This window comes from Rhodococcus sp. S3 (assembly GCF_058211795.1).
On the sequence record NZ_CM177074.1, the window covers coordinates 4,931,327 to 4,986,524 of the forward strand.

At 67.9% G+C, this 55,198-nt stretch carries 57 protein-coding genes (2 of these 57 cut by a window edge); 35 read left to right on the forward strand and 22 right to left on the reverse strand.

The window, feature by feature from the left end:
• Nucleotides 1-885 carry the 3' portion of an acyl-CoA dehydrogenase family protein gene (locus AC0LPE_RS22865; protein WP_490605306.1) on the forward strand. It extends 300 nt beyond the left edge of the window, so only the last 885 of its 1,185 coding nucleotides appear in the window; the start codon falls outside the window, past its left edge; the stop codon is at nucleotides 883-885.
• Between the two features lie 123 nt (nucleotides 886-1,008).
• Here AC0LPE_RS22865 and AC0LPE_RS22870 read toward each other — a convergent pair whose 3' ends face one another.
• The 4 genes from AC0LPE_RS22870 to AC0LPE_RS22885 all read right to left on the reverse strand — a co-directional run bounded on the left by AC0LPE_RS22870 (nucleotide 1,009) and on the right by AC0LPE_RS22885 (nucleotide 6,130).
• Nucleotides 1,009-2,664, reverse strand: a complete 1,656-nt coding sequence (locus AC0LPE_RS22870) for a class I adenylate-forming enzyme family protein (protein WP_490605307.1) — start codon at nucleotides 2,662-2,664, stop codon at nucleotides 1,009-1,011.
• Nucleotides 2,665-2,678: 14 nt separating this feature from the next.
• Nucleotides 2,679-3,443 (reverse strand): SDR family NAD(P)-dependent oxidoreductase, encoded by a 765-nt coding sequence (locus tag AC0LPE_RS22875; RefSeq protein WP_229566458.1) that lies wholly within the window; start codon nucleotides 3,441-3,443, stop codon nucleotides 2,679-2,681.
• A gap of 43 nt (nucleotides 3,444-3,486) precedes the next feature.
• The gene (locus AC0LPE_RS22880) at nucleotides 3,487-4,617 is read right to left on the reverse strand and encodes a thiolase family protein (protein ID WP_490605308.1); all 1,131 of its coding nucleotides are present in this window, start codon (nucleotides 4,615-4,617) and stop codon (nucleotides 3,487-3,489) included.
• 166 nt (nucleotides 4,618-4,783) lie between these two features.
• Nucleotides 4,784-6,130, reverse strand: a complete 1,347-nt coding sequence (locus AC0LPE_RS22885; protein WP_229566461.1) for an MFS transporter — start codon at nucleotides 6,128-6,130, stop codon at nucleotides 4,784-4,786.
• Nucleotides 6,131-6,430: 300 nt separating this feature from the next.
• Here AC0LPE_RS22885 and AC0LPE_RS22890 point away from each other — a divergent pair, with 300 nt between their 5' ends.
• The 9 genes from AC0LPE_RS22890 (at nucleotide 6,431) to AC0LPE_RS22930 (ending at nucleotide 13,482) form a co-directional block, all read left to right on the forward strand.
• Nucleotides 6,431-7,675: a CoA transferase gene (locus AC0LPE_RS22890; RefSeq protein ID WP_490605309.1), complete on the forward strand. Its 1,245-nt coding sequence runs from the start codon at nucleotides 6,431-6,433 to the stop codon at nucleotides 7,673-7,675.
• Nucleotides 7,672-8,865 (forward strand): acyl-CoA dehydrogenase family protein, encoded by a 1,194-nt coding sequence (locus AC0LPE_RS22895; RefSeq protein ID WP_145708955.1) that lies wholly within the window; start codon nucleotides 7,672-7,674, stop codon nucleotides 8,863-8,865. Before AC0LPE_RS22890 ends, AC0LPE_RS22895 begins: the two co-directional genes overlap by 4 nt.
• Before the next feature lie 42 nt (nucleotides 8,866-8,907).
• On the forward strand, nucleotides 8,908-10,065 hold the full coding sequence (locus AC0LPE_RS22900) for an acyl-CoA dehydrogenase family protein (protein WP_088899367.1): 1,158 nt from the start codon (nucleotides 8,908-8,910) through the stop codon (nucleotides 10,063-10,065).
• 83 nt (nucleotides 10,066-10,148) lie between these two features.
• Nucleotides 10,149-10,769, forward strand: a complete 621-nt coding sequence (locus AC0LPE_RS22905) for an AIM24 family protein (RefSeq protein WP_026061324.1) — start codon at nucleotides 10,149-10,151, stop codon at nucleotides 10,767-10,769.
• Between the two features lie 6 nt (nucleotides 10,770-10,775).
• Nucleotides 10,776-11,480 (forward strand): AIM24 family protein, encoded by a 705-nt coding sequence (locus AC0LPE_RS22910; RefSeq protein WP_145708957.1) that lies wholly within the window; start codon nucleotides 10,776-10,778, stop codon nucleotides 11,478-11,480.
• Nucleotides 11,477-12,226 carry an AIM24 family protein gene (locus AC0LPE_RS22915; protein ID WP_423657750.1) on the forward strand — a complete coding sequence of 250 codons (750 nt, stop codon included), beginning with the start codon at nucleotides 11,477-11,479 and terminating at the stop codon, nucleotides 12,224-12,226. The genes AC0LPE_RS22910 and AC0LPE_RS22915 overlap by 4 nt, the downstream gene beginning before the upstream one ends.
• A 151-nt stretch (nucleotides 12,227-12,377) precedes the next feature.
• Nucleotides 12,378-12,575, forward strand: coding sequence for a (2Fe-2S)-binding protein (locus AC0LPE_RS22920; RefSeq protein WP_490605310.1), 198 nt, complete (start codon nucleotides 12,378-12,380; stop codon nucleotides 12,573-12,575).
• A gap of 48 nt (nucleotides 12,576-12,623) precedes the next feature.
• Nucleotides 12,624-13,100: a bacterioferritin gene (gene bfr / locus AC0LPE_RS22925; RefSeq protein WP_016693088.1), complete on the forward strand. Its 477-nt coding sequence runs from the start codon at nucleotides 12,624-12,626 to the stop codon at nucleotides 13,098-13,100.
• Nucleotides 13,101-13,191: 91 nt separating this feature from the next.
• A complete protein-coding gene (locus tag AC0LPE_RS22930; protein ID WP_016693087.1) occupies nucleotides 13,192-13,482 on the forward strand; it encodes a GNAT family N-acetyltransferase in 291 nt (96 codons plus the stop codon).
• 122 nt (nucleotides 13,483-13,604) lie between these two features.
• On the opposite strand, the gene dmpG is transcribed toward AC0LPE_RS22930, so the two are convergent.
• The 4 genes from dmpG to AC0LPE_RS22950 form a co-directional block, all read right to left on the reverse strand.
• On the reverse strand, nucleotides 13,605-14,660 hold the full coding sequence (dmpG, locus tag AC0LPE_RS22935; RefSeq protein ID WP_145690472.1) for a 4-hydroxy-2-oxovalerate aldolase: 1,056 nt from the start codon (nucleotides 14,658-14,660) through the stop codon (nucleotides 13,605-13,607).
• Nucleotides 14,657-15,589, reverse strand: coding sequence for an acetaldehyde dehydrogenase (acetylating) (locus AC0LPE_RS22940; protein ID WP_059384407.1), 933 nt, complete (start codon nucleotides 15,587-15,589; stop codon nucleotides 14,657-14,659). Before AC0LPE_RS22940 ends, dmpG begins: the two co-directional genes overlap by 4 nt.
• A complete protein-coding gene (locus AC0LPE_RS22945; RefSeq protein WP_006550746.1) occupies nucleotides 15,586-16,431 on the reverse strand; it encodes a 2-keto-4-pentenoate hydratase in 846 nt (281 codons plus the stop codon). Before AC0LPE_RS22945 ends, AC0LPE_RS22940 begins: the two co-directional genes overlap by 4 nt.
• A gap of 90 nt (nucleotides 16,432-16,521) precedes the next feature.
• A complete protein-coding gene (locus AC0LPE_RS22950) occupies nucleotides 16,522-17,277 on the reverse strand; it encodes an IclR family transcriptional regulator (protein ID WP_016696328.1) in 756 nt (251 codons plus the stop codon).
• Nucleotides 17,278-17,393: 116 nt separating this feature from the next.
• Between AC0LPE_RS22950 and AC0LPE_RS22955 the strand changes: the two genes are divergently transcribed.
• On the forward strand, nucleotides 17,394-17,930 hold the full coding sequence (locus AC0LPE_RS22955; protein WP_490605311.1) for a DnaJ family domain-containing protein: 537 nt from the start codon (nucleotides 17,394-17,396) through the stop codon (nucleotides 17,928-17,930).
• Here AC0LPE_RS22955 and AC0LPE_RS22960 read toward each other — a convergent pair.
• Together AC0LPE_RS22960 and AC0LPE_RS22965 are read right to left on the reverse strand one after the other, a co-directional pair.
• A complete protein-coding gene (locus tag AC0LPE_RS22960; RefSeq protein ID WP_120280851.1) occupies nucleotides 17,917-18,570 on the reverse strand; it encodes a CoA transferase subunit B in 654 nt (217 codons plus the stop codon). The two genes, AC0LPE_RS22955 and AC0LPE_RS22960, sit on opposite strands and share 14 nt — an antisense overlap.
• A gap of 3 nt (nucleotides 18,571-18,573) precedes the next feature.
• Nucleotides 18,574-19,335 carry a CoA transferase subunit A gene (locus AC0LPE_RS22965; RefSeq protein WP_059384402.1) on the reverse strand — a complete coding sequence of 254 codons (762 nt, stop codon included), beginning with the start codon at nucleotides 19,333-19,335 and terminating at the stop codon, nucleotides 18,574-18,576.
• 202 nt (nucleotides 19,336-19,537) lie between these two features.
• On the opposite strand from AC0LPE_RS22965, the gene AC0LPE_RS22970 reads away from it, so the two are divergent.
• Nucleotides 19,538-20,311 carry an IclR family transcriptional regulator domain-containing protein gene (locus AC0LPE_RS22970; protein WP_160877170.1) on the forward strand — a complete coding sequence of 258 codons (774 nt, stop codon included), beginning with the start codon at nucleotides 19,538-19,540 and terminating at the stop codon, nucleotides 20,309-20,311.
• A 7-nt stretch (nucleotides 20,312-20,318) separates the two neighbouring features.
• Here the strand turns inward: AC0LPE_RS22970 and AC0LPE_RS22975 are convergent, their stop codons facing one another.
• The 5 genes from AC0LPE_RS22975 to AC0LPE_RS22995 are packed head-to-tail and all read right to left on the reverse strand — an operon-like array spanning nucleotide 20,319 to nucleotide 26,398.
• Nucleotides 20,319-21,140: an HpcH/HpaI aldolase/citrate lyase family protein gene (locus AC0LPE_RS22975; RefSeq protein ID WP_006550751.1), complete on the reverse strand. Its 822-nt coding sequence runs from the start codon at nucleotides 21,138-21,140 to the stop codon at nucleotides 20,319-20,321.
• On the reverse strand, nucleotides 21,137-21,631 hold the full coding sequence (locus tag AC0LPE_RS22980) for a MaoC family dehydratase (RefSeq protein WP_088899520.1): 495 nt from the start codon (nucleotides 21,629-21,631) through the stop codon (nucleotides 21,137-21,139). The genes AC0LPE_RS22975 and AC0LPE_RS22980 overlap by 4 nt, the downstream gene beginning before the upstream one ends.
• Entirely contained in the window at nucleotides 21,628-22,791 is a 1,164-nt protein-coding gene (locus AC0LPE_RS22985) for an acyl-CoA dehydrogenase family protein (RefSeq protein WP_145690465.1), read from the reverse strand. Before AC0LPE_RS22985 ends, AC0LPE_RS22980 begins: the two co-directional genes overlap by 4 nt.
• On the reverse strand, nucleotides 22,791-24,794 hold the full coding sequence (locus AC0LPE_RS22990) for an acetyl-CoA carboxylase biotin carboxylase subunit (RefSeq protein WP_160877166.1): 2,004 nt from the start codon (nucleotides 24,792-24,794) through the stop codon (nucleotides 22,791-22,793). The genes AC0LPE_RS22985 and AC0LPE_RS22990 overlap by 1 nt, the downstream gene beginning before the upstream one ends.
• Before the next feature lie 8 nt (nucleotides 24,795-24,802).
• Complete coding sequence (locus AC0LPE_RS22995) at nucleotides 24,803-26,398, reverse strand: carboxyl transferase domain-containing protein (RefSeq protein WP_088899517.1); 1,596 nt, start codon at nucleotides 26,396-26,398, stop codon at nucleotides 24,803-24,805.
• Nucleotides 26,399-26,487: 89 nt separating this feature from the next.
• On the opposite strand from AC0LPE_RS22995, the gene AC0LPE_RS23000 reads away from it, so the two are divergent.
• A complete protein-coding gene (locus AC0LPE_RS23000; RefSeq protein WP_423661163.1) occupies nucleotides 26,488-27,147 on the forward strand; it encodes an SACE_7040 family transcriptional regulator in 660 nt (219 codons plus the stop codon).
• Entirely contained in the window at nucleotides 27,144-27,914 is a 771-nt protein-coding gene (locus AC0LPE_RS23005) for a thioesterase family protein (RefSeq protein WP_490605312.1), read from the forward strand. Before AC0LPE_RS23000 ends, AC0LPE_RS23005 begins: the two co-directional genes overlap by 4 nt.
• 87 nt (nucleotides 27,915-28,001) lie before the next feature.
• Here AC0LPE_RS23005 and AC0LPE_RS23010 read toward each other — a convergent pair whose 3' ends face one another.
• Nucleotides 28,002-28,874 (reverse strand): LLM class F420-dependent oxidoreductase, encoded by an 873-nt coding sequence (locus AC0LPE_RS23010; protein WP_202400343.1) that lies wholly within the window; start codon nucleotides 28,872-28,874, stop codon nucleotides 28,002-28,004.
• Nucleotides 28,875-29,138: 264 nt separating this feature from the next.
• Here AC0LPE_RS23010 and AC0LPE_RS23015 point away from each other — a divergent pair, with 264 nt between their 5' ends.
• Nucleotides 29,139-30,779, forward strand: a complete 1,641-nt coding sequence (locus AC0LPE_RS23015; RefSeq protein ID WP_490605313.1) for a sensor histidine kinase — start codon at nucleotides 29,139-29,141, stop codon at nucleotides 30,777-30,779.
• Nucleotides 30,780-30,790: 11 nt separating this feature from the next.
• Entirely contained in the window at nucleotides 30,791-31,240 is a 450-nt protein-coding gene (locus AC0LPE_RS23020; protein ID WP_172415070.1) for a response regulator, read from the forward strand.
• A 33-nt stretch (nucleotides 31,241-31,273) separates the two neighbouring features.
• On the opposite strand, the gene AC0LPE_RS23025 is transcribed toward AC0LPE_RS23020, so the two are convergent.
• Nucleotides 31,274-31,519, reverse strand: a complete 246-nt coding sequence (locus tag AC0LPE_RS23025) for a DUF6480 family protein (protein WP_024102438.1) — start codon at nucleotides 31,517-31,519, stop codon at nucleotides 31,274-31,276.
• Nucleotides 31,520-31,763: 244 nt separating this feature from the next.
• Between AC0LPE_RS23025 and AC0LPE_RS23030 the strand changes: the two genes are divergently transcribed.
• Entirely contained in the window at nucleotides 31,764-32,945 is a 1,182-nt protein-coding gene (locus AC0LPE_RS23030; protein ID WP_016693267.1) for a zinc-dependent alcohol dehydrogenase, read from the forward strand.
• Between the two features lie 56 nt (nucleotides 32,946-33,001).
• On the opposite strand, the gene AC0LPE_RS23035 is transcribed toward AC0LPE_RS23030, so the two are convergent.
• A complete protein-coding gene (locus AC0LPE_RS23035; RefSeq protein WP_490605314.1) occupies nucleotides 33,002-33,427 on the reverse strand; it encodes an Hsp20/alpha crystallin family protein in 426 nt (141 codons plus the stop codon).
• 159 nt (nucleotides 33,428-33,586) lie between these two features.
• On the opposite strand from AC0LPE_RS23035, the gene AC0LPE_RS23040 reads away from it, so the two are divergent.
• The 5 genes from AC0LPE_RS23040 to AC0LPE_RS23060 all read left to right on the forward strand — a co-directional run bounded on the left by AC0LPE_RS23040 (nucleotide 33,587) and on the right by AC0LPE_RS23060 (nucleotide 37,686).
• Nucleotides 33,587-33,916, forward strand: a complete 330-nt coding sequence (locus tag AC0LPE_RS23040; RefSeq protein ID WP_026061371.1) for a MerR family transcriptional regulator — start codon at nucleotides 33,587-33,589, stop codon at nucleotides 33,914-33,916.
• A gap of 363 nt (nucleotides 33,917-34,279) precedes the next feature.
• Nucleotides 34,280-34,492 (forward strand): hypothetical protein, encoded by a 213-nt coding sequence (locus tag AC0LPE_RS23045; protein ID WP_037190626.1) that lies wholly within the window; start codon nucleotides 34,280-34,282, stop codon nucleotides 34,490-34,492.
• Nucleotides 34,493-34,548: 56 nt separating this feature from the next.
• Entirely contained in the window at nucleotides 34,549-35,442 is an 894-nt protein-coding gene (locus AC0LPE_RS23050) for an AAA family ATPase (protein ID WP_490605315.1), read from the forward strand.
• Nucleotides 35,439-36,551: a vWA domain-containing protein gene (locus tag AC0LPE_RS23055; RefSeq protein ID WP_088899513.1), complete on the forward strand. Its 1,113-nt coding sequence runs from the start codon at nucleotides 35,439-35,441 to the stop codon at nucleotides 36,549-36,551. The genes AC0LPE_RS23050 and AC0LPE_RS23055 overlap by 4 nt, the downstream gene beginning before the upstream one ends.
• The gene (locus AC0LPE_RS23060; protein ID WP_159417187.1) at nucleotides 36,544-37,686 is read left to right on the forward strand and encodes an XdhC family protein; all 1,143 of its coding nucleotides are present in this window, start codon (nucleotides 36,544-36,546) and stop codon (nucleotides 37,684-37,686) included. Before AC0LPE_RS23055 ends, AC0LPE_RS23060 begins: the two co-directional genes overlap by 8 nt.
• Here the strand turns inward: AC0LPE_RS23060 and AC0LPE_RS23065 are convergent.
• Nucleotides 37,674-38,489 (reverse strand): mycofactocin-coupled SDR family oxidoreductase, encoded by an 816-nt coding sequence (locus AC0LPE_RS23065; protein WP_490605316.1) that lies wholly within the window; start codon nucleotides 38,487-38,489, stop codon nucleotides 37,674-37,676. The two genes, AC0LPE_RS23060 and AC0LPE_RS23065, sit on opposite strands and share 13 nt — an antisense overlap.
• Nucleotides 38,490-38,632: 143 nt before the next feature.
• Here AC0LPE_RS23065 and AC0LPE_RS23070 point away from each other — a divergent pair, with 143 nt between their 5' ends.
• The 4 genes from AC0LPE_RS23070 to AC0LPE_RS23085 are packed head-to-tail and all read left to right on the forward strand — an operon-like array spanning nucleotide 38,633 to nucleotide 43,288.
• The gene (locus AC0LPE_RS23070; RefSeq protein ID WP_120280856.1) at nucleotides 38,633-39,121 is read left to right on the forward strand and encodes a (2Fe-2S)-binding protein; all 489 of its coding nucleotides are present in this window, start codon (nucleotides 38,633-38,635) and stop codon (nucleotides 39,119-39,121) included.
• Between the two features lie 2 nt (nucleotides 39,122-39,123).
• Entirely contained in the window at nucleotides 39,124-41,523 is a 2,400-nt protein-coding gene (locus AC0LPE_RS23075; RefSeq protein ID WP_490605317.1) for a xanthine dehydrogenase family protein molybdopterin-binding subunit, read from the forward strand.
• On the forward strand, nucleotides 41,520-42,374 hold the full coding sequence (locus AC0LPE_RS23080; RefSeq protein WP_016693278.1) for an FAD binding domain-containing protein: 855 nt from the start codon (nucleotides 41,520-41,522) through the stop codon (nucleotides 42,372-42,374). The genes AC0LPE_RS23075 and AC0LPE_RS23080 overlap by 4 nt, the downstream gene beginning before the upstream one ends.
• 53 nt (nucleotides 42,375-42,427) lie before the next feature.
• The gene (locus AC0LPE_RS23085; protein ID WP_490605318.1) at nucleotides 42,428-43,288 is read left to right on the forward strand and encodes an SRPBCC family protein; all 861 of its coding nucleotides are present in this window, start codon (nucleotides 42,428-42,430) and stop codon (nucleotides 43,286-43,288) included.
• A 71-nt stretch (nucleotides 43,289-43,359) separates the two neighbouring features.
• Here AC0LPE_RS23085 and AC0LPE_RS23090 read toward each other — a convergent pair whose 3' ends face one another.
• Nucleotides 43,360-44,283: a LysR family transcriptional regulator gene (locus tag AC0LPE_RS23090; protein ID WP_120280857.1), complete on the reverse strand. Its 924-nt coding sequence runs from the start codon at nucleotides 44,281-44,283 to the stop codon at nucleotides 43,360-43,362.
• A gap of 276 nt (nucleotides 44,284-44,559) precedes the next feature.
• On the opposite strand from AC0LPE_RS23090, the gene AC0LPE_RS23095 reads away from it, so the two are divergent.
• The 8 genes from AC0LPE_RS23095 (at nucleotide 44,560) to AC0LPE_RS23130 (ending at nucleotide 52,289) form a co-directional block, all read left to right on the forward strand.
• Entirely contained in the window at nucleotides 44,560-46,644 is a 2,085-nt protein-coding gene (locus AC0LPE_RS23095) for a sensor histidine kinase (RefSeq protein WP_490605319.1), read from the forward strand.
• A gap of 36 nt (nucleotides 46,645-46,680) precedes the next feature.
• Nucleotides 46,681-47,574 (forward strand): amidohydrolase family protein, encoded by an 894-nt coding sequence (locus AC0LPE_RS23100; RefSeq protein ID WP_490605320.1) that lies wholly within the window; start codon nucleotides 46,681-46,683, stop codon nucleotides 47,572-47,574.
• Nucleotides 47,575-47,780: 206 nt separating this feature from the next.
• On the forward strand, nucleotides 47,781-48,281 hold the full coding sequence (locus AC0LPE_RS23105; RefSeq protein ID WP_490605321.1) for a cysteine dioxygenase: 501 nt from the start codon (nucleotides 47,781-47,783) through the stop codon (nucleotides 48,279-48,281).
• An 83-nt stretch (nucleotides 48,282-48,364) separates the two neighbouring features.
• A complete protein-coding gene (locus AC0LPE_RS23110; protein WP_088899648.1) occupies nucleotides 48,365-49,276 on the forward strand; it encodes an ABC transporter substrate-binding protein in 912 nt (303 codons plus the stop codon).
• 16 nt (nucleotides 49,277-49,292) lie between these two features.
• Nucleotides 49,293-50,399 carry an ATP-binding cassette domain-containing protein gene (locus tag AC0LPE_RS23115; protein ID WP_160877148.1) on the forward strand — a complete coding sequence of 369 codons (1,107 nt, stop codon included), beginning with the start codon at nucleotides 49,293-49,295 and terminating at the stop codon, nucleotides 50,397-50,399.
• Nucleotides 50,396-51,040 (forward strand): ABC transporter permease, encoded by a 645-nt coding sequence (locus tag AC0LPE_RS23120; RefSeq protein ID WP_088899646.1) that lies wholly within the window; start codon nucleotides 50,396-50,398, stop codon nucleotides 51,038-51,040. The genes AC0LPE_RS23115 and AC0LPE_RS23120 overlap by 4 nt, the downstream gene beginning before the upstream one ends.
• Nucleotides 51,037-51,711 carry an ABC transporter permease gene (locus AC0LPE_RS23125; RefSeq protein WP_160877146.1) on the forward strand — a complete coding sequence of 225 codons (675 nt, stop codon included), beginning with the start codon at nucleotides 51,037-51,039 and terminating at the stop codon, nucleotides 51,709-51,711. The genes AC0LPE_RS23120 and AC0LPE_RS23125 overlap by 4 nt, the downstream gene beginning before the upstream one ends.
• Before the next feature lie 104 nt (nucleotides 51,712-51,815).
• The gene (locus AC0LPE_RS23130) at nucleotides 51,816-52,289 is read left to right on the forward strand and encodes a hypothetical protein (protein WP_088899644.1); all 474 of its coding nucleotides are present in this window, start codon (nucleotides 51,816-51,818) and stop codon (nucleotides 52,287-52,289) included.
• A 276-nt stretch (nucleotides 52,290-52,565) separates the two neighbouring features.
• Here the strand turns inward: AC0LPE_RS23130 and AC0LPE_RS23135 are convergent, their stop codons facing one another.
• Nucleotides 52,566-53,438 (reverse strand): alpha/beta fold hydrolase, encoded by an 873-nt coding sequence (locus AC0LPE_RS23135; RefSeq protein WP_490605322.1) that lies wholly within the window; start codon nucleotides 53,436-53,438, stop codon nucleotides 52,566-52,568.
• Between the two features lie 208 nt (nucleotides 53,439-53,646).
• Nucleotides 53,647-54,921, reverse strand: a complete 1,275-nt coding sequence (locus tag AC0LPE_RS23140) for a glutaminase (RefSeq protein WP_088899643.1) — start codon at nucleotides 54,919-54,921, stop codon at nucleotides 53,647-53,649.
• Nucleotides 54,922-55,007: 86 nt separating this feature from the next.
• On the opposite strand from AC0LPE_RS23140, the gene AC0LPE_RS23145 reads away from it, so the two are divergent.
• A protein-coding gene (locus AC0LPE_RS23145; RefSeq protein WP_490605323.1) for a phosphodiesterase crosses the window boundary here: on the forward strand, nucleotides 55,008-55,198 show its beginning. Its footprint extends 493 nt past the window's final position; 191 of the gene's 684 nt are visible here — the first part of the coding sequence; the start codon lies at nucleotides 55,008-55,010; its stop codon lies beyond the right edge, outside the window.

A 55,198-nucleotide genomic window follows, 5' to 3' on the forward strand; every position in this document is an offset into this window, starting at 1 on the left:
GGCCAGGTGCTGGTGAACTTCGGCACCGACGAGCAGAAGAAGCAGTGGCTCGAGGGCATCGCCTCCGGCGAGGTCGTCGCCTCCTTCGCGTTGACCGAACCCGGTGCGGGCTCGAATCCGTCCGGTCTGCGCACCAAGGCCGTGCGCGACGGCGACGACTGGGTCATCACCGGAGAGAAGCGTTTCATCACCAACGCGCCGCTGGCGAACCTGTTCGTCGTCTTCGCCCGCACCCGCCCCGCGGACGAGAACGGCACCGGCATCGCGGTCTTCCTCGTCCCCGCCGACACCCCCGGTCTGACGGTGGGCAACAAGGACGCGAAGATGGGCCAGGAAGGCGCCTGGACCGCCGATGTGCACTTCGACGGGGTGCGGGTGTCGAACTCCGCGCTCGTCGGTGGCAGCGAGGACGTCGGCTACAAGGCCGCGATGGTCTCGCTCGCCCGCGGTCGCGTGCACATCGCCGCACTGTCGGTCGGTCAGGCCCAGCGTGCGCTCGACGAATCGGTGGCCTATGCGGCCGCGGTGACCCAGGGCGGCACCCCGATCGGCAACTTCCAGTTGGTGCAGGCGATGATCGCCGATCAGCAGACCGGTGTGATGGCCGGGCGCGCCCTGGTCCGCGACGCCGCGAAGGCGTGGGTCGAGGAGACCGACCGCCGCATCGCGCCGTCGGTGGCGAAGCTGTTCTGCACCGAGATGGTCGGCAAGGTCGCCGATCTCGCGGTGCAGATCCACGGCGGCAGCGGCTACATGCGTGAGGTCGCCGTCGAGCGGATCTACCGCGACGTGCGTCTGCTGCGCCTGTACGAGGGCACCAGCGAGATCCAGCGTCTGATCATCGGCGGCGGACTCGTCAAGCAGGAACAGAAGAAGAACTCCTGATCTTCGGGCGCGGTTCCGGAACGGGTACATCCGGAACCGCGCCCGAAGCGATTCTCTCGAATCGCCTTCCACCGCATACGAAGAATCCCCCGTCATTCGATGCCGGGGATTCTTCGTGCGGTGTCAGGAAACCGTCAGACGCGAACGCAGATCCGTCTTGAGGATCTTGCCCGCGGCAGAGGTCGGGAGAGCCTCGACCACCACGACCTCGCGAATCTTCTTGTACGGCAGGACACGTTCGGCGACGAACGCCTTCAGTTCCTCCGCGTCGGGCTCCTCACCGACGACGGGGACGACGAAGGCGACCGGCTCCTGACCGATCGCGCCCGCCTCCCGGCCGACGACCGCCGCGGTGGACACCTTCGGGTGGGTCACCAGGATCTCCTCGAGCTCACGCGGATACACGTTGTAGCCCTTGTAGATCAACATGTCCTTCGCCCGGTCGGCGATGTACACGAATCCGTCGGCATCGCGGTAGGCGATGTCGCCGGTGGCGAGCCAGCCGTCGACGTACTGCTCGGCAGTGATCTCGGGGTGTCCGAGATATCCGTCGGTGACCTGCGGTCCGCGGATCCACAGTTCGCCGCGCTCCCCGTCGGGGAGGACGACGCCCGGATCGAGCTGCGACCGGATCTCGAGTTCGGTGTCGAAGACCGGAAGGCCGACGCTGCCGAGGCGGTACTCCGAGTCGACGACGAGCGGCATGGCCGTGACGACACAGGTGCCCTCGGTGAGCCCGTAGCCCTCCGCGATGCGCGCGTTGGGGAAGGCGCGCTCGAGGTTCTCGAGGGTCACATGGTCGATCGGTGCGGCACCGGACGAGACGACCCGCACGGTGGACAGGTCGCGGGTCTCGACGTCGGGATGCGTGGCGAGAGCATGCCACATCGCCGGGCTGCCGGTGATGTAGCTGGCCTCGTACCGCTCGATCAGTTCGAGCATGCGAGCCGGATCGAAGCGACCCGCGAGGACCTGGGTCAGGCCGCACGCGAGCAGGAACGACGTGTTGATCAGCGCGTGCGCGTGGAACAGCGGCGACACCACGATCGTCGAACCCTGGCCCGGGACCGCACCGGCGATCTTCAGGTCGTCGATCGGCTCGAGCGAGATCCGCCCGTCGACGTCGGCGACCAGCTGGTGCCCCGCGCGCCACGCGCACATCTGCGTGACGTTGCCGACGACGTTGCGGTGCAGGACCCGGACGCCCTTCGAAATACCTGTCGTGCCACCGGTGTACGCGATGTGCGCGATGTCGTCCGGACCGGTGACGACGGGTTCGAAGGTCTCCGGGCGCCCTTCGAGCGCATCGCCGAAGTGCACGGCACCCGGTGCCGTGACAGCCTCGTCGGAGACGACCGCGATCAACCGGACACTTGTTCCCTCCGCAGCCCGGAACAGCGTCTCGGCCTGCGCGGAACCGGTGACCGCCGCGGCCGCGGAGGTCTCCTCGATCTGCCGGCGCAGCCCCGGTTCGGGCTGCAGCGGATTCACGAGCGTGACCGCCGCTCCGACGCGGAGCGCGCCGTAATAGGCGATGTGGAACTCGACGCAGTTACCGAGGTGCAGGAGCACCACGTCGCGGGCCCGCACCCCGGCCTCGTGCAGCACGCCGGCGAACTGCGCCGAGCGTGCGTCGAGGTCGTTGTAGGTGAGCACCCGGTCGCCGTCGATCACCGCGGGACGATCGCCGTAGACGGCGGCGAGGCTCGGTGCCCACACCGCCATCGTCGTCGCCGGATACGACAGCCTGCGCTGTGCGAGGTCGGAAGCCGAGGTCATGGTCGACGCCCGGCTCACCGCGGTGCCATACGGATGGCGCCGTCGAGGCGGATGGTCTCGCCGTTGATGTAGCCGTTCTCGAGGATGTTCGTGGCCAGCTGACCGAACTCGTCGGGTCGGCCCAGACGCGACGGGTTGGGCACGGTCGCCTCGAGCGACTTGCGGACGTCCTCGCGCAGGCGGGCGAGCAGCGGGGTGTCCATGATGCCGGGGGCGATGGTGTTGACGCGGATGCCCTTGCTGGCGAGGTCGCGTGCGGCGACGATCGTCATGCCGACGATGCCGGCCTTGGACGCCGAGTAGTTGATCTGGCCGATCTGGCCCTCGAAAGCCGCGACGGAGGCCGTCATGACCACGGCGCCACGCTCGTCCTCGATGAGATCGAGTTCGGCCATGCGCTCGGCACCGAGGCGCAGCGCGTTGAACGAGCCGATGAGGTTGAGACGGATCACGAACTCGAAGTCCTCGAGCGAACCGGCCTTGCCCTCCTTGTCGAGGACACGCATCTTGCGTCCGGCGCCGGCGCAATGCACGACACCGCGCAGGCCGCCGCGCTCGTGCGCGACGTCGAGAGCCGCAGCGAACTGCTCCGAATCGGTCACGTCACCCGGCGCGAAGACGACGCCGTCGCCGAGTTCCTTGGCGATCTCCTCACCGTTCGAGCCGGGAAGGTCGATGAGGGTGACGTTGCCGCCGGCAGCCAGGACGCGACGTGCCGTGGCGAGACCGAGACCGGACGCTCCACCGGTGACGGCAACGGACAGACCCTTGAGTTCCATAGTGTTTCCTTCGGATTCGTAGCAGCTTGGGGAATGAGCGGGATCAGAGAAGCTCGAGGATGGTGGCGTTGGCCATGCCGCCGGCCTCGCACATCGACTGCAGGCCGTAGCGGATGCCGTTGTCGCGCATGTGGTGCACGAGGCGGGTCATGAGGATCGCGCCGGAGCCGCCGAGGGGGTGGCCGACACCGATCGCGCCGCCGAGCGGGTTGAGGCGGTCGGGCTTCGCACCGGTCTCGACCTGCCATGCGAGCGGCACCGGTGCGAACGCTTCGTTGATCTCGAAGGCACCGATGTCGTCGATGGACAGACCGGAACGCTTCAGGGCCTTCTCGGTGGCGGGGATGGGGCCGGTGAGCATGACGACCGGGTCGTCGGCGGCGACGACGGCGGTGTGGATGCGGGCGAGCGGGGTCCAGCCCTGCGCCGCGGCGTATTCGCTGGTGGTGATGAGCAGGGCGCCGGCGCCGTCGGAGATCTGCGAGGAGTTGCCGGCGTGGATCACGCCGTCCTCCTTGAAGACGGTCTTGAGCTTGGCGAGCGACTCGACGGTGCCGCCGCGGCGGATGCCCTCGTCGGTGGCGAAGTCGCCGACCGGGGCGATCTGACCGGTGAACGCACCTGCGTCGGTGGCGGCTGCGGACAACTCGTGCGAGCGCAGCGCGTACTCGTCGAGCTGAGTGCGGGAGAAGCCCCACTTCTCGGCGATCATCTCGGCGCCGATGCCCTGGCTGAAGCCGCCGACCTCGAAGCGGTCGAGCACGTTCTGCGGGAAGTGCTGGCCGTCCTTGCTGGCGCTGCCCATCGGCACGCGGCTCATGGACTCGACACCACCGGCGATCACGACGTCGTTCTGACCGGAGATGACGGTCGCGGCGGCGAAGGACACGGCCTGCTGGCTCGATCCGCACGCCCGGTTGATGGTGGTGGCGGGCACGGTGACCGGCCATCCGGCCGCGAACACGGCGCTGCGCGAGACGATTCCGGCCTGGTCGCCGACCTGGCTCACGCAACCCCACTGGACGTCGTCGATCGTGGCGGGATCGAGGCCGGTCCGCTCGGCCAGTACGGTCAGCATGTGTGCGGACAGGTTGACGGGATGGATCTCGGACAGTGCACCACCGCGACGTCCGATGGGGGAACGGACGGCGTCGACGATCACGGCATCGCGCATGCGAATCGGTCCTTTGCTGTTGCGGGACACGGTTGCCGGGCAACCGTGGTGGGAAACGACGACCGGCCGGGTGGTGGTCCTCACATTCGAGGAGACCATGCACCCGGCCGGTAGGGGAAAGTCTTTCGGCGGAAGCGTCCGTTAGGCGGAAGCTATGCCGAACTGGTCAGGCCGCAGCCCGGATGATCTTGCGGTCACGCTCCGGGTTCGCCAGGAACAGGACCAGGATCGCGGCGAGCGCACCGAGTGCACCGATGACCTGGAAGGCCGTTGCGTAGCCCTCCGCCGCAGTGGCGGCGTTGTCGACGAGGACACCCGTGCCGTAGGGGGCGACGAGGCCGCCGACGGCCATCAGGGCGAGGAAGACACCCATCGTGCCGGCGGTCTGCTGCGGCGGGCACAGCTCGGAGATCGCGGCGTTGATCAGCGGGAACGCGATGGCACCGAAGCCGTAGCCGATGGAGACGACCGCGACGGCGAGGGCCGGCGTACCGATGGACGGGAGGAAGACCAGGATGGCACCGCAGATGAGCACGCCGACGGCGGGCACGATGATGCGGACGACCCGCGAACGGTAACCCTTGGCGCTGAGACGGTCGGTGACCGTACCCGAGCTGATCATGAGGAACAGGCCGATGATGGACGGCAGGGCGAACATCGAGCCGGCCTGCAGGGCGCTGTAGCCGAGGCCGACCTCGAAGTAGGACGGCAGCCAGGTCAGGACGACGGTGGTGAGCGCGTAGACGACCATGATCAGGATCGCGCAGCTGACGAACGTGCGGGTGAGGAAGATCTTGCGCCACGGCACGGACGGCTCGGTCTGCGCGGCGGAAGCGGAGGTTTCGGCGCCCTTGACCGCCTTGGTCGTGTAGGGGCCTTCCTTCCAGCCGAGGAGCCAGAAGCCCATCCAGACCGCACCGAGGATCGACAGCGAGATCAGCGCGGCACGCCAGCCCCACTCGACGGTGATGAAGGTCAGGACGGGAGCGAGGGCGATCTTGGCGACCGAGGCGGAACCGGCCAGGAATGCGCCGGGCAGACCGCGCTTGGCCGGCGGGTGCCACGAGTACGCGGCGGTGTGCATGAGAGCCGAGCTCGGTCCTTCGGCGAGACCGAGCAGCATGCGAGTGACCACCAGCATCGTGAAACTCGCGCTGACGACCAGCGGCAGCATGACCACCGACCAGATCAGGCCGAGAGCCAGCAGGGCCCAGCGGAGGGTCAAGTACTTGTTCAGCGGCCCGGCGAAGAATCCGCCGACGGTGAATGTGACGAAGAACAGCGAACCGACCAGGCCGATCTGGGAGGAGCTCATGCCGAGCTCACGCGCCAGAGGCTGGGCGATAATGCCGAGGACGGCCTTGTCGGCGTAGTTGACGACGTAGAGGAAGATGACCAGACCGGTCATGCTCCACGCGCGGCCGGGGGTCACGAGAGGTGTCGAACCGGTCGCCGGCCCGCTGGGTCCGCCGGCGGTTGCCGGCTTGTCGTGCGCGATTTCGCCTGTGGTCACTGGGAGTCCCTTCAGAACTCGAGCGGGATAGCCGACTTACGAACAATCTGCATGTCGTTGTCGGAAGAACGTCACGCCTGGCGTCTGCATGCATTGAACGTGAGCCATGTCACCTGACGCAAAGAGCGGAAGGCGAACGAATCGATCACTGAAACCTATGACCCATCACAAGGCAGATTGAGGCCTCATCGAGTATTGGTCTGCGCTAACCGAGCGATAGCCGATCGGTGCTGTTCCCGGCGGCGAAACCTGGGCATGCTGACTGTGCCCGAAACAATCTGCGACGACGAGCGAGCCAGCATGAACTCCACCGCTTCCACCGACGAGCTGCCCTCGTCCACTGCGCCCCTCGCGGGAGTGCGCGTGGTCGAGGTGTCCAGCTTCGTGGCCGCACCGCTGTGCGGCATGACCCTCGCCGCCCTCGGTGCCGACGTGATCCGGGTCGACCCGATCGGCGGCGCTGCCGACTACCGCCGCTGGCCGGTCACCGACGACAACGAGTCGATCTACTGGGCCGGCCTGAACAAGGGCAAGCGGTCGTTCGCGGCGGATTTCCGTAACCCGGAGGCGCAGAACCTGATCCGCGACCTGATCATCGACGCCGGGGTGCTGGTCACCAACGCTGCCGGTCGCTCGTGGCTCGACTACGACGAGCTCGCCACGATCCGCCCCGACCTGATCCACGTGCAGGTCCTCGGCCGCGCCGACGGTACCGGCGCCGTCGACTACACCGTCAACGCGGCCGCCGGCTTCCCGCAGGTCACCGGCGCCGAGAACGTGTCGACCCCGGTCAACCACGTGCTGCCCGCCTGGGACGTCTCGTGCGGCCTGTACGCGGCCCTGTCGGTCGCCTCGGCTGTCTACCGCCGCGAGATCACCGGTGCCGGAACGAAAGTCGTGCTCCCGCTCGAGGACGTCGCGTTCGCGACCGTCGGCAACCTCGGTTACATCGCCGAGGCCCAGCTCGGCCGTCCCGTCCGGGAGAAGGTCGGCAACTCCGTCTACGGCACCTACGGCGCCGACTTCGCCACCAGCGACGGCGCACGCTTCATGCTCGTCGCGCTCACGCCGCGGCACTTCCGCGACCTCACCGAGCTCACCGGCACCGCCGAGGCCGTGGCCGCACTCGAATCCGCCCTGGGCGTCGACTTCCGCGACGAGGGCACCCGCTTCGAGCACCGCCACGTGCTCAACAGCTTGTTCGGCGCCTGGTTCTCGCGCCACACCGCCGACGAGGTCGAGAAGGCACTGGGCGGCACGTCCGTCCTGCACGAGCGCTACCGCACCTTCGCCGAACTCGCCGCCGATCCGCGCGTGACCGACAATCCGATGTTCCACAAGCTCGACCAGCCGCGCATCGGCAACTACCACGCCCCGAGCACCCCGATGTCCTTCGACGGCCGGTACCCCGAGGTCCGCCCCGCGCCGGCCAACGGTGACGACACCGCCGAGGTGCTCACCGAACATCTCGGGCTGACCGACGACGAGATCGACGCCCTCGCAGCTTCCGGCACCATCCGCACCTCCCAGAAAGAGCACGCATGACCCGCCTCGCCCAGACCCTCGGTCTGACGGAATTCCAGTCCGAGATCCTCGACACGGTCCGCACCTTCGTCGACCGCGAGATCATCCCGAACGCTCAGGAACTCGAGCACTCGGACACCTACCCGCAGGCCATCGTCGACCAGATGCGCGAGATGGGACTGTTCGGGCTGATGATCCCCGAGGAGTACGGCGGACTCGGCGAGTCGCTGCTGACCTACGCGCTGTGCGTCGAGGAACTCGCCCGCGGCTGGATGAGCGTCTCCGGCGTCATCAACACGCACTTCATCGTCGCGTACATGATCCGCCAGCACGGCACCGAGGAGCAGAAGCAGTACTACCTGCCCCGCATGGCCACCGGTGAGGTCCGCGGCGCGTTCTCGATGTCCGAGCCCGAACTCGGCTCCGACGTCGCCGCCATCCGCACCAAGGCCAAGCGCGACGCCGACGGCAACTATGTCATCAACGGCCAGAAGATGTGGCTGACCAACGGTGGCAGCTCCACTCTCGTCGCCGCCCTGGTCAAGACCGAGGAAGGCTCCGACAAGGCGCACAAGAACCTCACGGCGTTCCTGATCGAGAAGCCCGCCGGCTTCGGTGAGGTCGTCCCGGGTGTCACCATCCCCGGCAAGATCGACAAGATGGGGTACAAGGGCATCGACACCACCGAGCTCGTCTTCGACAACTACAAGGCCTCGGCCGATTCGATCCTCGGCGGCGAGCCCGGCAAGGGCTTCTTCCAGATGATGGACGGCGTCGAGGTCGGCCGCGTCAACGTCTCGGCCCGCGCGTGCGGTGTCGCGATCCGCGCATTCGAGCTCGCCGCTCGTTACGCCCAGCAGCGCACCACCTTCGGCAAGCCCATCGCCCAGCACCAGGCGATCTCGTTCTCCCTCGCGGAGATGGCCACCAAGGTCGAGGCCGCCCACCTGATGATGGTCAACGCCGCGCGCCTGAAGGACTCCGGTGAGCGCAACGACGTCGCTGCCGGTATGGCCAAGTACCTCACCAGCGAGTACTGCTCCGAGGTCACCCAGGCCAGCTTCCGCATCCACGGCGGCTACGGCTACTCGAAGGAGTACGAGATCGAGCGCCTCATGCGCGAGGCTCCCTTCCTGCTCATCGGTGAGGGCACCAGCGAGATCCAGAAGACGATCATCAGCAAGGGTGTGCTGCGCAGCTACGCGCTGTAAGGTCCACCCCCACAATCACATCCATCCCTGGAAGGACAACGCGTGAAGCGCACGCTGTACAACGAGGATCACGAGGCGTTCCGGCAGACCGTCCGCGACTTCATCGCGAAGGAGGTCGTGCCCGTCTACCCCGAGTGGGAAGAGGCCGGTCATCCTCCGCGCGAGTTCTACAACCGCATGGGCGAACTCGGACTCCTCGGCATCCAGGTTCCCGAGGAGTACGGCGGAGGCGGCGAGACGTCGCTGAAGTTCAACGTGATCCTCGCCGAGGAGGCGTCGGCGGCCGGTGTGTCGTTCGGTTCGTCGTCGGTGCACTCGAACCTGATCCTGCCGTACATCATGCAGAACGCCACCGAGGAGCAGAAGCAGCGCTGGCTCCCCGGGTTCGCCTCGGGTGAGCTGATGTTCGCGATCGCGATGACCGAGCCGGGTACCGGTTCCGATCTCGCCAACATCGCGACCACCGCGAAGCTCTCGGAGGACGGCAGCCACTACGTCCTCAACGGCGCCAAGACGTTCATCACCGGCGGTGCTCTCGCCGACCGCATCCTCGTCGTGGCCCGCACCTCGCCGTACAACCCCGAGGACCGCCGCGGTGGCCTGTCGATCCTGGTGGTGGACACCAGGAGCGAGGGCTTCGCCGTCGGGCGCAAGCTCCACAAGATCGGCCTCAAGACCTCGGACACCGCCGAGCTGTCGTTCGACGACGTGAAGGTGCCGGTCGCCGATCTGCTCGGCAAGGAGGGCGAGGCGTTCTCGTACCTGACGCAGAACCTCGCGCAGGAGCGTCTCACCATCGCGTTCGGCGCTGCCGCCACCGCGGCCGCGGCGATCCAGCACGCCATCGCATACACCAAGGACCGCAAGGTCTTCGGCAAGCCGGTCGCGTCCTTCCAGAACACCAAGTTCGTGCTCGCCGAGTGCTCGACCGAACTGCAGGCCATGCAGATCATGGTCGACAACGCGATCGAGCTCAACGACCGTGACGAACTGACGGTGCCCGACGCCGCCCGCGCGAAGCTGTTCGCGACGGAGGCCGCCGGCCGCATCATCGACAAGTGCCTGCAGCTGCACGGCGGCTACGGCTACATCACCGAGTACCCCATCGCCCGCCTCTACGCCGACACCCGCGTGACCCGCATCTACGGCGGCACCAACGAGGTCATGAAGACGATCATCGCCAAGGATCTGGGACTGTAGGTCTTCTGTAGTTCTTCGGTGGAGTAGGCCCCGCTATCCGGGGTCTGCTCCACCGAAGTCGTTTCCGACTATCGTTTCCCGCCATGCGGCTAGTCGTGAAGACCAAGAGGGTGATCGAAGCCCACCTGAGCAATTCGTCCGTCCGCGCCCTGTCGGGGTCGATGGTGGCGTACGAGGGGCAGGTCGGTTTCAAGTCCGCCGGTTTCGGTGGCGGTGAGGGTGTTCTCGCCGGGCTCCGGCAGCGCGCGACGGGCGAGGGGCTCTCGCTCATGGAGTGCAGCGGCACGGGCGTCGTCTACTTCGCGCACCAGGCGCAGGACGTCACGGTGCTGGAGCTGAACAACGAGACCCTGCAGGTCGAGTCCGAGCAGCTGCTGGCGCTGAGCGGGAACCTGAACACGAACGTGACGTTCGCGGGCCTGCGCGGCGGCATGAGCGGCCAGGGTCTGTTCACCACGACGGTGACGGGGACCGGGCAGGTCGCGCTGCTCTCGGCCGGGGGCCCGCTCATCCATCTCGAGGTGTCGCCGCAGTATCCCCTCGTCGTCGATCCCGACGCCTTCGTGTGTGCGAAGGGGCAGCTCACGCAGTCGTTCGTCACCGACGTATCGTGGCGCTCGGCCATCGGCCAGGGCAGCGGCGAGGCGTTCTCCCTGAAGTGGGACGGCGTGGGCGTGGTCTCCATCCAGCCGGCGGAACGGTAGGAACAGATGAGCTTCACGAAGATCAACGGCAAGGTCGTGCGCGTCGACCTGCGGCAGTCCGGTCCCGTCGTGGCCCGCCGCGGCGCGATGCTGTTCTACACCGGCAACGTCCGGTTCTCCCCCCACGGTGTTCCCGGTGGCGTCGGGGGCGCTCCCGGTCTCGGTGGTCTCGCCGGCATGGCGGGACGCATGCTGCAGGGTGAGCACGAGGCCACGATGCTGGCGCAGGGCGACGGCGTCGTGCACTACGGCTTCCGCGGTCTCGAGACGCACATCGTCGACATGTCCGCGGGCGGCGAGCTGCGGGTGGAGGCGTCGCGTCTGCTCGCCCACACCACCGGTCTGCAGTCCACGGTCGTCTCGGTGGCCGCGGCCTCCGGTGGTGGCGGGGGCGGCGGTGGTCTGCTCGGGGCACTGCGCGGCGCCGCCACCGGCGCGATGACCGGCACCGGCATGTTCACCACCCAGCTGACCGGCCAGGGTGCGGCAGTGCTGCTCGCCCACGGTGGCGTGTTCGAACTCCAGGTGGGCGGCCCGACGCCGGTGGTCGTCGACCCACAGGCGTTCGTGGCGTCCTACGGCCCGGTCCGCACCGAACTGAAGTCGTCGATGAGCTGGCGGAACGTCGGTCGCACCGGCGGGGAGGCCATGCAACTCGAATGCAGCGGACAGGGCATCGTCTACGTGCAGGCATCGGAGGAGAAGCTGTGAGTACCGTTCTGAACCCGTCGAGCTTCGGCGGCAGCGACAACGTGCCGGGCAACCCCTACGCCTACTGCATCGACCTGCAGACGCCCTGGTTCCTGTCGAAGGGCGCGATGATCGCGTACTACGGCCAGGTGCAGTTCTCGGCGCTCACCCACGGGTTGCAGGGACATCTGCTGCACATGGTGGCCCAGCAGTTCTCCGCTCCGCTCTATCTCGGCGACTACGTCGTGGCGGAGGGCTTCGGGAAACTGATCATCGGTGACCGCGGATACGACATCAATTCGTACGACCTCGACGACGGCAACCTCACGATCCGGCAGGCCAATCTGCTGGCCTTCGAACCGGGCCTGTCGCTCAACCAGTCGATCGTCCCGGGCTTCCTCACCCTCATCGGTACGGGTCGCTTCCTCGCGTCGTCGAACGGGCCGGTGATGTTCGCCGAGCCGCCGCTGCGGGTCGATCCCGAGGCGCTCGTCGGCTGGGCCGACTGCCCGTCCCCCAGTCATCACTACGACGAATCGTGGATCACCGGTTTCGTCTCGGCGGGGGCACGTCGTTTCGGTGTGCAGTCGGGTGAGGAGCGACAGTTCGATTTCACGGGTGCCGGCACCGTCCTGATCCAGTCGAGTGAGAAGGTTCTCGACGATTCGTCGCTGGTGCGCACGATCGAGAACCAGATCCCCGGCCTCACCTCGCCCGGTTTGCGCCGGATCAACCAGGTGGTATCGCAACACCTGCAACAGCAGTAGCTGCAGTAGCACACCCTGGGACAGACCTGGGTATAACACGGATCCGGGTCCCCTTTTCTGTGACTACGATCACAAGCTAGGTTAGCCTAAGCCGATGTAAGGTTTGGACAACCTAAGTGAGTGTTTCCTCAGTCGCAGAAAGGTGGCTCTGATGATCGTCTGCAGTTGCCACGCTCTTACCCACCACCACATCGAGGCAGAGGTGACTGCGGGAGCACGGTGTACCCGCGAGGTGAGCGCCAAGTGCCGCGCCGGCACCGATTGTGGCAGTTGCGTCCGGAACATCTCGGCGATCATCCGGCAGGCCCGCGAGCGGAATGAGACGATCGAACTCGAGACCGCCGTGTAGCCAGCCCCTACCCGGCGGTAAACCTGATGGTTCACCCCGGGAGGTGCCATGAAGGGCGACAAGAAGGTCATCGAGTTGCTCAACGAACAACTCACCGCCGAGCTCACCGCGATCAATCAGTACTTCCTGCATTCGAAGATGCAGGACAACCGCGGATGGGCGAAACTCGCGAAGCACACTCGCGACGAGTCGTTCGACGAGATGCGTCACGCCGAGAGACTCACCGATCGGATCCTCTATCTCGACGGACTCCCCAACTACCAGCGCCTCGGGGCGTTGCGTCTGGGCCAGACCGTCAAGGAGATGCTCGAAGCCGACCTGCAGGTGGAGATCGAGGCCCGCGACCGGCTCCGCAAGGGAGCCGAGTACATGCGCTCGGTCAGCGACATCACCTCGGCCAACATCTTCGAGGAGATCCTCGCCGACGAGGAAGAACACATCGACTATCTCGAAACCCAGCTCGATCTGATCGAGCAGCTCGGCGAGCCGCTGTACCTCGCCCAGCACATCTCTCCGCCGGAATAACCCGGCACAGCAGAACGGGCCGCGGCATTGTGCCGCGGCCCGTTCTCTATGCTGTGGAACACACCAGCTTGTCGACGGTGAGAGGAAGACCATGAGCGATTCGTCCGTGACCGTGGTGCACAACGCCGAGAAGCAGAGGTACGAAGTCCGGGACGACGACGCCGTCGTCGGATACACGCAGTACCACCCCGACGACGACGGCCGCCTCGTCTTCGACCACACCGAGATCGACAAGGGCTACTCCGGTCAGGGACTCGGAGGCAAGCTCGTCGGTTTCGCCCTCGACGACGTCCGCGACCGCGGCAAGCGCATCGTCGCGATCTGCTCGTACGTCGACAAGTTCATCGAGAAGCACCCGGACTACCGGGATCTGACCGACTAGACATGCACGCGGGCGGGGGGGGGGGGGGGGGGGGGGGGGGGGGGGGGGGGGGGGGGGGGGGGGGGGGGGGGGGGGGTCGTGCCGCGCCCGACGCGATTGTTCCGGCTCTGTGCGGCCGGTGGTCAGTTACCCGCGCGATTGCGCAGGTCGAGTGCGACGTCGGTGATCATGTCCTCCTGTCCACCGACGAGGCCGCGACGGCCGATCTCGACGAGGATGTCGCGGGTGTCGAGACCGTAGATGCTCGCGGCGGTCTCGGCGTGACGCAGGAAGCTCGAGTACACGCCGGCGTAGCCGAGGGTGAGGGTCTCGCGGTCGACCTGGACCGGACGGTCCTGCAGCGGGCGAACGAGATCGTCGGCGGCGTCCTGCAGCCCGAACAGATCGCACGAGTGCTTCCAGCCGAGCAGGTGGGCGACGGCGACGAAGGGCTCGATCGGGCAGTTGCCGGCACCGGCACCGTGTCCGGCCAGCGATGCGTCGACGCGGATGACACCTTCCTCGACGGCACACACGGAGTTGGCGACCGACAGCGACAGGTTCTGGTGCGCGTGGATGCCGATCTGGGTGGTGTCGTTCAGGACCTCACGGTAGGCACGCACACGCTCGCGGACACCGTCCATCGTGAGGCGTCCGCCGGAGTCGGTGACGTAGACGCAGTCGGCGCCGTAGGACTCCATGAGCTTCGCCTGGCGGGCGAGTTCCTCGGACGGGGCCATGTGCGACATCATGAGGAAGCCGGACACGTCCATGCCCAGTTCCTTCGCCGCGGCGATGTGCTGCGCGGAGACGTCGGCCTCGGTGCAGTGCGTCGCGATGCGCACCGACCGCACGCCGATCTCGTAGGCACGCTTCAGCTCGTGGACGGTTCCGATACCGGGCAGGAGCAGCGTCGTGAGGGTGGCCGAATTGATCGCTCCGGCAGCGGCTTCGAGCCACTCCCAGTCGGTGTTGCTGCCGGGACCGTAGGTCAGCGAGTGACCGGCGAGGCCGTCGCCGTGGGAGACCTCGATGGCATCCACACCGGCACGGTCGAGCGCACCGGCGATCTTCGCGACGTCCTGCGGCGTGATGCGGTGACGGATGGCGTGCATGCCGTCGCGCAGGGTCACGTCCTGGATGTACAGAGCCGTTCCGTCGCTTGCGAATTCGCGAGTCGTCGTCGTTGCCGCGGTCATGCCGTCACCTGATCCTTCTTGCGTGCCGCCACGGCGCGTGCGACCTGCAGCGCCGCGGAGGTCATGATGTCGAGATTGCCCGCGTACTCGGGCAGGTAGTGCGCTGCGCCCTTGACCTCGAGGAAGACCGCGACCTTCCACAGGGGGCCGGTGTGGTCGGTGAGCGTCTCCATGGGCTCGGTGACCTCGGTGAACTGCACCTCCTGCTTGAGGGTGTAGCCGGGCACGTATTCCTGGACCTTCGCGACCATCGCCTCGACGGACGCGACGATCTCGTCCTTGCGGTCCTCACCGACGAGCGCGAGCACGGTGTCGCGCATGATCATCGGCGGCTCGGCCGGGTTGAGGATGATGATCGCCTTGCCGCGCGTGGCGCCACCGATCTTCTCGATGGCCTGCGAGGTGGTCTCGGTGAACTCGTCGATGTTGGCGCGGGTGCCGGGGCCGGCCGACTTCGAGGAGATCGAGGCGACGATCTCGGCCCAGTGCACCTTGGTGACCTGGGAGATGGCAGCGACGATCGGGATGGTGGCCTGGCCACCGCAGGTGACCATGTTGACGTTCGGGGCGTCGAGGTGTTCGGTGAGGTTCACCGGCGGCACCGTGTACGGGCCGATCGCGGCCGGCGTCAGGTCGATGAGCATCTTCCCGTGCGGGCGCAGGACCTTCTCGTTGTACTCGTGGGCCTTCGCCGAGGTCGCGTCGAAGACGATCTCGATCTCGTCGAAGCGCGGGTGCTCGACGAGTCCTTCGACACCGGTCGAGATGGCGTCGATGCCGAGGCGCTTCGCCCGTGCGAGGCCGTCGGATTCGGGATCGATGCCGACGAGGGCGACGGTCTCGAGTTCGGCGTCGGCCAGTCGCTTGATCTTGATGAGCAGGTCGGTGCCGATGTTGCCCGACCCGATGATGGCAACCTTGGTGGTCATGAGTTCTCCTGTGCGGTGGAGCTTTCGGAAGAGAAACGCGCGGTGACGGTGCCGAGCGAGGAGATCTCGGCGCGGACCGTGACGCCGGGCGGCGCCGGAACCATCGGGCCGAGTGCCCCCGACAGCACGACCTGCCCTGCGCGCAGGGGCTGCCCGAACTCGCGTGCCGTGCGCGCGAGCCACAGCAGGGCGTTCAGCGGATCGCCGAGGCAGGCTGCGCCGTTGCCCTCGGAGACGAGCTCGTCGTCGACGTACATCCGCATGGTGGCGTCGATCGGCTCGAACTCGTCGAGGGTGAGCGTCTGCGAGCCGAGCACGTACAGGCCGCTGGATGCGTTGTCCGCGACCGTATCCGTGATCTTGATGTCCCAGCCGGCGACGCGGCTGTCGACGATCTCGAGAGCGGCGACCGCATGTCCCACGGCGGCGCGGACGGTCGCGAGATCGAGATCGTCCGAGTCGAGGTCGGCGGAGAGGACGAAGGCGATCTCGGCCTCGGCCTTCGGCTGCAGCAGGCGCTTGCTGGGCACCTCGTCGAGATCGGTGACGTCCATGTCGTCGAAGAGGACACCGAAGTCCGGGCGGTCGACACCGAGCTGCTGCTGCACCGCCGGGGAGGTCAGGCCGATCTTGCGTCCGACGATGCGGGCACCTTCGGCGAGCCGGCGGTCGGTGAGCTGCTGCTGCACCGCGTACGCCAGGTCGATGTCGGTCTCCCCGAGCAGGTCGCGGACCGGACCGCACGGGGTGGAGCTGCGTGTGGCCTCGATGAGACGGTCGGCCGCCGCACCGGCGATGCGGGTGCGATCCGCCGCTGATGTGGTGTTGGAGCTGGTAGTCATCACGTCCTCGTCGTTCGATGGATTACGACCATCCTGGCGGCGAGGTCCGTACCCGCATAGGGGCGCGTTCCGGTGAGTGGAACGTGAGGCTCAGAGGTTGCGGATCGCTTCGCGCCGGGCGTGGGTGGCAGCGATGCCCGCGGCGGCGGCCTTCACCGCGCCCTCGTGCTTCTCCGGACGGAACCGGGTGACGGGACCGGTGACGCTCACCGCCGCGATGGGACGCTCGTCCGCGTCGAAGATCGGAGCGGCGACGCAGGCGAGGCCCACCGCGGACTCCTCGAACTCGAACGCCACACCGCGCTCGACCACGGTCGCGAGATTCGCCCCGAGCCGGCCGGGTGTCGTGATGGTCCGGGGAGTCTTGCGCGCCAACCCGGCCTCGACCACCCCGGCCAGCAGCTCGGGCGGGGAGAACGCGAGAAGGGCCTTGCCGATTCCGGTGCAGTACATGGGCATTCGCCCACCGATCCGGGACGGCGTGGAGGCGGGGCGATGTCCGCCGATCTTCGAGACGTAGACGACCTCCACACCTTCGGGGACGCCGAGGTGCACGGTCTCGTGGGTGCGCTCGTACAGGTCTTCCATGAACGGGATCGCGACCTCGACCAGGCCGCGCTCGAGAGAGGCGCGCAGACCCAGTTCGAAGAGCTGACCGCTCAGGCGGTATCCCGCCGGATCCTTGTCGAGCAGCCGGACGGCGACGAGATCGGTGACGATGCGGTGCAACGTCCCCTTCGGCAATCCGGTACGCCGGCCCAGTTCGGCGAGGGTGAGGACGTGGTCGTCGGCGGTGAACGCCCACAGCACGGTGACGACCTTGCCGAGCACCGTGTTGGTGTCCACCCCGTCGCCCGGCGGGCGGGCATGCACCGGCGACTCGCGCTGTCCTTCCACGTGGCTCAGGTTAGGACACCACGCACCGCACCCGGGACGGGCGCCCGCGCTGGCATCCTGGATGTGTGACCGAGCGCAAGCGGTGGGACCTGACGTTCGAGACGTGGATCGAACGGCAGATCCGCGTGGCGCAGGACCGGGGCGATTTCGACGATCTGCCCGGTTACGGCAAACCCATCCCCGACCACGGCGACGACGATCTGTGGTGGGTGAAGAGTTATCTGGCGCGTGAGGGCCTGTCGACGGAGGCGCTGCTGCCGCCCGAACTGCAGTTGCGGCGCGAGATCGAGCGGCTGCCCGGCACGGTCGGCTCGGCTCCCAGCGAGAAGGTGGTGCGCGACATCGTCTCCGATCTCAACCGGCGGATCGCCGACTGCCTGCGTTTCCCGAGCGGCCTGCCCGTACCGATCCACAAGGTCGACGCCGAGGAGATGGTGGAGGTGTGGAAGGCCGAGCGGGCACGTCGTCGCGAGGAGGCCCGCACGGCCCTGAACTCGACGCGACCCCGGCTCGAGACGGAGTCCGAGACCGGGGTCGCGCGGAGAAGGTGGATCTTCCGGTGGTTCCGCAGGCGGAACCGGCCGGTCGTCAGGGAAGGGTGAGCGGTGCTCCGGTCGCGGCGCGCACCTGTTCCTCGGTGACGCCCGGGGCGCACTCGGTCAGGACGAGGCCGTCGGCGGTCACGTCGATCACCGCGAGGTTGGTGATGATGCGCTGCACCACGCCCTCACCGGTGAGCGGCAGCGAGCACTCCGAGACGATCTTCGGGTTGCCCTGCTTGTCGGTGTGCTCCATGAGCACGATGACCTTGCGGGCACCGTGGACGAGATCCATCGCCCCGCCCATGCCCTTGACCATCTTGCCGGGCACCATCCAGTTGGCCAGATCGCCGGTGGCCGAGACCTCCATGCCGCCGAGCACGGCGGTGTCGATGTGGCCGCCGCGGATCATGCCGAAGCTCAGCGCCGAGTCGAAGAAAGCAGCGCCGGGGTTGACCGTCACGGTCTCCTTGCCGGCGTTGATCAGATCCGGGTCGACCGCGTCGTCGGTGGGGTACGGCCCGGTGCCCAGGATGCCGTTCTCACTGTGCAGGGTCACGTGCACACCCTCGGGCAGGTAGTTGGGGATCAGCGTCGGCAGGCCGATACCGAGGTTGACGTACTCCCCCGGCGAGAGTTCCTGCGCGGCGCGCGCGGCCATCTGCGTGCGCGTCCAACCCTGTGTCTCGACAGCTGTGGTCATCTTCTACGCTCCCTTCGCGGCGCTGACGGTGCGCTTCTCGATCTGCTTGTCCTGGACACCGGTGTGCACGACCCGGTTCACGAAGATTCCCGGCAGGTGCACCTCACCCGGATCGATCTCGCCCGGCTCGACGAGTTCCTCGACCTGGGCGATGCACACGCGGCCGGCCATCGCGGCGAGCGGGTTGAAGTTCATCGCGGCCTTGTTGAACACCAGGTTGCCCTCGGTGTCGCCCTTGAGGGCGTGCACGAGCGAGAAGTCGGCGGTGATGGACTCCTCGAGCACGTACCGCTTGCCGCGGAACTCGCGGATCTCCTTCGCCGGTGACGCCACGGCGATCGAGCCGTCGGCGTTGTACTTCCAGGGCAGTCCGCCCTGCGAGATGGGGGTGCCGACGCCGGCGGGGGTGAAGAAGGCGGGGATGCCTGCGCCACCGGCGCGGAGCTTCTCGGCGAGAGTGCCCTGCGGGGTCAGCTCCACCTCGAGCTCACCCGAGAGGTACTGCCGGGCGAATTCCTTGTTCTCACCGACATACGACGCGGTGACCCGGCTGATGCGCTTGCTGCCCAGCAGGATTCCGAGACCGTGGCCGTCGACGCCGCAATTGTTGGAGAACACCTCGAGGTCGGTGGCCCCGGTGTCGGCGATGGCCTGGATCAGGATGTCGGGGATACCGCACAGTCCGAATCCGCCCACCGCGAGCGTCGCACCGTCACGGATGTCGGCGACGGCCTCCGCCGCCGTCTCGAACACTTTCGTTGCCAACTCTCACCTCTCGGGTTCCGGGGGAGCCGCCGGGGCTCCGCTGGACGAATCACGTCCACTGGATGAACGCGGTCACATTCTCGGGTTCTACTAAAGATCCTGCAGGTGGTGAACACAAGGGCCTGCCGAAATCTCTCGAAAATTGGTCGTTCATCGAACGGAGACCCCATATGCGTTCATTGAGTGGACGTAGAATCGATACATGTCGTCCGATGCACGGGGTCAACTGGTCACGCGGATCGCCGCTCTGCTGCGCACCGTCTCGTCGCACGAGCCGGAAGGGGTGACGACCTCCGAGGTTGCGCGCAGCACCGATCTCGCCCGGCCCACGGTGCACCGCCTGCTCAGCTCGCTCGCCGACGAGGGGCTCGTCGACCGGGATCCGGCCTCGGGACGCTGGGCCCTCGGACCCGAGCTCTACCTGCTGGGATCGCTCGCATCGGTGCGTTACGACATCACCGACCTCGCGGGCGACGTGCTGCGCGATCTGGCGCGCGCGACCGGCGAGAGCGTCTTCCTCTCCGCGCGGCGGGGCGACGAGACGGTCTGTCTGGCGATGGAGGAGGGCAGCTTCCCGCTGCGTTCGCACGTGCTCCACATCGGGATCCGGTTCCCGCTCGGGGTGGCGTCGGCGGGGCTGGCGATCCTCGCGCACATGCCCGATCAGGAGATCGAGGCGTATCTGTCGCGGGTGGATCTCACGGAGAATTGGGGACCGGACCACGCGCGACCCGCACTGGAGAAACGGATCGAGGCGACACGGCTGGCCGGCTACGCCGTCAATCCGGCGCTGATCGTCGAGGGCAGTTGGGGAATGGGCGCCGCGGTGTTCGATCACCGCGGCGCCCCGACCTGGGCGTTGAGTCTGACCGGCGTGGAGAGCCGGTTCCGGCCCGATCGCGTGCCCGAACTCGGTGAGGCGCTGCTCGACAGCGCCCACCGTCTCACTCAGTTGTTGCGTCACCGTCCCCGGTGACGCGCGGTCATGCCGAGGCGGCAGCCGACGCGCGCTGCAGCACGCGCTCGGCGTGGCGCAGCACCGGGGCGTCGACCATCTTCCCTTCGAAATCGAAGACGCCGCGCTCCGATTCGGCGGCCTCGAGGACGCGTCGCGCCCACGCCTCCTCCTCGGGGGTGGGCGCGTACGCCCGGCGGACGACGTCGACCTGGCTCGGATGGATCGACACCTTGATGTCGAATCCGACCGCTACAGCGTCGAGGGCCTCCTCGTGGAGACCGTCGGTGTCCTTGATGTTCAGGTACACCGAGTCGAGTGCCCAGCGGGCGTGACCCTTCGCGGCGAGCAGGGTCACCGACCGGGCGTGTTGCGCGACCGCGCGGTACGTCCCGTCGGCGCGACGGCTCGCGTTGCCACCGAGTCCGGCGACGAGATCCTCGGCACCCCACATCATTCCGAGGGTGTTCTCGGCGACGGCGATGTCCTCCACCGCGAGCACCCCGAGGGGCGACTCGATGAGCGCGACCACCTCGAGCGGTGCGAGCGAGCGCACCTCGTCGCCGCTCTCGCACTTGGGCAGCATGACCCGCGTGTACGACGTGCGGCGCAGCGCCTCGAGATCGGCCTCGTGGTCGGCCGTGCCCACCGGGTTGACCCGCACCACGGTGCGTTCGGGGTCGAGCGGCGTGGCGATCAGTGCCTCACGGGCGGCCTGCTTGTCGGCCGGTGCGACGGCATCCTCGAGGTCGATGATCACCACGTCGGAACGTTCGGCGGCCTTGGCGTAGCGCTCCGGGCGATCGGCGGGACAGAAAAGCCATGCGGGGCCGGGGAGTTCCCAGGTCATGTCGTGGGCCTCTTCTGGACGAGGGTCTTGCGCACGGCGACGGCGACGACATCGCCGTGCTGGTTGCGACCGGTGTGCTCGAGGGTGACGATGCCCTCCCCCGGCCGGCTCTTCGACTCGCGCTTGTCGACGATCTTCGTCTCGGCGTAGAGCGTGTCGCCGTGGAAGAGCGGCTTGGGGAAGGAGATCTCGGAGAATCCGAGGTTCGCGACGATCGTGCCCTGCGTGAGCTGGGCGACCGACAGTCCCACGATCGTCGAGAGCGTGAACATCGAATTGACCAGACGCTCACCGAAACTCGTCTCGGCGGCGTAGGCGGCATCGAGGTGCAGCGCCTGCGTGTTCATCGTCTGCGTCGTGAACAACGTGTTGTCGGCCTCGGTGATCGTCCGGCCGGGACGGTGCTCGTAGATCGTGCCGAGTTCGAATTCCTCGAACCACAGGCCGCGCTGGACGATCCGCTTCTCCACGGTGGTGTCGGTCTCGCTCACAGTCCCAGCTCCCGTCCGATGAGCATGAGCTGCACCTCGGTGGTGCCCTCACCGATCTCGAGGATCTTGCTGTCGCGGTAGTGGCGCGCCACGGCGTACTCGTTCATGAAGCCGTAGCCGCCGTGGATCTGCGTCGCGTCGCGCGCGTTGTCCATCGCGGCCTCGGACGCGACGAGCTTGGCGACCGCGGCCTGCTTCTTGAACGGCTTGCCGGCGAGCATCGCGGCGGCGGCGTCGTAGTAGGCGGTGCGTGCGGCGTGCGCACGTGCCTCCATGCGGGCGATCTTGAAGGCGATGGCCTGGTTGCTGCCGATCGGGCTGCCGAAGGCCTCGCGCTCCTTGGCGTACTTCACCGATTCGTCGACACAACCCTGCGCGGCGCCGGTCGACAGCGCGGCGATCGCGATGCGGCCCTCGTCGAGGATGCGCAGGAAGTTGGCGTAGCCGCGGCCCCGCTCGCCGAGGAGGTTCTCCTCGGGCACCCGCACGTCGGCGAAGGTGAGCGGATGCGTGTCGGAGGCGTTCCAGCCGACCTTGTTGTAGGCGGGTTCGGCGGTGAAGCCCGGCGTGGAGGTCGGCACGAGGATCGTGGAGATCTCCTTCTTGCCGTTCTCCCGCACACCGGTGACGGCGGTGACGGTCACGAGCGAGGTGATGTCGGTGCCGGAGTTGGTGATGAACTGCTTGTTGCCGTTGATGATCCACTCGCCGTTCTCGAGCTTGGCGGTGGTCTTCGTGCCTCCGGCGTCGCTGCCCGCACCCGGCTCGGTGAGACCGAAGCCCGCGAGGTTGCGGCCGCTTGCGAGCTGCGGCAGCCACTCCTCCTTCTGCTTCTCGTTGCCGAAGCGGTAGATCGGCATCGCACCGAGCGAGACACCGGCCTCGAGGGTGATGGCGACGGACTGGTCGACCTTGCCGAGTTCCTCGAGCGCGAGGCACAGCGCGAAGTAGTCGCCGCCCATGCCGCCGTACTCCTCGGGGAACGGCAGACCGAACAGGCCCATCTCGGCCATGCCCTGCACGACCTCGTAGGGGAACGAGTGCTCGGCGTCGTGCTTGGCGGCGACCGGCGCGACCACCGTGCGGGCGAAGTCGGCGACCGTCTTGCGCAGCTGCTCGTACTCGTCGGGAAGTTGACCCGTGGCCAGGTATTCCGTCATTACTGTGCATCCTCCGTGTCGGCGTGCGGGGTGACTCGCACGAGAAGTTGATCGACCTTGACCTGCTCACCGGCGGCCGCGAACAGTTCGACGGTGCCGTCGATGGGGGCGGTGAGCGAATGTTCCATCTTCATGGCCTCGACGACGACGAGCGTCTGCCCGGCCGTGACGGTGTCGCCGGATGCGACGGACACCGCGATGACGGCGCCGGGCATCGGGCTGGTGATGTCGGCGTCGCCGGCGTGCGCGTCGTCGCCGCGCACCGATGCCTCGCGCACCTCGCGGACGGCGACGCTGCCATGGCCGTCGGAAAGCCAGACCACACCGTCGGATTCGCCGACGCGGTAGCTGTGACGCCGGCCGTCGAGCACGACCGCCAGATCGGAGCCGTGCAGCACGGCGCTGAACCGGTAGGTCTCGCCGTCCTCGACCTCGGCGACACCGGCCGCCGGGGTTCCGGTCAGGCGCACGTGTGCGGTGCGGTCGCCGGAGGTGAGCCGCGACGTGACGGGGCGGTGGGCACCGACGCGCCATCCGTCGGGCACCGCCCACGGATCGGTGGTGTCGCCCGCCCAGCGGTCGAGCCACCGCAGGATCGCCGCGGCGACGAGCGTGGAATCGGCGGTCGTGGGGGCCGTGTAGTCGCCGACCCGGCGGTCGAGGAGTCCGGTGTCGAGCGCACCGGCCACGACGTCGTCGTCGGCAAGCAGGAACCGCACGAAGTCGACGTTGGTGACGACGCCGAGCACGGCGGTCTGTGCGAGCGCCCGGTCGAGGCGACGCAGCGCTCCGGCGCGGTCGTCGGCGTGGGCGATGACCTTGGCGAGCATCGGGTCGTAGTCGCTGCCGACCACGGTGCCGGCGCGGATGCCGGAGTCGACGCGTACGCCGGGACCGGTGGGTTCGACGACGTCGGCGATCTCACCGCCGGTCGGGAGGAAGCCGCGGGCCGGATCCTCGGCGTAGACGCGGGCCTCGATCGCGTGGCCGGTGAGGGTGATGTCGTCCTGGGTGAAGCCGAGCGGCTCGCCCGCGGCGATGCGCACCTGCCACTCGACGAGATCGAGGCCGGTGACCATCTCGGTGACCGGATGCTCGACCTGCAGTCGGGTGTTCATCTCCATGAAGAAGAACTCGTCCGGCTTGTCGGCGGAGACGATGAACTCGACGGTGCCGGCGCCGGTGTAGTCGACGCTGCGCGCGGTGTTGCACGCGGCCTCACCGATGCGGGCGCGGGTGGCCTCGTCGAGCAGCGGCGAAGGTGCTTCCTCGATGACCTTCTGGTGCCGTCGCTGGAGGCTGCACTCGCGCTCGCCGAGGTGGACGACGTTGCCGTGCGCATCCGCGAGGACCTGGACCTCGATGTGCCGGGGGCGCTGCACGAACCGTTCGAGGAAGAGGGTGTCGTCGCCGAACGCCGACGCCGCTTCGCGACGGGCGGATTCGAGCGCGGCGGGCAGATCCTTCGGGTCCTCGACGAGGCGCATGCCCTTGCCACCACCACCGGCGGAGGGCTTGACGAGCACGGGATAGCCGACTTCCTCGGCGCCCGCGATCAGTTCGTCGTCGCTCAGTCCGGGCCGGGAGATGCCGGGCACGACGGGAACGCCGAACTCCGACACCGCGGCCTTGGCGGTGATCTTGTCGCCCATGGTCTCGATCGCGTGGGCGGACGGGCCGAGGAAGGCGATACCGGCGGTGGCGCATGCGGCGGCGAAAGCCGAGTTCTCCGAGAGGAATCCGTAGCCGGGGTGGATGCCCTGCGCGCCGGTGGCGAGCGCCGCGTCGATGACCTTGTCGATCACCAGGTAGCTCTCGCGCGCCGCCGCGGGTCCGAGCAGCACCGCGGTGTCGGCCTCCTGCACGTGCCGGGCGTCGCGGTCGGCCTCGCTGAACACGGCGACCGAGCGGATGCCCATCGCCTTCAGGGTGCGGATGACGCGCACCGCGATCTCGCCGCGGTTGGCGACCAACACCGTGTCGATCCGAGTCGTATCAGTCATGGGTGCACTCACATCCGGAAGACGCCGTAGGAGACCGGCTCGAGTGGGGCGTTGGCGCACACCGACAGTGCCAGTCCGAGAACTTTTCTGGTGTCTGCGGGATCGATGATGCCGTCGTCCCACAGGCGCGCGGTCGAGTAGTAGGGGTTGCCCTGCTCCTCGTACTGGGCGCGGATCGGAGCCTTGAACTCCTCCTCCTGCTCGGCCGTCCAGGGCTTACCCGAGGCATCGAGCTGGTCGGAACGCACCGTGGCCAGCACCGAGGCGGCCTGCTCGCCACCCATGACGGAGATGCGGGCGTTGGGCCACATCCACAGGAAGCGAGGCGAATACGCGCGACCGCACATCGAGTAGTTGCCGGCGCCGTACGAGCCGCCGATGACGACGGTCAGCTTCGGCACCCGCGCGCACGCGACCGCGGTGACCATCTTCGCGCCGTGCTTGGCGATGCCGCCGGCCTCGTAGTCGCGGCCGACCATGAAGCCGGAGATGTTCTGCAGGAACACCAGCGGGATCGAACGCTTGTCGCACAGTTCGATGAAATGCGCTCCCTTGACGGCGGATTCGCCGAAGAGCACGCCGTTGTTCGCGATGATGCCGACCGGGTGACCATGGATGCGCGCGAAGCCGGTGACGAGCGTTTTGCCGTATTCGGCCTTGAACTCGTGGAAGCTGGATCCGTCGACCACACGGTCGATGACCTCGTGCACGTCGTAGGGGATGCGCGAGTCGGTGGGCACCACGTCGTACAGCTCGGTGGGGTCGGCCTCGGGCGGGGTGGTGGGTTCGACGTCCCACGGGCGCGGGGTGCGCGGACCGAAGGTGGAGACGATGTCGCGCACGATGCGCAGCGCGTCGCGGTCGTCCTCGGCCAGGTGGTCGGTGACGCCGGAGACCTTCGAGTGCAGGTCGCCACCACCGAGTTCCTCTGCGGTGACGACCTCGCCGGTCGCGGCCTTCACCAGCGGCGGGCCACCGAGGAAGATGGTGCCCTGATTGCGGACGATGACGGCCTCGTCGCTCATGGCGGGGACGTAGGCGCCGCCGGCGGTGCACGAGCCCATGACCGCGGCGATCTGCGGAATCCCCTTGGCGCTCATGGTGGCCTGGTTGTAGAAGATGCGGCCGAAATGCTCGCGGTCGGGGAAGACCTCGTCCTGCCGCGGCAGGAAGGCGCCGCCGGAGTCGACGAGGTACAGGCACGGCAGGTTGTTCTGCAGCGCGACTTCCTGCGCCCGCAGATGCTTCTTGACCGTGATCGGGTAGTAGGTGCCGCCCTTGACGGTGGCGTCGTTCGCGACGATCACGCACTCGCGGCCGGCGACGCGGCCGATGCCGGCGATCATGCCGGCGCCGGGGCACTCGTCGTCGTACATGCCGTCGGCGGCGAGCGGCGACAGTTCGAGGAACGGGCTGCCCGTGTCGAGCAGTTCGTCGACGCGGTCGCGGGGAAGCAGCTTGCCGCGCGCGACATGCCGCTCCCGGGCTTTCTCGCTGCCGCCCAGTGCTGCGGCAGCGAGCTTGTCTCGGAGCTCTCCGACCAGCTGTTCATGCTGGTCGCGGCTGGTTGTCGAGGCCGTCTCAGCGGTTGTCACGCACACCATCCTCGGTAGATCGACTAATCGCCATTAACTGAAATCTAGGTTAGTTATGATTAACCGAGTTGTCCAGACCACACCGAGCGGAGATTTTCATGACCGAGTCCGCGATCGACGTGTCGACCGCATCGGGACGCCCGACGCGGCGTAGCCTCGCCAAGGCGGAACGCCGACGGGACCTCCTGCGTGCCGCGGCGCACCTGATCGCCGAACGCGGATTCCCCGGGGTCCGCCTCGAGGATCTCGGTGCGGCCGTGGGGATCAGCGGACCCGCCGTGTATCGGCACTTCCCCAACAAGGACGCCCTGCTCGTCGAGATCCTCGTCGAGATCAGCCGCCGCCTCCTCGCAGGTGGCACGCAGGTCGCCGAGACGACGCCCGACCCGCGCGACGCCCTCGAGGGGCTGGTCGACTTCCATCTCGACTTCGCGCTGGGCGAGCCCGATCTCATCCGCGTGCAGGACCGCGAGTTCACGTCCCTCCCCGACGAGGGGCAGCGGGAGGTGAGGGTGACCCAGCGGCGCTACGTCGAGATCTGGGTCGACGTCCTGCGCCGCATCGACCCCGCACTGCCCGAATCCGATGCGCGCACGATGGCGCACGCGACCTTCGGACTCATCAACTCGACACCGCACAGTGCCGACCCGCGTTCCCCCGAAGGCACCCGCGCGGTGCTGCGACGCATGGCACTGGCAGCTCTCGCTATGACCCCCTCGGCTCTCGCGGCAGAGCCGGCACGAACGGAGACCGCATGAGCTACTTCGAACGACTCGGCCCGACCTCCTTCCGCGCCACCGAACACGTCGGTGGGGCGTGGAACGAGGCGGAGCAGCACATCGCGCCCGCCCTCGGGTTGATCGCCCACGTCGTCGAATGCGACCGCGACGCGCGGCGCGACGACGACCTCGCGATCGGACGCCTGTCGTACGACATCCTCGGCACCGTGCCCGTCGGTCCCGTCGTCACGACCGTCGAGGTCCTGCGGCCCGGACGCACCATCGAACTCGTGGAAGCGACACTCGCCTACGACGGGCGCGCGATCGTGCGTGCGCGCGCGTGGCTGATGAAGACCGGCCCCACCGCGGAGATCGCCGGCACCACGCTGCAGCCGATCCCGTCGCCCGAGGACTGCGAACCCTGGGACCCGACGACGCTGTGGCCGGGAGGATTCATCGACTCGGTGGAGGTGCGTCGCGTCTCGACCGCACCCGGACGGGCCTCGTTCTGGGTACGTACCGATCTTCCACTCGTGGAGGGCGAGAAGGTCAGCGATCTCGCCGCCACGGCCGGCCTGTTCGACATCGCCAACGGCATGGCGGTGCGTGCCGATCCGAGGACGGTCGCCTTCCCCAACCTCGATCTGACCGTGCACCTGTTCGCCGAACCCCGCGGTGAATGGGTCGGCTTCGATACGTCGGTCTCGTTCGGCGCCGACGGCATCGGCCTGACGAGCACGGTGCTGCACGATGCGACCGGCCCGATCGGCACGATGTCCCAGATCCTCACGGTGCGGCCGATCTGAGCGGCCGCACCGGTCCGGAGGTCTCGGAGTCCGGTGACCTCGAGGTTCGGTGACCTCGGGGTGCGGCGCCCTCGGGGTTCGGTGGCCTCAGCTCAGCAGCGCGGACGCGAGCTGCCGGTAGCCCTCGCTCGGGAAGGTGAACGGATCCGCGGTGAGCACCTGGATGGCCACCTCGTCGGCACCGGCGGCGTAGTGCTTCTCGATGCCGGCGACGACGCTGTCGAGATCACCCCACGGGATGAGCACGTCCATCAAGGCGTCGCTGCCACCGTCGGCGAGGTCCTCGTCGGTGTACCCGAGACGACGCAGGTTGTTCGAGTAGTTCGGCAGCGCGAGATAACCGCGCATGTACTCGCGGGCGATGCCGCGCGCGACGGTCTCGTCGGTTTCGAGGACGACGGCCACCTCGGGCGCGAGCAACGGCTCCGAGCCGAGGGCCTCACGCGCGACCGCCGTGTGCTCGGGCGGAACGAAGTACGGATGGGCTCCTGCCGCGCGCTCGGCGGACAGCTTCAGCATGCGCGGGCCGAGCGCCGCGAGGACCCTGCGATCGGTGGGCACCGGCGTCGACGCCGCATCGAGACCGTCGAGGTACTCGACCATCCGGCTGTAGGGCTTGGTGTAGCTGGTGTTCTCCCGCGCGTCGACGACGGGAGCGTGACTCGTTCCGACTCCCAGCAGGAAACGACCGGGATACCGCGACTCCAGATCGGCGACCGCAGCGGCCGTGGTCTCCGGGTCGGCGTGCCAGATGCTGATGATGCCGCTCGCCAGTTCGAGCGTCGTCGTCGCCGCGAGCAGTTCCCCGTAGACGGAGGGGAAACCGTCCTGGAATCCGCCGGACGTCCACAACCGGGAGTACCCGAGCTCCTCCAGTTCGCGGGCAGCGCCGAGCGCCTGCTCGCGAACCTTCCGACCGAGCCAGAACGCGCCACCCCACACACTCACTCGTCGTGTCATGCGACCGACCCTAGTCGCGTTCCGACACTCGGTGCAGCCGCTTCGGCCCGTGGCCGGATCGGGACGGCTCCACCGGTCGGCTACAGTTCGCATTCGGGTTCAACAGACAGCCCGTCCATACGTGTGTTCGCAGACCGACAGGTCCGGGACCGCACCGCCGTCGGGATTCGTCGCCCGTAGGCGCGAATCGGGCACGGACCGGGAAGCTGGGGTGGATGTGATCGGTTTCGTGCGTTCCGCCGAAGTCGGAGCGACGGTGCAGCGATGAGGGATCCTTCGGTTCCCGAACCGCGTATCGAGCGCATCTCCTCGCGGCTGGCCGTGCAGAGCTGGTTCCAGTTGGCGTTCGCGCTCCTCGCGGTGTTCGCCGTCGTCGGTTCGATCGTGGGCGGGATCTTCATCCAGCGCACCGTGCAGATCACCGACGAGGTGACCGAGCGGATCCAGCCGGCGATGACGCAGGCCTTCAACTTGCAGACCGCTCTGCTCGATCAACAGACCGCGGTCCGCGGGTACGCGCTCACGACCGAACCCGTCTTCCTCGGGCCGTACCGTGCGGGTCAGGAGAACCAGCAGGTCGCGCTCGATCGTCTTCGCGTGCTCCTCGCCGGGCATCCGGATCTGCTCGCCGACATCGACACGATCGAGGCCGCCGCTGCGCAGTGGCGGACGCAGTACGCAGAGCCGATCATCGAGACCGTCGTTCCCGGGGAGCCGCGTCCCGTCGATCCGGCCCTGGCCGAGCAGGACCGGCTGGCCTTCGGTGAGATCCGGTCGATGTTCGCCCAGGAGAACAACGCTCTCTCCGATGTCCTGGCGGAGCACCTCGACGAACTCGCGGAGTCCCGCACCATCCGCAATTCGGTGCTGATCGCGATGGTGATCACGTTCATCCTCACCGGTCTCGCCACGGTGGTTCTCGTCCACAACCTCGTCGCCGTGCCGCTCGCAAGGCTTCGCCGGGCCAGCCGCCGGGTCGCGCTGGAGGAGAACTTCTACCAGCACATCTACCCCCAGGGACCGAAGGACATCCGGGCACTCGCCCTCGATGTCGAGACGATGCGCGGTCGTATCGCGGACGCGTTGGCGGACTCCCGGAAGCAGCAGACCCTGCTCGCGAAACAGACCGAGGATCTCGATTCCCAGGCCGAGGAACTCCGCCGCTCGAACACCGAACTCGAGCAGTTCGCCTACGTCGCATCGCACGACCTGCAGGAACCGCTGCGGAAGGTCGCGTCCTTCTGCCAGTTGCTCGAGAAGCGGTACGGCGACGTCCTCGATGATCGGGGACGGCAGTACGTGGAGTATGCCGTCGACGGCGCGAAGCGGATGCAGGTGCTGATCAGCGATCTGCTCGCCTTCTCCCGGGTCGGACGCGTCCACGACGCCTACGTCCGGGTCGACCTCGGCCGACCGCTCGAGAAGGCGTTGTTCAACCTCTCTGCCTCCATCGAGGAGTCACAGGCGCAGATCGAACGCCCCGACGACCTCCCCGAGCTCACCGGCGACCCCACTCTGCTGACGATGCTGTGGCAGAACCTGGTCGGCAACGCCATCAAGTTCCAACATCCCGATCGCACCCCGGTGATCAGGATCGAGTGCGAAAAAGTCGAGGACGAGTCGGACGGTCCGCAGTGGCACTTCTGCGTCACCGACAACGGCATCGGGATCGACAGCGAGTACGCCGAGAAGGTGTTCGTCATCTTCCAGCGGCTGCATCCTCGCGACGATTACCAGGGCACCGGTATCGGACTGGCGCTGTGCAAGAAAATCGTCGAGTATCACGCGGGAAGAATCTGGATCGACACCGAGTACGGCGATACTCATACCGAGGGCACTCGAATCTGCTTCACCCTCGGAACCGCATCACGCCCCGTCGAGCAGAAGCAGGGGACCACGGCCTGAGGAGAACGATCGTGACATATCCCCCTGCCCGACCGGTGGACGTCCTGTTGGTCGAGGACGATCCCGGCGACGAGCTGATGACTCGTGAAGCATTCGAGGACAACAAGATCGGCAACGCCCTCCACGTCGTCCGCGACGGGGCGGAAGCACTCGACTTCCTGTACCGCCGGGGCGACCACGAGGGTGCGCCGCGCCCGGATCTGATCCTGCTCGACCTGAACCTGCCGAAGTACGACGGCCGGCAGGTGCTGACGAAGATCAAGTCCGATCCGGAACTGTCCGACATCCCGATCGTGGTGCTCACGACCTCGTCGGCCGAGGAGGACATTCTCCGCAGCTACAAGCTGCACGCCAACGCGTACGTCACCAAGCCGGTCGATCTCGACCAGTTCATCGGTGCCGTGAAGCAGATCGACGAATTCTTCGTGCAGGTCGTGCGGCTACCGCGTCGCGGACGCTGACGAGAAGCTCCGCGGCGCGGCCCGGCCGAACCGTCAGGACAGGATGCCGAAGATCGCGACCACGAAGATGATCACGATCACCGCGACGGCGAGCAGCGTGAGCCACCCGCTGATGGGGAACCGCTTCCTCGTGTCGGGTTCCGGGGCGGACAGCCCGGACGTCGTCCCCGAATCGGGGGGCGTCGATCCGGGCGCTACGCCACCGCCGGGTTCCAGATCCGGGGTACGTGCAGGGTCGGGATCCTGGTTTCCATGATGTTCGGGGTCCGACGTGGTCACCTGACCTCCTTCTGTGCGGCTGCGCTCCCGTGGAGCGGCCGCAGACGTGTGTCGCGGTGAATTCGGTTCTACGGCGACATACCTCTCCCCCGCACTCCGCAAACCCCGCACTCCGCAAACCTGCCTTCTGCGGCAGGCGACCTCTTCCGGTCCGGCGTTTGCCCGCTCCGAGCGCGGGTAGGCATCGAGGGACACGTGCCGGGTACGACCCGACATTCCTGCACCCGAGGAGCCGAGGAGCGACATGAAGGCAGTGACATGGCAGGGGCGCCGCAACGTGAGCGTCGATACGGTGCCCGATCCGACGATCCAGGAGGCCGGTGACGCCGTCATCCGCGTCACCACCACCAACATCTGCGGCTCCGACCTGCACCTGTACGAGGTGTTGGGAGCCTTCATGACTCCTGGCGACATCCTCGGTCACGAACCGATGGGCATCGTCGAGGAGGTCGGCTCCGGCGTCACGAAACTGAAGCCCGGCGACCGGGTGGTGATCCCCTTCCAGGTGTGTTGCGGCCAGTGCTTCATGTGTTCCCACGGCCTGCATTCGCAGTGCGAGACCACGCAGGTCCGTGAGGAGGGCACCGGTGCCGCGCTGTTCGGCTACTCGAAGCTCTACGGCAGCGTGCCCGGCGGGCAGGCCGAATACCTGCGCGTCCCCCATGCCGACGCCACCCACATCAAGGTCCCGGAAGGGCCGGCCGACGACCGTTTCGTCTACCTCTCCGACGTGTTGCCCACCGCGTGGCAGGCCGTCGAATACGCGGAGATCCCCGACGGTGGGAGTGTCACGGTGCTCGGCCTCGGCCCCATCGGTGAGATGGCCGCGCGCATCGCGGCGCACAAGGGTGCCCGCGTGATCGGCGTGGACATGGTCCCCGAGCGACTGGCCCGCGCGGCCTCCCGCGGCATCGAGGTCGTCGATCTGCGCGAGGTCGACAACAACCCCGGCGACATGATCCGTGACATGACGAACGGGCGCGGTACCGATTCGGTGATCGACGCCGTGGGTATGGAGGCGCACGGCTCACCCGTCGCGAAGCTCGCCCAGAGTGCCGCCGGTTTCCTGCCGTCGGCAATCGCCGAGCCGTTCATGGAGAAGGCCGGAGTGGACCGTCTCCACGCGCTGTACACCGCGATCGACGTCGTGCGGCGTGGTGGTGCGGTCTCGCTGAGCGGCGTGTACGGCGGGGCGGCAGATCCGATGCCGATGCTCACCCTGTTCGACAAGCAGATCCGTCTCCACATGGGTCAGGCCAACGTGTTGAACTGGGTCCCGGAGATCCTGCCGCTCCTGACCGACGAGGATCCGCTGGGGGTCGACGACTTCGCGACCCACCGCCTCCCGCTCGACGACGCACCGCACGCGTACGAGATCTTCCAGAAGAAGCAGGACGGCGCCATCAAAATCTGTCTGAAACCGTAGTGGACGCAGCCGAACCGGGCCCGGGAATCACCCCGGACCCGGTTCGTCGTAGCGGTTCACTTCTCGATCGCGGCCTGGCCGTTCGTCTCCGCGTCGATCACGGAGATCTTGCGGGGCTTCGCCTTCTCTGCGACCGGAATCGTCAGGCGCAGAACACCACCGCGATACTGTGCTTCGATCCGATCGGTGTCGAGAGTGTCACCGAGGAACAGCCGACGAGTGAAGACGCCTCGCGGCCTCTCGGTGGAGACGAATTCCTTGCCCCGGTCGACTTCCGGACGTTCCGCGCGCACGGTGAGCACGTTGCGTTCGACATCGAGGTCGATCGAGTCGGCGTCGACGCCCGGGAGATCGAACTCGGCGACGAAACGGTCGCCTTCTCGCCATGCATCGAGCGGCATCACCGCGGGCCGTGCCATGGTGCCGAGCACCTGCTGCGTGAAGCGATCGATATCGCGGAAGGGGTCGGTGCGCATCAACATCGGTCTGTCACCTCCGACTGTCCGGCCGTTCGTGACGGCCACACTCTGTTTGATTATCTGTGTCTGTAGACACAGATTTATTATGGCCCTGTGATAAGGTTCGGTCAAGGCTGCGGGTGACCGCGGCGCGACCCGAGAACCCCGACTCCGGAGGAAACGATGACGCCAGATCCGTTACGCGCCCGGCGCGGGGTCTACGGCATCTCGGTGGCCGCCGAACTGTCGGGACTCGACCCGCAGACCCTGCGCCTGTACGAACGTCGAGGGCTGCTGAACCCCGAACGCACGGCAGGCGGAACGCGCCGCTACAGCGACAACGATCTCGAGATCGTCCAACGGATCGTCGAACTGGTGGGCTCCGGAATCAATATCGCCGGAATCGCCCGGATCCTCGAACTCGAGGCGAACAACGCGGCCCTCAGGGAGGACAACGACCGTCTGCGCTCCACTCTGGACAGCAGACCCCCTCCCCCGCCGCATACTTCCTAGACCTCCTCTACCTGCGCAAACAGCAGAAAGACCGGGCCGGTTCAGGAGAACCGGGCTAAGATTCAAGAACGCCTCAGAGGTGCGAAGGAGTGCGTCCGCCAAGTGACGCACCGATAGCAATAAGGGGTGACCTCAGTGCGCAATGCACAGCACGATTCACCGAATATCGGACAGGGACAGCAGGACACGGCATTCCGGCCTAATCACATCGCAGACGACACGATCCGCTGGCCCGATCCGAGCCCGCTGGACGGATGGTGGGCCCGCGTCATGGGCAAGTCGGTTCCCTGAGAGGAACCGGCACGATCCGACCATTCCACGACATCGATTCGCAGATACCGAGTTGTTGATATCGAGGTGGACATGATGCCGCACCGCGACCCGCTCTCCGGTGGCCGGTGGGTCTTCCGTTGCGACCATTGCGATCACTGCTACCGCACTGCCGCACAGAGCAAGCTGCAGGCAGAGCTCTATGCCCAGATGAACGGCTGGGCCACCCATCCGACGACGTTGTGCCCCGGATGCGCAACACTGTTCACCGGCGAGTTCGCGCCGCTCGCGCACGCCGACGGTTGAGCCGATAGTTGTCGCAGTCGCCGGTCGGGAGGCGGGTGAGCATCTAGGCTCGCTTCATGACCGGCGACGCGACGCGTATCGATTCACCCGAGACACTCTCGGCTGCTCTCGAGACCACGGGATATCTCGCCGACGATGGACTGGCGACCGTCGTCTTCCTTGCGATGCGTATGGGCCGGCCGCTCTTCTGCGAAGGCGAACCCGGAACCGGGAAGACTTCGCTCGCAGCGGCTCTCGCTCAGGCCCTGGATCTGCCGATGGTCCGGTTGCAGTGCCACGAGGGCATCGACGCCTCGCAAGCCCTCTACGACTGGGATTTTCCCCGGCAGTTGCTCCATCTGCGCTCGCTCGAAGCGGCGAGCGACGGTGTGCTCGATGCGGATACCGCCGAGCGTTCCCTCTACACGGAGCGTTATCTCCTCGTCCGCCCGTTGCTGCAGGCGCTCACCGACTCGCCGTGCGTGCTGCTCGTCGACGAGATAGACCGCGCCGACGACGAGTTCGAGGCCTTCCTGCTCCAGCTGCTCGACGAGAACGCGGTGACGATCCCCGAACTGGGCGAGATCCGCGCGGAGGTCCCACCGCTGGTGGTGCTCACCTCCAACCGGACCCGCGAGGTGCACGACGCGCTCAAGCGCCGCTGTCTGTACCACTGGGTGGAGCATCCCGATCTCGAACGCGAGGTCGCGATCCTGCAGCGGCGGTTGCCCGGTCTGGGGCGCCCCCTGGCCGAGCAGATCGCCCGTGCGGTGCGCTCGCTCCGCGAACAGGACCTCCTGAAGCCACCGGGGATCGCCGAATCCCTCGACTGGGCGCGCGCACTGATCGCCCTCGACCGCGACGTCCTCGACGCGGCGACCGCTGCGGCGACACTCGGTGCCGTACTGAAGTACCGTGAGGACATCGACCGGGTAACCCGCGCCGGACTCGACCTCTCGAGCGCCGGATGACGACCGCCCCTGGTCCGGTCGTCGGGCTGGCCGGCTTCTGCCGCGCCCTCGCCGCCGCAGGACTGCCCGTCGCCCTCGATGCCACCGCCACCTATCTCGACGCCCTCGCGCACGTCGACGTCGGGGATCCCGTCCAGGTCTACTGGGCGGGCCGCGCCACGCTGTGCCGCACACCGGACGACACGGCCCGCTACGACGCGACCTTCGTCCACTGGTTCGGCGACACCGTCCCCACCGGCTCGCGCACCCACGGGCAACGCACCCGGACCGCGCGGATCGCCGCGCTGACCCGAGGCGAGGGCGCCGACGGCGACTCCGGCGACGACGCGCCACGACTGCAGGTCGCGGCGGACGACACCGACGTCCTCCGGCACCGCGACGTGGCCGAACTGACGACCGCGGAACGCGCCCACCTCGCCGAACTGCTCGCGCGGCTTGAGCCCCGTCCGCCGACGCGTCGGGGATTGCGGTCGAAGCCCTCCCGCCGCGGACCGGTGGATCCGCGGCACACCCTGCGCGACATGCTGGCGAGCGGAGGCGAACCCGTCCGACCACGGCATCGTGCACGGGCGACGAGACCGCGCCGGGTGGTGTTGCTGATCGACGTGTCCGGCTCGATGACTCCCTACGCCGACGCGCTCCTGCGGTTCGCGCACGTCGTCACGCGTGCCGCACCGTCGTCCACCGAGGTGTTCTCCCTCGGCACGCGGCTGACCCGCCTGTCGCGGGCGCTGCGTGCCCGCGACCCGCAGATCGCGCTCGCCGGGGCCTCGCGTGCGGTTCCCGACTGGGCGGGTGGGACACGTCTCGGCGACACGCTCGGTGCGTTCCTGGACCGTTGGGGGCGAAGGGGTTTCGCGCGCGGCGCGGTGGTCGTGATCTTCTCCGACGGCTGGGAGCGCGGCGACGCCTCGCTACTCGGGGAACGCATGGCGCAGCTGCATCGCCTCGCGCACCGCGTGCTGTGGGTGAACCCGCACGCCGGCGGCGCCGGATACGAACCGATCCAGTCGGGTATCTCCGCGGCCCTGCCGCACATCGATCGTCTGCTCGCGGGACACAGCCTCGCGACACTGGAAGAACTTCTCGAGGAGGTTCGGCGTGCGTGAAATTCTGGACGAGCTCGACCGGCGGTACCGGGACGGAGAGGCCGTCGCGGTGGGCACCGTGGTCTCGACCTTCCGTTCGGCGCCCCGGGGACCGGGTGCATCGATGCTGGTCGCGCAGGACGGCACCGTCACCGGCAGCGTCTCGGGTGGGTGCGTCGAAGGCGACGTCTACGAACTCGGCCGGTCCGTCATCGACAGCGGGCTGCCGGTGCTGCAGCGCTACGGGGTCTCCGACGACGACGCCTTCTCCGTCGGCTTGACCTGCGGCGGCATCATCGACGTCTTCGTCGAACGGATCGACGCCGCGTCCTTCCCCGCCTTCACCGACCTGCTCGGCTCCGTCCGCGCGGGCGAACCCGTCGCGCTCGCGACCGTCACCGCCCATCCCGACCCGGCGGTACGGGGACGACGGATGGTCGTGTGGCGCGACCGCGCCGACGGCCGGCTCGCCTCGTCCCGCATGCACGACGCCGTCGTCGACGACGCGCGCGGCCTGCTCGAGGTTGGACGCTCGGGCACCCTCCACTACGGCACCGACGGTGAGCGTCGCGGCGAGGGGATGTCGGTGTTCGTCAACGTCTTCCAGCCCCCACCGCGGCTGATCGTGTTCGGGGCGATCGACTTCGCGTCGGCGATGGCCCGGCTCGGCTCGTTCCTGGGTTACACGGTGACCGTGTGCGACGCGCGTGGAGTGTTCGCCACCGAGGCCCGCTTCCCCGGCGCCCACGAGGTGATCGTCGACTGGCCGCACCGCTATCTCGCCGCCGAGGCCGAGGCCGGACGCGTGGACGCCCGCACCGTCATCACGGTGCTCACCCACGACCCGAAGTTCGACGTACCGCTCCTCGAGGTCGCGCTACGGCTCGACGTGGCCTACGTGGGAGCGATGGGGTCGCGCCGCACGCACGACGACCGGATGGAGCGTCTGCGGGAGACGGGACTGACCGAGGAGGAACTGGCACGCCTGTCGTCGCCGATCGGCCTGGACCTCGGGGCCCGCACCCCGGAGGAGACGGCGGTGTCGATCGCCGCCGAGATCATCGCGCTGCGCTGGGGTGGAGGCGGCGGCCGCCTCGCGGAGACACGCGGACCGATCCATGCCCACGAGGAGCACATCGGCGCTCAGAAGTACTGAGCACCACCGTCGATCGCGAAGCTCTGGGCGGTGACGAAGGCGGACTCGTCGGACGCGAGGAAGGCGACCATGTTCGCGATCTCGTCCGCCTCGGCCATGTACTTGTTCAGGAAGGGCATGGTCATGCCGCCGAACCGGGGGTTGCTCTCGGCCGTCTGCGCGATGCGTTCGCGCATCGAACCCGATCCCATGGGCGTGTTCACCGCGCCCGGATGAATGCTGTTGACCCGGATGTCGTGCTGTCCGAGTTCGGCGGCGAAGGCCCGCGCCATCCCGACGAGGGCGTGCTTGCTGGTCGTGTAGTGCACCATGAACGGCTGCAGCTTCACGCCGGCGAGCGAGCTGGTCACGACGATCGAACCGCCGCCGCGGGCAATGAGGTACGGGGCGGCCGCGGTGATCGTGTTCCACACACCGGTGACGTTGATGTCGAGGGTGTCGCGGAAGCTCTCGGGGGTGATCTCGTCCCACGTCTGCGGGATGCAGATCCCCGCGTTGGCGACCACGACGTCGAGACCGCCGAACTGCGCGACACCCTCTTCGAGCACCGCCTTCGTACCGTCGAGATCGCGGACGTCGCACTGCACCAGATGCGCCTTCGCGCCCTCCGCCTCGACCAGCCGGCGCGTCTCGTCGAGGTCCTCGACCGTGGGGGAATCGTAGGGAACACCCGGCAGCGGACCGGCGAGATCGATACCGACGATCTGCGCACCCTCCTGCGCGAGCCGGACCGCGTGGGCGCGGCCCTGACCACGCGCGACTCCGGTGATGAAGGCGACCTTGTCCTCGAGGCGACGGGTCATGCGGTTCCTCTCGTGGCGGCTTCCGCCTCCGATCGACGCGAGCACGAAGGCGATTTCGGCGATTCGGGTCCTTTCCACGCGCGATATGCAGCAGAGTGTCAGTGATCTGTATCACTGCGCTACGCGAGGTACTTGGAGGGTCGATGCGCATCACTGTCACCGTAGACGGAACGCAGTACACGGACGACGTGGAACCGCGACTGCTTCTCGTCCACTACCTCAGAGATCGACTCGGGAAGGTGGGCACGGTGGTCGGCTGCGACACGAGCAACTGCGGCGCCTGCACCGTGTTGCTCGACGACCACAGCGTCAAGTCGTGCTCGGTGCTCGCGGTACAGGCCGACGGACACGCGGTCACCACCGTCGAAGGGCTCTCCACGAACGGCAGCCTGCATCCGGTCCAGGAGGCGTTCCGCGAGAAGCACGCCCTGCAGTGCGGCTTCTGTACGCCCGGGATGATCATGGCGACCATCGACCTGCTCTCCGAGAACTCCGATCCGAGCGACGAGGACGTCCGGCACGGCCTCGAAGGAAATCTGTGCCGCTGCACCGGATACCAGAACATCGTGGCCGCTGCGCGTGACGCCGCCCAGCGACTGCGCGAGAACCCGGCCGCCACGCAGGAGGTATGACGATGACGAGCACCGTGGATCCCACCACCGACGAGGGAACCGGCGAATCCGAACTCGGCCGGGCACGCCGCCGCAAGGAGGACGAACACCTCATCACCGGCCGCACACGCTGGACCGACAACATCGTGCTCCCCGGGATGCTGCACGCCGCGATCCTGCGCAGCCCGGTCGCGCACGCCCGCATCACCGGCCTCGACGTCTCCGAGGCCCGGGGCAAGCCGGGGGTCGTCGCCGTCTACACGGGTGCCGACCTCGCCGAGGAGCAGGGCAGCCTGCCGTGCGCGTGGCCGATCACCGAGGACATGAAGACCCCGAACGCCCCGGCCCTCGCAGTCGACACCGTGCACTTCGCGGGTGAAGCCGTCGCAGTCGTGGTGGCCCGCAGCGCATACGAGGCCCACGACGCCCTCGATGCGATCGATGTGGACTACGAGGACCTGCCGGTCGTGCTCGATCTCGAGAGCGCGGCGCAGGACGGCGATCTCGTCCACCCCGATCTCGGCACCAACGTCAGCGCGACGTGGGTGTTCGACTCCGCCGAGGCCGGTAGCGGTGGCAACGTCGAGGACGCGATCCGCGACGCGGAGGTGATCGTCGAACGGACCTTCCGGCAGCAGCGGCTCATCCCCGCTTTCATGGAACCGCGGTCGGTCGTCGTCGACCCCACCGCCTCGCAGATCACCATGTGGTCGGCCACCCAGGTCCCACACGTGCTGAAGCTGATGCTCGCGATGACACTCGGTCTCCCCGAGCACAAACTGCGCGTCATCGCCCCCGACGTGGGCGGCGGTTTCGGTGGCAAGCTGCAGGTCACCCCGGAGGAGGTGCTCACGCTCCTCATCGCGCGTCGCCTGCACAAGCCCGTCAAGTACACCGAGACGCGCAGCGAGTCGATGCTCGCCGCGCACCACGGCCGCGACCAGGTCCAGAAGCTGACCCTCGCCGCGCGCCGCGACGGCACCCTCACCGGCCTGAAAGTGGAACTGCTCGCCGACATGGGCGCCTATCTGCGTCTCGTCACCCCGGGTGTGCCGATCCTCGGCGCATTCATGTTCAACGGCATCTACAAGTTCGACTCGTACCGGTTCGCGTGCACCAATGTGTTCACCAACAAGGTGCCCACCGACGCCTACCGCGGCGCCGGACGCCCCGAAGCCACCTTCGCGATCGAACGCATCATGGACGAGCTCGCCGTCGAACTGTCCATGGATCCCCTCGAGCTCCGCGAGAAGAACTGGATCAAGCACGAGGAGTTCCCGTTCGACACCGTCGCGGGTCTGACCTACGACTCGGGCAACTACGAGGCCGCGACCGCCAAGGCACGAGAGTTGTTCGACTACGACGCATTACGACGCGAACAGGCCGAACGACGCGAGCGCAACGACCCGGTGCAGCTCGGTCTCGGGGTCTCCACGTTCACGGAGATGTGCGGCCTGGCCCCGTCGCGGGTGCTCGGTTCACTCTCCTACGGCGCCGGCGGCTGGGAGCACGCCGCGATCCGCATGCTCCCGACCGGCAAGGTGGAGGTCGTCACCGGTTCGTCCGCCCACGGTCAGGGCCACGAAACGGCGTGGAGTCAGATCGTCGCCGACCGGCTCGGAATCCCGTTCGAGGACATCGAGATCCTGCACGGCGACACGCAGAGTTCACCGCGCGGTCTCGACACCTACGGTTCCCGCTCACTCGCCGTCGGCGGCATCGCTGTCGTGAAGGCCGCCGAGAAGGTGGTCGCCAAGGCCCGGCCGATCGCCGCACACCTGCTCGAATGTTCCGAGGACGATCTGGATTTCGAGGCAGGACAGTTCCGTGTGAAGGGCACCTCGAAGTCCGTCGGGCTCACCGACGTCGCGCTCGCGGTGTTCGCCGCGCACGACCTGCCCGACGGTGTCGAACCGAACCTCGACTCCGAGGCGACCTACGATCCCGACAACTTCTCGTTCCCGCACGGCACCCACCTGTGCGCGATCGAGGTCGACACCGAGACGGGGCACGCGCGAATCCGCAAGTACGTGTGCGTCGACGACGTCGGCCACGTCGTGAACCCGCTCATCGTCGAGGGTCAGGTGCACGGCGGACTCGCCCAGGGCATTGCCCAGGCCCTGTACGAGGAGGCGGTGCACGACGAGTCGGGCACGTTGCTGAGTTCGTCGTTCGCGGAGTATCTGCTGCCCACCGCGGTGGATCTGCCGCCCTTCGTCACCGATCGCACCGACACCCCGGCACCCGGTAATCCGCTGGGTGTCAAGGGTGTCGGCGAGGCAGGAACCATCGCCTCCACCCCGGCCGTCGTCAACGCCGTACTCGATGCGGTCCGGCCGTTCGGCGTCACCGACGTCGAGATGCCCTGTACACCGATGCGGATCTGGCACGCGCTCCGCGACGCCCGAGGAGGCACGAAATGATTCCGGCTCCGTTCGACTACGTCGCCCCCTCGAGCGTCGACGAAGCGGTCGCCGCGTTGACGGAGGCCGGTGAGGACGCGAAGGTCATCGCCGGTGGGCAGAGCCTCATGCCCGTCCTGCGACTGCGGATGGCAGCACCGACCGTGCTCGTCGACCTCGGCAGGATCCCCGAACTGCGGGGCATCCGCGACGACGGCGACGCCCTGGTGATCGGCGCGACCACCACCCACCACGACGTGCTGCACGACCCGCTCGTCGCGGAGCACGCACGGTTGCTGGCCGAGGCGACGGCGACCGTCGCCGATCCTCAGATCCGGCACCGCGGCACGTTCGGCGGGGCGCTCGTGCACGCCGATCCGGCCGGAGATCTCGCCGCGCCGGCCGTGGCGCTCGAGGCGACCTTCACCGTGGCGGGTCCGTCAGGGCGTCGCACCATCGCGACGGACGACTTCTTCCAGGACTACTTCACGACCGCGGTCGAACCCGGAGAGATCCTCGTCGAGGTCCGGATTCCCAAGCACACGGGCTGGTCGGCGCGCTACGAGAAGTTCCATCGCGCGGCCCAGCAGTGGTCGATCGTCGGAGTCGCGGCGACCCTGCAGGCGTCCGGCGGCACCATCGAGCGGGCGAGGATCGCGCTCACGAACATGGCGGCCGTCCCGGTCCGGGCACGCGGCGTCGAGGAATCGCTGGTCGGCAAACCCGCGACGGCAGAGACGATCCGCGAGGCCGCCGAGCTCGCCACCGACGGCACGGCTCCCATGACCGACGGGAATGCCGACGCCGAGTATCGGAGCCACCTCGCCCGGGTACTCACCCGACGAGCGGTCACCACTGCCTCCGGGGTCTAGGCGTTTCCACGCCGAACACCGAGATCCCGGACCACTTGTTCGGAAAGGACCTCATGCAACTCGAACACACACTGTCCGTTCCCGCCCCGGTCGACGAGGTGTGGACCGCCCTGCTGAATCCGGAGAAGGTTGCGCCGTGCATGCCGGGCGCGACGCTCACCGGGGTCGACGGCGACACGTTCACCGGGACCGTCAAGGTGAAGCTCGGACCGGTGGCGCTCACGTTCAAGGGCACCGGCGTGTACGTCGAGAAGGACGAGAGCGCCCGCCGGGCGGTCATCGAAGCCAATGCGAAGGACACCCGGGGCAACGGCACGGTGGCCGCGACCATCACCGTCACCCTCACCGGCGACGGCGACCGCACCGACGGCATCGTGAACACCGACATGAAGATCACCGGCAAGCCCGCCCAGTTCGGACGAGGGATGATCTCGGATGTCGGTGGGAAGATCCTCGAACAGTTCGCGGACTGCCTGTCGAAGAAGCTCGGACCCGAAGCGGCGGCCTCCTCCACGTCCTCCTCCTCCGCGGCGACCGCTGAGGCAGCCGAGTCGCAGCCCAACGAATCCGTGCCGGCGAGCCCGCCGCTCACCGCCGCAGGTTCGGGCGACGAGCCTGCCGGTGGAGCATTCGTCGGGCCCGGCGCCGGGGACGACGACTCCGCGCAGGCGCGGCCGAACGAGTCGGTGCCGCCCAGCCCAATGAGCGCCTCACCGGCACCGACAATGACCTCGACGCCTCCCACGCCGTCGACGACTCCCTCCCCGGCCGCGCCCCCGCAGCCCGAGGCCGAACCGCTCGACCTCATGCAGTACGCGAAGGGATCGGTCGCGACGCGGGTCGCGCCGGTGGGAGTGATCGCGATTCTCGTCGTGGTCATCGCGGTGATCCTCCAGCGTCGATCGGGACGCTGACCCACGCCGGATCCACTCGAACGCTGCGGATCGGACCCGTCGAACGGGCCGGTTCGCAGCGTTCGTCGCTGTCAGCCCGCCTGTGCTGCGACGCGGCGACGCCCGACCGGATCGAGCTGCGCGCGGAGCCAGGCGTGCGCGGGATCCGCATCGCGCTCGGCGTGCCACACCGCGAATTCGCGCAGGGGCGGCAGCTGGAAGGTCGGTTCCAGGATGCGCAGGGACGCCGCCTCGGCGACGTGCCGGGCCATGCGCTCGGGCAGGAAGGTGATCATGCGGGTGTTCTCCAGGGCATACGGGAGAACCGCGAGGTTGCCGCTGGTTGCGCCGATCCGGGCCACCACCCCTGCACGCAGCAGCGCGCGGCCGAGGTTGGTGTCGTCGGAATACTGCGCGTAGGACAGCAGCGGGTAGCGGCCGAGCACTTCGCGTGTGAGCTTGGTGCCGGTGTACGGGTGGCCGGACCAGACCGCCCCGACGAATCTGTCGGTCAGCACGACCTGCCTCCGGCAGGTCTCGAACTCCGGGGATTCGAGGACGTATCCCGGCAGCACCGCGAGGTCGATCTCGAACCGGCGGAAGGCATCGAGACCGGCACCGTTGAACGGCAGCAGATCGAAACGGATATTGGCCGGGGTGCTCCCCCGCACCAGCATGCGCAGAAGGGTGATCTCCGCGTAGTCGCCGGTCATGATCGTGAAGGTGCGCGAATCCGTCGCGGGGTCGAAACCGGGTGCGGCCAGCACCGAACGCTCGAGGGTCCGCAGCACCTCGCGGAGCGGTTCGACGATCGCCTGCGCCCGCGCGGTGGGACGCAGTGTGCGGCCGCTCTTCACCAGAAGTGGATCGTCGAATTGCTTGCGCAACCGGGCGAGAGCCGTACTCGTGGCCGGCTGCGACATGTTCAGTCGCCGCGCCGCCCGCGTGACATTGCGTTCGGAGAGCAGGACATCGAGGACGACGAGCAGGTTGAGATCGACCCGTCGCAGATCCATTCGTCCCCCTGACATCGAAACCCGGCGGAACGGGAAATTCCGGCGGCATCGTAGCGCACGACCGTGATGTATACGCAAGGTCGTATACCAGCTATCGGACTTGCATCCCGATCTTGTGAGCATGACGAATGAGTACCTAGTCTGGCCCACGTCCTGACGGCAGCGAACCGTGATTCGCCCTGGCCCGAATTTCGATGGCGAAATTCTCACTTGCCGAGATCCCGCTTCGGCCCGGCCGCCGACTCAGGCATGCAGAGGAGTTCGGGGGCGAAAGACGTGAGTCTCGTACAACAGATCCGGCAGCACACGCCGGAGAACTGGCGCCTGTGGCGCAAGATGACGGTGGTCGTCGCCGTTCCCATCGTGGCCGCCACCCTGTACGGCTCCCTGCGCGTCTACGACCTGTTCCAGGAGAACCGCGACTACAGTGCCTCGGCCGAGAACATCTCCATCCTGCCCACTCTCGCCGAGTACGCCACCGGTGTCTCCGGTGCCGCGGCCGCGACGATCCTGTCACTGCCGGTCGACAACGGCGCCCAGATCGCACGCGAAGCCGCGGCGACCCTGACGAGCCAGATGGAGGACAAGGACCTCGATCCGAAAATCGCCGCACAGATCAACCGCATGCTCGCCGAGGGCGAGAGTCTGCTCGCCAGTGCGTCGTCCGGAACGCTGGCTCCGACCGTGGCCAGCGAACGCGCCGACGGATTCGTCACCCGCGCTCAGGCCACCTACCGCGCCATCACGACCACCAGCGACAATCCCAGCGTTCTGAGCGAGAGCGCCACGCTTCTCGACCTGTGGGCCACGCAGTGGACGCTGCTCGACCAGGTCCTCGCCTTCTCCGCCCTGAGCGCCGACACCGACGGCGCGTTGCTGATGTGGAACAACGCTCTCGGCGTCGAGGCCGCCAAGCTCACCGTTCTCCGCGACACCTTCGCCGAGAATTCTGCCGCCGACGCGAGCAAGGTAGACGCTCTCATCGGCATGCTCGAGAAACGCCGCAGTCTCACCGCCGAACTCGGCAATTCGGGTGGCGACGTCCGCGCCCTGCAGGGCTCGCTCTTCGAAAGCCTCATGATCTACCAGGAAGAGGTCGCCGGTTCCGCGACGCGCGCCGTGGGAGTCCTCGACGATCTCGCGAGCGAAGCCCGCAGCGAAGCACTGAAGAACGGTATCGGCGTGTCCATCGTGCTCGCCCTGGCCCTCGCCCTCGCGATCGTGATCGCAGCATCGCTGGTCAAGCCGCTTCGCCGCCTGCGCAACGACACTCTGCGTGCCGCCGAAGAGGATCTTCCCGCCGCTCTCGCCGCGATCAAGGACGGCGCCGAGATCGACACCGTCCAGCTGTCCCCGGTGCGGGTGCACACCCGCGAGGAGATCGGCGAGGTCGCCCGCGCCGTCGACAGCATGAACGAGGGCGCCCTGCGTCTCGCAGGTGAACAGGCCCAACTGCGGCGGCAGGTCAACGAAATGCTCGAGACCCTTGCGCGTCGCAACAAGACCCTGGTGGAACAGCAACTCGCCCTGATCGATTCGCTCGAACACGAGGAACGCGATCCCACCCGTCTCCAGAATCTGTTCGCGCTCGATCACCTCGCCGCCCGCATGCGTCGTACGGGTGACTCGCTGCTCGTCCTCGCCGGCACTCGTCAGCGCCTCGGCCGGGTCCCCGACACACCGCTCGTCGACGTCCTCCGCGCCGCCGTCTCGCAGGTCGAGAACTACCAGCGCGTGAACATCGGCAACGCCCCGGAAGGCAATCTGGTCGGCAGCGCCGTCACCGACGTCGTCCACATGATCGCCGAGCTCCTCGACAACGCACTGCGCGCCTCACCGCCCGAGAGCACCGTGGCGTTCGCGTTCTCCCGCGCCGTCGACGGCGGCCTCCTCCTCGAGATCGCCGACCGCGGAATCGGCATCCCCGCAGACGAACTCGCCGACATCAACATGCGTCTGGGTTCGGACGGCGAAGCCGGATCCGGTGCCGCACGGCGAATGGGCCTGTTCGTGGTCGCGCGCCTCGCCGATCGTCACGGCATCACGGTGCGTCTGCGTCCGACCTTCGACTCGTCCACCAATGCCGGCATCACCGCGAGCATCTACCTGCCGACCAGCCTGCTCAAGGGCACCGGCAGGAACCACGACGATCCGTACCGGATCGATCGGCCGCGTCGCCTGCCCGATCCCCCGTCGGAGTACGGCGAGCAGTTCCACGCCGACCCGGCATCCGGATCGCAGCCGGTGGCCGGAAGCCGTCACTCGGCACCCACCCCCGCTCTCGCGACGCCCGGGACGAGTCCGGGTATCCGGCGCGGACAGCTGCACGAACGATGGGTCCCCCGCGGCGCAGGACAGTAGGCGGACAGCGGGCGGGCGGTCTGCCATCCTGACGGCATGACCGCTCCCCGCGTCGACGTCCACCAGCACGTCTGGCCGGCACCCCTCGTCGCGGCATTACGGGCACGTACCCGGGCGCCGCGGCTCGTCGGATGGACGCTGTACCTCGACGGTGAACCCCCGTACGAGGTGCGACCGGAGGATCACTCGATCGCCCGGCGGGCCGAGCTCGCGGCGCAGGACGGCATCGACCTGGCGCTGGTGTCGTTGTCGAGCCCGCTGGGGATCGAAACGCTGCCCGCAGCCGACGCGGCCGGCCTGCTCGACGCCTACCACGAGGGAGTGCTGGCGCTGCCCCGCCCGTTCGGGGCATGGGCGGCGGCGTCGGTCGACGATCCCGATCCCGTGGCGCTGCGCGACGTGCTCGGGGCGGGCTGCGTGGGTCTGCAACTTCCCGCCACGGCGCTGGCGGATGCCGACGGCTACGCGCGGTGCGCCCCGCTCCTCGACGAACTCGACCGCGTCGGCGCTCCCCTGTTCGTGCATCCCGGGCCGGCTGCGGCCGATGCGTCGGCTCCGCCGTGGTGGCCGGCGATGGTGTCGTACGTGGCGCAGATGCACACCGCGTGGTTCGCCTGGCACGAGTACGGGGCCCCTCGCCTCCCCGGACTGCGCGTGGGGTTCGCGATGCTCGCCGGGCTCGCGCCGCTGCACGCCGACCGGATGGCCGCGCGTGGCGGACCGGCGACGATCTCGTCGGCCGGAGTGTTCGTCGACACCTCGTCGTACGGACCCGAGATCGTCGAGGCCGTGGCTGCCGGACTCGGCCGCGACCGCGTCGTGCTCGGCTCGGACCGCCCGTACGCTGCACCGTTGCTGTTCGGCGACGAGCGCGACGAGCCCGTACGGCGACGCAGTCCGGCCCGATTGTTCCGAACGTCACACGAGTGAAAACCTTGACAGCGCCGCATCCGGGCGCTGAAGTGATCGGCATGCATCTTCCGGCGACCCTGCGGCATCGCAGGCTTCATGTGGACTACGTCCGCATCGCCGGTGGTTTCTGTGGTTGTCGCGCCTGTCGTTGATCCCGGCCCGACCCACTTCTTTTGCTCGGACGACCCTTCGGTCCCGTCCGGCTCCTGTTTCGAGGAACCACGATGCCTGCTGCTCTTCTGTCCCCCTCCGTGCGCGTCGATCTTGCCGAGATCGTCCGTGACATCGCCGCGGACGTCGCCCGCTGGCGGCCGCTCGTCCGCTTCGACGAGACCGAACGCTGGTACACCCGGCTCGCCGTCGCCGACGACTACGAGGTGTGGTTGCTGAGCTGGCTTCCCGGTCAGCGCACCGGGATCCACGATCACGGTGGCAGTGCCGGCGCGTTCGCCGTCGCGCAGGGACGGGTCCGGGAGGACACCGTCGACCAGCCGTGGTCGGAAGACCTTCCCGGGCAACATGTGACGCTCTCCCGCACCCATCTGTCGGCCGGTGCCACGCGTCGATTCGACGGCCGGCACGTGCACGAGGTCGTCAACGACGGCCGCGTCCCGGCGGTGACGGTGCACGCCTACGCCCCCGCACTGGACTCGATGAGCCGATACCGGCTCGAGAACGGCATCCTCACCCTCGCGACCTCGGAGCGCGCCGGCGACGACTGGTGATCCACTCGTGACAAATCCGGCACAGTGGGTATCCGCCGGGATAGAGTCGAAAACCGACCGTGCCGCATCCGAGGGAGCAACCCGTGAAACGCTTCGCACGCACCACCGCACTTCTCGCCGTGTCCGCCTTCGCCCTGGCCGCCTGTTCCGGCGGCGGAGACGAGGATCCCCTCGCCGGGGATACCGCGGACGGAGGCGCGATCGTCGTCGGTTCGGCGAACTTCCCGGAGAACGTCCTGCTCGCGGAGATCTACTCGCAGGCGCTCGAGAGCGCGGGGGCCGAGGTCACCCGCCAGTTCAACATCGGCAGCCGCGAGATCTACTACGACCAGGTCGCCTCGGGTGCCATCACCCTCGTCCCGGAGTACAACGGCGCACTGCTCGCCCGGATCGACCCCGACAGCACGGCCTCGACCACCGAGGACGTCAATGCGGCCCTGTCCGAAGCTCTTCCGGACGGGCTCGAGATCCTGGCCTCCGCCCCCGGTGAGAACAAGGACGCCCTCGTCGTCACCGAGGAGACCGCGCAGCGCTACAACCTGGTGAGCATCGCCGATCTCGCGCCGGTCGCCGGTGAACTCGTCCTCGGCGGACCGCCGGAGTTCGAGACACGCCAGCAGGGTGTCGTGGGTCTGCGTGAGGTGTACGGGGTCGAGTTCCGCGAATTCGTCCCCACCGACACCGGCGGTCCCATCACCATCCGCGCTCTCTCGGACGGCACCGTGCAGGCCGCGAACATCTTCACCACCGATCCGTCGCTGAGCACCGAACCGTTTGTGGCGCTGGAGGACCCGGAGTCGGTCTTCGGAGCCCAGAACGTCACCCCGCTGGTGCATCGCGCCGATCTCGACGACGACGACGTCGCGAAGATCGACGCCGTGTCCGAGAAGCTCACCACCGACACCCTCGTCGTCCTGGTCGGACAGGTGGTCACCGACGGCCGCGACATCGACGTCGTCGCCGAGGAGTGGTTGCAGCAGAACGATCTGAACTGACGGAAGTCGGTGCCGCGTGATCACATTCGACAACGTCGAGAAGCGTTATCCCGACGGGACCGTCGCCGTCGACGGACTCTCGCTGGAGGTCCCGACGGGCACCCTGACGGTGTTCGTCGGGCCGTCGGGCTGCGGGAAGACCACCTCGTTGCGCATGATCAACCGGATGGTCGAACCCTCGGGCGGGCGTGTGCTCGTCGGGGGCCGCGACGTCCGGGACGAGGATCCCCGGATCCTGCGCCGCGGCATCGGATACGTCATCCAGCACGCCGGGCTGTTCCCCCACCGCACGGTGGTCGACAACGTCGCCACCGTGCCCCGATTGCTCGGCGCGAGCCGTAAGGAGGCCCGCGCGACCGCGATGGACGTGCTCACCCGGGTCGGACTCGGAAAGGAGCTGGCGCAACGCTATCCGGCGCAGCTGTCCGGCGGGCAGCAGCAACGTGTCGGGGTGGCCCGCGCACTGGCCGCCGATCCCCCGATCCTGTTGATGGACGAACCGTTCTCCGCGGTCGATCCCGTGGTCCGCAAGGATCTGCAGGACGAACTCCTGCGTCTGCAATCGGTGCTGGCCAAGACCATCGTGCTCGTCACCCACGACATCGACGAGGCGATCAAGCTCGGCGACCGCGTGGCCGTCCTGCGGCCGGGCGGGGTGCTCGCCCAGTACGCGACCCCGGAGGAGCTGCTCACCTCTCCCGCCGACGATTTCGTCGCCGGATTCCTCGGCGTCGACCGCGGTGTACGGCTCATGTCGTTCTTCTCGTCCGCCGACCTGCCCCTGCGCACCGATCCGATCGTCACCCGCGACGCCGCCGAACTCGCCGTCGGCGGTTGGCTGCTCGTCGTCGACGACGACGGACGCCCGACGGGGTGGCGCGACGGCAGTGCCGATGCGGAATTCCTGCCGGCCGGAAGGCCGTTCGTTCCCGGACGGGATCCGCTGCGCGTCGTGCTCGATGCGGCCGTGCTCTCACCCTCGGGCCATGCCGTGGCGGTGGACGACGACGGACGCGCGCTCGGGGTGATCAGCGGCGAAGAGGTGGCGGCGGCGGTCCGCGCGGCGCACAACCACCGGGAGGCCGGCACCCCGTCCCCGCTCGAGATGCGGAAGTCGCGGTGAGCCTGCGGATTCCCGGTTATCTCGGGACGTTCTGGGAACTGCTCGGCGATCATCTCGTCATGGCGCTCGGCGCGTCGCTGCTCGGCCTCGTCCTCGCCCTGCCGTTGGGCCTGGCGTGTGTGCGGTGGCCGCGGGTGTACGCCCCGGTTCTCGCGGTGTGCAGCGTTCTGTACTCGATTCCGTCGCTTGCCTTCTTCGTGCTGCTCATCGCGTTCACCGGGATCAGCCGGACCACGGTGATCCTTCCGCTGGCCGTCTACGCGCTGGCGGGCCTCGTCCCGAACGTCGTCGACGGGTTGCGCGCCGTGCCCGACAGTGTCCGCCAGTCGGCGGTGGCGATGGGATTCTCGACACCGCGCCGGTTGCTCACCGTCGACCTGCCGCTGGCGATCCCTGCGGTCATCGCGGGACTGCGGGTCGCGACGGTCGCGAACATCAGCATGGTGAGCGTCGGAGCGCTGATCGGCATGGGTGCGTTCGGGGCGTTGTTCACCGCGTCGGTGCAGCTCGACCGGCTCGATCTGGCGATCATCGGCATCATCGCGACCGTCGTGATGGCACTGGTCGTCGACGCGGTGCTCGTACTCGTCCAGCGTCTCGCCACGCCGTGGATGCGCCGCACCTCGAAGGTGTCCCGATGACGACCCTGCTGAACTATCTGGCCGAGTACTTCGGCGACTCCGCGAACTGGTCGGGTGCGTCCGGGATCCCGACGCGACTGACCCAGCACTTCGGCTACACCCTGCTCGCGTTCGTGATCTCCGTGCTCCTCGCGTTGCCGCTCGGCCTGTGGACGGGTCACACGGGCCGCGGCGGCGTCTTCATGTCCCTCACGGCGAATGCCGCACGCGCCCTCCCCACCTACGGCCTGCTCGTGTTGCTGGTCGTGCTGTACGGGATCGGGCTGGTTCCGGTGATGGTGCCGCTGGTGGCGCTCGCGATCCCACCCATCCTGTTGAACTCCTACGAAGGGATCCGCGGGGTCGACCCGGCACTGACCGACGCCGCCCGCGGGATGGGGATGACCTCGTCCCAGATCCTGCTGCGGGCCCAGCTCCCGGTGGCTCTGCCGCTGATCCTCGTGGGCCTGCGCACCGCCGCCGTGCAGATCGTCGCGACCGCGACCATCGCCGCGGCGGTGAGCTTCGGCGGGGTGGGCAGGCCCATCGTCGACGGTCTCGCGCGCAGCGACTATGCCCTGGTCGTAGGCGGTGCCGCCCTGGCCGGGATCTGCTCGCTGGTGATCCTCGCGCTCTTCGCGGTCCTCGGTCGGGTGCTCGTCTCACCCGGCGTCCGGGCCTCGCGCGACTAGCCCGTACGACCCCTCCGACGCCTCCTTCGGAACCGACGAACGTGTCGGTGGCCCGGAGCACACTGGAGGTAGAGACGAAGTCCTATCGAGGAGGCGCAGGTGCGATGTATGCGCAACGCGAAACCTACTTCGGCTGGACGTCTCGGCGCGTACCCCTGTACGCAGCCGCGCAGCCCACGGCATCCCCGGCCACACCGGCCGCATCCGGTCCGAGCGTCCGTCCCGACGACGAGAGCGTTCCCTCGGGTGTGACGCTCGACCGCATCCTGCCCGAGTCCGTGCTGCACGGCCGTCTGGTCGCGTATCACGACGCGGACGAGGACAGGGACTACGTGGCCGTGGCGGTCGGCGCGGTGGCGGGCGAGAACGATGTACCGGTCCGGGTGGCCGAGGAGGAGACACTCGTGGTGTCCGCGGCCCGCAGCGTGATCAACGGGGTCCTCGTCGGCACGGAGGACGACGACCTCGACGAACTGGAGGTCGCCCGTCAGCTCCGCTTCGGCGGACCTGTCCGCGACCTGCTGGAATACATCGGCGCACGGTCGGTCGTGGTCGACTGGAGCCCCGCTGTGGCGTGATCCGACGGGGCCGTGGCGTGATGTGACCGAGGCCCTGTCATCGCGGATGTGTGACGCGCCGACACACACATCTGCAACGACTCGACGTTCAGGTGGTACGGTCGTAGGTGTCCCCGTGACCAAAACGTAATAATTCGGGGATTATCGCAGCCCTGGGGTGGGTACCCGAGCGCTCGGGTTCCACTGGGAGGGTGACCGGAAGTGGCGATGCCGGACTGATAGCTACGCCCGTCGGGGGCAGCCCGGCATCGCCACTTTCGACCGGTCTTCCGTGACTCAGTTCTCCGTTACCGGCACAGCAGCGGCCAGGGAGGCCAGAGCTGCCGGAGTCTCGACCGCGAGGAGATGACCCACCTCGGGAAGCGCGACGAAATGCGCACCCATGTCGTCGGCCAGCTTGTTCAACGCGTCGACCTGCACGAGGGGATCCTTGCTTCCCACGACGACCTCGACCGGACGCCCACGCCAACGGCGCAGCACGGCTCGGTCGATGCGGGGCATGTTCGTCAGCGACGTGCAGTACGCGCCGACGCGGCAGGACCACCGCAGGGTCTGCTCGTCGGGCCGGTAGTCGCATCCGGCGAGTGCCCTGAGGTAGCGCTCGGTGTTCTCGAGGTTGGGCTCGTTGCGCCACTGCAGGCCCGGAATGAGGGCACGGTTCCACCGGACGCGCGGGACGAGACCCAGCGGCGCGGCGATCACCAGCTTCTCGATCCGGTCGGGATCCTCCACCGCGGCGGCCACCGATGCCGACCAGCCGAGACCGATCACGGGAACCCGCTCGACGCCGAGTGCATCGAGCACCTCGACCAGCCAGTGGCCGTAGACGCTGTGGATCCGGCTGTCGGGCCGGCTGCCCGCGCTCGCACCGGGAAGACCCGGGACGTCCACGAGCACCACCCGGTGCTGCTCACCGAACTGCTCGGCGAGCAGACGCAGCCCCGCCGCCGGGAGGTCGCCACCCGCGAGCACCACGATCGGCGGTGCGGTGGCAGGGCCCGTGGTGAGCACGTAGGTGTCGCCCAGCGACGTGCGGGCGACGTGCTCCACGACGGGACGCTCCCAGTAGGTCAGCAATCCTGTGCACGCGTGGTGGATCACGCTGCCGTCTCCGGGGCAGCGGTAGGGCGAACGTGTCAGCAACGCCATCATCCTCCTACCCGGACGATTCCGGGGACGACGAGGGATTCAGGGAACGGCATGAATGGATCTTCTTTCGTGGGGTACGAGCGTCTTTCGCCGACCAACCTCGGGCACACCGCACGACACCGTAGCCCAGTGCTCGGTGTGAACGCCACCCGTGGTTCCGGAAAATTTCACAGCCGTCCCTCACGTCACATTCGTGCCGAATGCCGTTTCACCCCTGCGCCTCCAGGTCCTCCCACGAGGCGTGGACCTGGGGCCGGAAGCCGTAGCCGGTATCGGGCTCGGGCAGATGTGCTTCGGGGTCGATCACGACGACCTCCACCCCGTCGCGATGGAGCCGACCGATCATCTCCAGCAACATCCTTCGGCCGACGGGCAGGATCGTACGGACGAGGGACAGGTCGAAGACCAGGCGTTTCGTCGCTACCGGTTCGTCGACCACGGCCGTCACGAGACCCTCGGCACTGGTGAACTGGAGGTCGCCCTGCAACTCGAGCAGAGTGAGAGCCTCGTCACCCTCGCCGATGACATGTCTTCTGCGCAACACCGAGTGTGCGACCATCGGCGCGTCCATCAGATGCAGGTTCATATCGCGGGAGAGACGACCGAAGGCGGCGACCCCCTGGACGCTGGTGCCGTGGTCGTCGAGGCGCGGCGAGTACGCCGCAATACCCAACTGTCCCGGTAGGATTCCTATGATTCCGCCGGACACGCCGCTCTTGGCAGGGATACCGACAGTGGAGAGCCAGTCCCCCGCCGCGTCGTACATCCCGCAGGTCGCCATCACCGACAGCACCTGGCGCACCACGTCGCGCGAGAAGATCTCCTCGCATGTCACGGGTTGCACGCCGCCCGCCGCGAGTGTCGCGGCCATCATCGCGAGGTCCTTGGTCGTCACCGTCACCGAGCACTGCCGGATGTACCCCTCGACGATCTCGTCGGGATCGTCCTCGAAAACCTCGTACCCCCGAAGGAGATTGGCGATGGCGACATTGCGATAGGAGTTCTCGAGTTCCGACGACGCGACCTTCTCGTCGATTGCCAGGTCGCGGCCGGCCAGGGACGACAGCAGGGAGCGGATGTCCTCCACCGAGTCCTCGACCGGCCTGTCGTCGAGCACCAGGGCGTGTGCAGCGAGCGCACCGGCATTGATCATCGGGTTCAGCGGACGGCCCGTGTTGCGTTCGAGCGAGACCTCGTTGAACGCCTCCCCGGACGGTTCGACGTCGATCACGTCGAGTACGGCGTCGAACCCTCTCTGCTGCAGTGCGAGACCGTAGACGAAGGGCTTCGAGATCGACTGGATCGTGAACTCGGTGTCGTCGTCGCCCACCGAGTACATCGCCCCCTCGGCGGTCACGAGGGTGAGGGCGAACCGGTCCGGGTCGGCCCTCGCCAGTTCGGGGATGTAATCGGCGAGTGCGCCCGAACTGTCGGCACATCCTCGGAGCACTTCGGTCAGATAATCCGGCAACGGTGAACGCATGTATTCATCGTGACCGAATCGGACGCTGCCGGGGCGGGGAGTGACGAAGGCGATTGAACCGACAGACCGGCGGGTATGCCATCCCCATGACTGCTCTGTCGTCGGCGCTGTCCGTGCCGTTCCGAGTGGGATCCGCGCTGCGCGGAGCACGCGTGTTCCATCCGCGCGGCGCGACCTTCGAAGGGGTCGCCGAACTCGAGTCGTCCTGGTGGCCGCAGCAGATCCCCCGCCCTACCCCTGTCGTCGCCCGGGTGTCGCGGGGCATCGGCACACCGGA

Excerpts from the sequence above, each read along its gene's own strand:
- AC0LPE_RS23055 (WP_088899513.1), top strand. The coding sequence starts at position 35,439 with ATGACGACCGCCCCTGGTCCGGTCGTCGGGCTGGCCGGCTTCTGCCGC.
- AC0LPE_RS22995 (WP_088899517.1), bottom strand. The coding sequence starts at position 26,398 with ATGGTGTGCGTGACAACCGCTGAGACGGCCTCGACAACCAGCCGCGAC.
- AC0LPE_RS23125 (WP_160877146.1), top strand. The coding sequence starts at position 51,037 with ATGACGACCCTGCTGAACTATCTGGCCGAGTACTTCGGCGACTCCGCG.
- AC0LPE_RS23015 (WP_490605313.1), top strand. The coding sequence starts at position 29,139 with ATGAGGGATCCTTCGGTTCCCGAACCGCGTATCGAGCGCATCTCCTCG.
- AC0LPE_RS23135 (WP_490605322.1), bottom strand. The coding sequence starts at position 53,438 with ATGGCGTTGCTGACACGTTCGCCCTACCGCTGCCCCGGAGACGGCAGC.
- AC0LPE_RS22960 (WP_120280851.1), bottom strand. The coding sequence starts at position 18,570 with ATGACCACAGCTGTCGAGACACAGGGTTGGACGCGCACGCAGATGGCC.
- AC0LPE_RS23050 (WP_490605315.1), top strand. The coding sequence starts at position 34,549 with ATGACCGGCGACGCGACGCGTATCGATTCACCCGAGACACTCTCGGCT.
- AC0LPE_RS22985 (WP_145690465.1), bottom strand. The coding sequence starts at position 22,791 with ATGACGGAATACCTGGCCACGGGTCAACTTCCCGACGAGTACGAGCAG.
- AC0LPE_RS23045 (WP_037190626.1), top strand. The coding sequence starts at position 34,280 with ATGATGCCGCACCGCGACCCGCTCTCCGGTGGCCGGTGGGTCTTCCGT.
- AC0LPE_RS23040 (WP_026061371.1), top strand. The coding sequence starts at position 33,587 with ATGACGCCAGATCCGTTACGCGCCCGGCGCGGGGTCTACGGCATCTCG.
- AC0LPE_RS23065 (WP_490605316.1), bottom strand. The coding sequence starts at position 38,489 with ATGACCCGTCGCCTCGAGGACAAGGTCGCCTTCATCACCGGAGTCGCG.
- AC0LPE_RS23080 (WP_016693278.1), top strand. The coding sequence starts at position 41,520 with ATGATTCCGGCTCCGTTCGACTACGTCGCCCCCTCGAGCGTCGACGAA.
- AC0LPE_RS23075 (WP_490605317.1), top strand. The coding sequence starts at position 39,124 with ATGACGAGCACCGTGGATCCCACCACCGACGAGGGAACCGGCGAATCC.
- AC0LPE_RS23100 (WP_490605320.1), top strand. The coding sequence starts at position 46,681 with ATGACCGCTCCCCGCGTCGACGTCCACCAGCACGTCTGGCCGGCACCC.
- AC0LPE_RS23140 (WP_088899643.1), bottom strand. The coding sequence starts at position 54,921 with ATGCGTTCACCGTTGCCGGATTATCTGACCGAAGTGCTCCGAGGATGT.
- AC0LPE_RS23130 (WP_088899644.1), top strand. The coding sequence starts at position 51,816 with ATGTATGCGCAACGCGAAACCTACTTCGGCTGGACGTCTCGGCGCGTA.
- AC0LPE_RS22910 (WP_145708957.1), top strand. The coding sequence starts at position 10,776 with ATGAGCTTCACGAAGATCAACGGCAAGGTCGTGCGCGTCGACCTGCGG.
- AC0LPE_RS23085 (WP_490605318.1), top strand. The coding sequence starts at position 42,428 with ATGCAACTCGAACACACACTGTCCGTTCCCGCCCCGGTCGACGAGGTG.
- AC0LPE_RS22880 (WP_490605308.1), bottom strand. The coding sequence starts at position 4,617 with ATGCGCGATGCCGTGATCGTCGACGCCGTCCGTTCCCCCATCGGACGT.
- dmpG (WP_145690472.1), bottom strand. The coding sequence starts at position 14,660 with ATGACCGCGGCAACGACGACGACTCGCGAATTCGCAAGCGACGGAACG.
- AC0LPE_RS23030 (WP_016693267.1), top strand. The coding sequence starts at position 31,764 with ATGAAGGCAGTGACATGGCAGGGGCGCCGCAACGTGAGCGTCGATACG.
- AC0LPE_RS22875 (WP_229566458.1), bottom strand. The coding sequence starts at position 3,443 with ATGGAACTCAAGGGTCTGTCCGTTGCCGTCACCGGTGGAGCGTCCGGT.
- AC0LPE_RS23070 (WP_120280856.1), top strand. The coding sequence starts at position 38,633 with ATGCGCATCACTGTCACCGTAGACGGAACGCAGTACACGGACGACGTG.
- AC0LPE_RS23000 (WP_423661163.1), top strand. The coding sequence starts at position 26,488 with ATGACCGAGTCCGCGATCGACGTGTCGACCGCATCGGGACGCCCGACG.
- AC0LPE_RS22970 (WP_160877170.1), top strand. The coding sequence starts at position 19,538 with ATGTCGTCCGATGCACGGGGTCAACTGGTCACGCGGATCGCCGCTCTG.
- AC0LPE_RS22920 (WP_490605310.1), top strand. The coding sequence starts at position 12,378 with ATGATCGTCTGCAGTTGCCACGCTCTTACCCACCACCACATCGAGGCA.
- AC0LPE_RS23090 (WP_120280857.1), bottom strand. The coding sequence starts at position 44,283 with ATGGATCTGCGACGGGTCGATCTCAACCTGCTCGTCGTCCTCGATGTC.
- AC0LPE_RS22945 (WP_006550746.1), bottom strand. The coding sequence starts at position 16,431 with ATGACTACCAGCTCCAACACCACATCAGCGGCGGATCGCACCCGCATC.
- bfr (WP_016693088.1), top strand. The coding sequence starts at position 12,624 with ATGAAGGGCGACAAGAAGGTCATCGAGTTGCTCAACGAACAACTCACC.
- AC0LPE_RS22930 (WP_016693087.1), top strand. The coding sequence starts at position 13,192 with ATGAGCGATTCGTCCGTGACCGTGGTGCACAACGCCGAGAAGCAGAGG.
- AC0LPE_RS23005 (WP_490605312.1), top strand. The coding sequence starts at position 27,144 with ATGAGCTACTTCGAACGACTCGGCCCGACCTCCTTCCGCGCCACCGAA.
- AC0LPE_RS22870 (WP_490605307.1), bottom strand. The coding sequence starts at position 2,664 with ATGACCTCGGCTTCCGACCTCGCACAGCGCAGGCTGTCGTATCCGGCG.
- AC0LPE_RS23105 (WP_490605321.1), top strand. The coding sequence starts at position 47,781 with ATGCCTGCTGCTCTTCTGTCCCCCTCCGTGCGCGTCGATCTTGCCGAG.
- AC0LPE_RS22905 (WP_026061324.1), top strand. The coding sequence starts at position 10,149 with ATGCGGCTAGTCGTGAAGACCAAGAGGGTGATCGAAGCCCACCTGAGC.
- AC0LPE_RS23035 (WP_490605314.1), bottom strand. The coding sequence starts at position 33,427 with ATGTTGATGCGCACCGACCCCTTCCGCGATATCGATCGCTTCACGCAG.
- AC0LPE_RS22940 (WP_059384407.1), bottom strand. The coding sequence starts at position 15,589 with ATGACCACCAAGGTTGCCATCATCGGGTCGGGCAACATCGGCACCGAC.
- AC0LPE_RS22990 (WP_160877166.1), bottom strand. The coding sequence starts at position 24,794 with ATGACTGATACGACTCGGATCGACACGGTGTTGGTCGCCAACCGCGGC.
- AC0LPE_RS23010 (WP_202400343.1), bottom strand. The coding sequence starts at position 28,874 with ATGACACGACGAGTGAGTGTGTGGGGTGGCGCGTTCTGGCTCGGTCGG.
- AC0LPE_RS22975 (WP_006550751.1), bottom strand. The coding sequence starts at position 21,140 with ATGACCTGGGAACTCCCCGGCCCCGCATGGCTTTTCTGTCCCGCCGAT.
- AC0LPE_RS22890 (WP_490605309.1), top strand. The coding sequence starts at position 6,431 with ATGAACTCCACCGCTTCCACCGACGAGCTGCCCTCGTCCACTGCGCCC.
- AC0LPE_RS22895 (WP_145708955.1), top strand. The coding sequence starts at position 7,672 with ATGACCCGCCTCGCCCAGACCCTCGGTCTGACGGAATTCCAGTCCGAG.